Origin of the sequence: Caballeronia sp. INML3B (genome assembly GCF_023631305.1) — a bacterium.
In the GTDB taxonomy this organism is placed as follows: domain Bacteria; phylum Pseudomonadota; class Gammaproteobacteria; order Burkholderiales; family Burkholderiaceae; genus Caballeronia; species Caballeronia turbans.
Map to the genome: position 1 here is coordinate 57,672 of NZ_JALQDI010000070.1, position 48,364 is coordinate 106,035.

Below are 48,364 nucleotides of genomic sequence, written 5' to 3' on the forward strand. Positions count from 1 at the left end.
TCCGGAACGCGAAGCGGCCGGCCGGTTTTGATATATTGGCTTTCCCGCCCGGGAGTTTCTGGCAATGCGTGTCGGCCGACCTGTCAAACCTCTGCCTCATCCGAACTGCGACTACTGCAACGCGCCCGCGACCCTGACACGCGCGGGCGACGAAGCCTATCCTTATCGCGACGACCACGGCCCGCTCTGGATGTGCGCCGATTGTCAGGCGTGGATCGGCATCTTTCCGCGCAGCACGCGCAACGTCCCGCTCGGCCGTCTCGCCGATGCGCGATTGCGCGATCTGAAAGTGAAGCTGCATGCGGCGCTCGAGCCGCTCGTCCAGGCCAAGGTCCGGCGCGACGGCTGCAATGTTTTCGAGGCGCGGTCCAAGGGAATGAAGTGGCTCGCGCAGACGATCGGCGTCGAGCCGGACAAGTGCAGCATCCACACGCTCGACGCCGACGAGTGCGAGCGCGCGATCGCGGTTGTCGAACATTTCGAACAGGAACGCGGTCAGCACCCTTCAGATTCGGCGAGCGATGAACGTTAACCTGAGAAGGTCAACCACCGATCCTCGCATGTCACGCACTCTACCTTTCCAGCGCTCGCCTCAGGCGACGCGCGCACGGCTCAGCAAGGCACAGCTGCTTCCCATCCCGCGCGCGGTGGCCGACGAGCTCGCGCTCGCGGCGCATATGTCGCTGACGGCTTTGCGCTCGGGCTCGCCGGATATCGCGCCCGCGCAGCACATCACCGAGGCGATGTATCTCGCGAAATTCCTCGCGGAAGCCGGCCACGGCGACTTCGCTCACGACGAACTGCTTCGCGCGGATCAGGCGATGGCCGCCGTGTTCGACGCCGGCCGCACCTCCGGCTCGTGGACGCTCGCGGCAGAAGACTTCGACCGGCTCGCCGCAATCGTGTCGCTTTACGATCATCAGTTGCGGCGGGCGTCCCTGGGGGCGCTTTCGGTCGCGAGCGAGCGGCTCGAACGGTTCAAGGCGGGCGAGCCTTATCAGCCGCTGCACGCGCGGAAGTGCGCAGATCGATTTTTCCTCGATGAACTTTAGGTCGGGATGCCGCGCATCCTGATCAAAGACGCGCCATGTGCCATCTTGATCCTCGCGATAGAACGCAGCGTGCATGCTGTGATGGAGTGGCTTCGTTTGGCGTCGTTGGTGTCGGCGCGATTTGGTTCATGTTCCATTGACGAGGAAGGCGGGCACTCCGTCAGTTAGTTGCGCAGGTGACCACATTCACCTCGCCGGCGCGCGCGCAGTTTTACTCTAAGGGTGACTACGCAACCTGTATCAATCGATACACTTGACCAATTGGATCGCTTCGGGGTGAGGCCGTCGCAATGGACGCGATTGAAAATGGACCCAAGTGCGATAAAACGGCCGCGTTTCGTGAAACAAATTCAGGTTATCTCGATAAGCTATTGAAATTTATATATTTTTTTTGGGCGAAGTTGGATTACCGTTGTTTCACGGGCATAGGAAAGGCTTCACTCACGGCGAAGACCAATACCCTCCGCTGCTCGATCACTCCGCTCCGGAATGGCGGAGATACTGCCGGACGGGTTGACGCCTTCAGCGGCCTATCACGACCTGCACGTAACCGATGAAGTATCGTTCGATTCGCGATGATGTTTATGGCGATGATCGCAAAAATCAACAACGCGGCACGTGGCCGCAAAGTGCGCTCGATTCGTCTCATTTTCGCAGGACGTCTCTAACTGAAAGCGCCGACTCCCCGGCGCCGTTATTCAACGCGTTCTTCGAAGGGCGAAGTGGTGCCCTGCAAGATGCCGTCTCTTGCCGAGCATCGCCCGAGCAATGGCGTCAAATAGCTGCGCCCGATAACGGTTCTTATGATCGGCACTCGCGCACAGTTTGCCGTGTGGCCCGGACTGTCGAGTGCAGTCATTTGGCCGGGTGCGTTCAGAGTACAAGGCTTTGGTCTCGCCGCCCGCCGGCCTGAGTACAACATGGCGTGCGGACTAAAGCGTTAGCTTCCATAGCGATGGATCGAGTGTCCGAATTCGGACACTAGGCGTGTCAGACGCTCGCATCTAGGCTCGATTTCACCGCGCGGTTACGATGCTAGCCCCAAAAATCCTCGAGAGGACACCTGGCTCACGCTTCATCTTGGCTGGAGGCATTCAGATCAACTGTCTACGAAACCGCTGGGGGTAGCCCAGGTCTTGGCCCCGGCTCGAATTAGGCGTGCGCAAATGCTAGCGTTCAAAAAATCAAACGCTGGCTGATTCTCGGGTAGTTGTTCGAGGATTTCCTACCCAGTTGATCCAAGGTTCCTCCTTGGGGCGCTATGCTGCAGGGACCGAAAAGTGTCCGAATTCGGACAGTCGGTGCGTACCGTGACGAATCGAGCGACAGAGGTTGATGATCCGTTTGCCTCCGCCCTAAGTGTCCGAATTCGGACACTCCTTCAACGCCCGGCGTATTTTTCGATTGCGCTCGATCGCGGACCATAAAAAAAGCCCGCCGAAGCGGGCTGTCCATTGGCTCACTCAGAGCGTATCGAGAACATCTTCCCAATATGATCTCTAAGCTGGTTTTCCTGCTCCTCCGTCATGACACCCGCTTTGAACTTGAACGTGAGCCCTTTCACGTCTTTCGTGATGCTCCCAGCCTGAACCTTCCCCGCGAATATCTTGAGAATGCTTCGACCGCCGGCATCCGTGGCTGACTCTCCCCGACTCGCCTGCGCGCTCAAACTCGCCGCTACCTTAGTCTGCACCAGATCACCGGAAAGAACCTGTGGCCACAATTCCTGAAGCGCCCTCAATCCTTGCTCGCCAGTCTTCTTCAGCGCGTTGACGATATCTTGCGCTGCCGAGGCCCCCAGAACAGAAGGATTCAAATCCAAATCGCGCTTCACGAAGTCCGGCAGCGAATCGTAGGCGAGAAATCGGTAGAGATCGCTCCGCGTAATCCCCATCGCTTCCGAAAGCCGCGTCCGATTAGGAAACTCCGACTCTGCCCGGCGAATCGCAATCGCAATCTCGTAGTCAGAGAGATCATCGCGCGTGACGTTCTCCATGAGCGCCAACGCAGCCATATCTTGGTCCGTGCACTCGATCACCACCGCACGAACCGACGTCTTGTTAATCAGTTTGTGCGCGCGCCAGCGTCGCTCGCCCGCGACGAGCTGAAACGCCTCGCCGACGCGCCGGACGGTAACTGCTTGCAGCAATCCGACTTCTCCGATCGAGCGGGCCAACTCAGCGAGTTTGGCCTCGCTGAACTGACGACGCGGTTGCCACGGGTTGGGCACAATGGCGTCAACGGGAATCTCCGTCTCGACGCCCCGCGCCTCGAGTTCCTGAATCCGAAGTTGCGCCGCGGCCAACGCGCTCGTGATGCCCGGCATCGTTTGCGGACCGCGGTTCGACTTATCCTTTTTGGTCTCACTCTTGAAATCCGCCGGCTTTGGCAAGTTGGCCGTCTTGGCCATGAGTTGTTCTCGGATGTTATTACTCATGCCGGCTCCTTCCACGATTTGACGAACATATCATCCAGCCATTTGGCATATTGCATCATGGGTTGCCGCACCCGTTGAAGCGACTTCGCCGTGGAATGCGTACTGACGACGTCAAGAGCGGTCGAGAAAGAAAGCGCGCCACCGCTCATTACAGAACTAGCCGGAATCTCAAACGGATCGAGCCAGCGACCATACGCGCTTTGCGCCCATTGACGTACAACCGGCGCAGACGAGGTCTTGCCGTAATCCACCTTCGACAACAGGATGGAAATGAAGTCGTAGACTTTGTCTTCCTCATACGGAAGGAAATCCTCGGCAACATCGGAGAATAGCCGCCAGAACGCGAGTGAACTAATGAAGTCGAGATTCTCCGGAATCATCGGCATGACGAGCGCGTCCGCTGCGAGCAGCGCATTAAGATTCATATACGACAGCGACGGCGATGTGTCGATCAAAATGTAGTCGTACTGCGATCGCAGCGGCTCGAGTCCCTCGCGCAGCACTGCCCAGAATCGGTAACCCTGAATCGTCTTTTGACGAGCGGGGAGCAGGAACTCTGCTCCATATAAGAAGGTATGTCCGGGGATAATGTCGAGGCCATCCCAATACGTCGACTGGACGCTTGCTCCGAGACCTCCTTCCACGTTCTGATCATAGATATAGGGTAGCACCGTGTCGTCGCCGGATATTTCTTTCTCGGCATAAAGACCACACAACTCCGAAGCCGAAGCCTGCGGATCGAGGTCGATGAGCAACACCTTGCGGCCCAGAAGCGTCAACGCTTGTGCCAGGCAAACAGTCGTCGTGGTCTTCGCCGAACCGCCCTTCAATTGAGCGGTCGTCAACACTTTGCCCCTGAAGGCACTGTCGCCGTCGCCAAGGCGAGTCTGATAGATATCGGATGCCATCTTCACCCAGACCCGTACCTCGGGCAGAGTAAACGTTCGACTGCGGCCGCTGCCGTTCAGCGTTCCCGGTGGCAACCCTCCTTCTCCCTTCGTCACCAGATACTGGATCTGCTGGCGGGTCAGATTGCACATCTCGGCCAGTTCGCTGATCGTATAAAAAGGCGCGAGCTTGCGAGGGCGCGGAGCGAGGATCTGCTCCCGGAGGTTGTCCGAAAAGGGTTCAAGGTTATCGGCGAACTCCGCCACTTCGCGAAGGGTGACCTTGCGGTCTTCCATAGGTAGGGTGCCTACGTTTGCCATTCTGCGCTTTCTCCATGTATTGACGTCGAAGCGCAGAATACACGAATACGCGTAAACAAGGTTGTATTGCGTCGAGAAATGACGCTTCGGCTACATCGAGACCGACATCCGATTGATTTTTCGGGTCTTTTTATGCCCAAGCGGATATCAACCGACTATCTTTCACGACCATAACGGCTCCGACGCGCTTCCGCCACCCGAATCCTCTCTCGCCGACAGCACAAAAAGCACCCCGGGGGGCGGTTTTTGGTCAACGATCCGTTTCTCTATTTACGCTGCATTTTCAATGACTTAGCAATTCGAATGCAAAATCCGTCCGTAAACTTCCACCGAGTCCGTTTTGTTTTTTTGTAAACCTAGACCCACCCACCAACAAACAAAGACCCTCATTTTGCTTAAAAATCAACGACCGTCCCTGTGGATAGGGACGCTTTTTGTGAAGCACGGGACGGTTTTTGTGCTGGATGCTCCGCAAATTGGGCTCATGGGAGCGGAAATTGTGTCGACCGGGGCGGAAATTGTGATCGAGTCCAGCGATCGGGGCGGTTTTTGTGCGGCTAGGCTCGTGAATCGCGCGGGGTGGTTTTTGTGTTGACACCCCTTGCTCGCCTGATAGAGTGCCGGGGATCGAAGCCGAATCGGAAGCATGGAAAACCAAGACCTCACTGTCACGCCGAAGCAGTTGGCACTGGACATCTACGAAGACATGTCCGCGCAAGGCTCGGCGATCTGCGAATCGACACGGGACATTGGTTTCCTGCGCAACAACATCTTCACGCGGGTCGGCGGCTTGGGCATTGCCGCGCGGCGCGTGCTCGATGCGGCGTACTTCATCGTCGCGACCAAAGCACCTGAAGAGCTCATCGACGACAAGGTGTACACGTTCACGGCCGACATCAACTACTTCAAATGGTTGATGCGGTATGACAGCCGCAACCACAGCCATCTGATCGCCCAGATGCGATCTGCGGCGCGGGCTCGTGTCGAAATCATGACGGCCCCGTCGATCGAAGAACTGACCGAAAAGGACTCGTGGGGCACCATCAGTCTGCTGGGTGATTGCTACATCGAGCGCAACGTCGTTTGCATCCTGCTTGCGGGACGCGTCATCAAGTATCTGATCAGTCCGTACAAGGCGCACTGGCTGAGCCTGCGGGCATCGACGGCGTTTTCGCTTTCGCTCGCCCGGGCAATCTACGACCGCCTCATCCCATGCGAAGGCCACGGCGTGACCGAGTGGTTCGCATTCGAAGACGTGCTGGAGTGGCCGGGAAAGGTCGGCGAGTCGCGCAAGGAAGTGAAAGAGTTCAAGAAGCGCTTCCTCGAGCCCGCGATCGACCAGCTCAACGATGTCTCGGATTTCGATGTCAGCTGGGAGCCCAATGCCGAACGCGTTACCGCGGACAAGCTGAAAATCCGGTTTCGCTTCACGAAGAAGCAGGGCGCGGATGCCGCCCGCGCCGGCATTCAGGATTCGATGTATCTCCTGTTGCACAACGAGTTCGCCTTCGATACGCCCGACTTCGAGCGCCTCGCCAAGCGCCGCGACGTCTGGACCGACGAGCGGCTCGAGCAGGCCATCGAATACACGCGTTTCAAGCTCAACGAGGGCAAGGTGACGGTCAGTCCCCGCGGCTATCTGTTCAAGGCGCTGGAGGGAAACTACCGGATCGGCGATGCGGATCGAAAGATGGCGTCGATCAAGGCGAAGCAACTCGAGGACGACAAGAAAGACCGCCGTTCGCGCGATACGGTGAAGGCGCACCTCGAAGCCAGCATCCAGGTCCAGAACGACACGGCGAAGGCCAAGATGAGCGAAGAGATCCGGGCCGGCCGCGAGTATTTCGAATCGGTCGACGCTCCGTCGCGCAAGGAGCTTTGCCATTCGTTCGTAAGCCAGTTGATTCCGCAGCGGCTCATCGAGAAACAGGGTCTTTCACGCGAAAGCGTCAGCGCCGACAACATTCTCACCGTCAATCGCGTGGTCGCCGATGCGTTCTGTGCGCATGTCTACGCGAAGCTGAAGAAGGCGCGCGCGGGCAGCCGGATCTGATTCGTACGAGGCGCTGCGAGATGATCCGCAATTCGTAGTATCCAACTACCCCGTCATCCAGGCCGCTTCAGCGGTTTCTGACAACCCGCGAGCACCGCGCCCGCCGCCAGCACGAGCGCGGAATAAACGAGGCCGCGCGTCAGCCCCGCGCTATCCGACACCCGCCCGATCACCACCGGCCCGACGATCTGCCCCAGCGCGAACACGATCGTGAATGCGTTGATGCCGGTCGGCCACTGATTCGCGGGCAGATTGTGCCGCACGAATGCCGTCGTCGACGCCACCGCCGACAGGAACGTCGCACCGAACAGCGTGCCCGAAATGAATGCCGCCAACGGATGCACGAGCATCGCGGGGATGAGCGTCGCCGCGGCGAGCAGCCCGTTGAGGATCGCCAGCGCCTGGCCGCCGCGCATGCGATCGAGTAGCCCGGACCACATCCGCGCCGATACCACCGTCGCTACACCCAGAAGGATATAGAAGCCGCTCACCACAGCCGCGCTCATGCCCGCGTTGCGAAGCAGGGCGACGATGAACGTCATGTAGCCGATATAGCCGATGCCGAAGCAGCCATATCCGGCGAGCGCGAGCGCGAAACGCCGCCGTTGCACAGGTGCGCCGGACACGGCATCCGTGCCGTGGCGCGCCGACGAAAGCGGATGCGCGGATTCGATCCGCCGCGCGGCCCAGACCGCGACGCCGGAAAAAGCGGCGCAGGCGGCGGCGAGCGCGAACCACGCGAAGCGCCAGCCGTGCGCAACGGGCAAGACCGCGACCGGAACGAGCAGCGACGAAATCACGATTCCCCAGCCCGTGCCGCCGTAGTAGAGGCCGATCACGAGCCCCGCATCGCGCGGAGACATCGATGCGAGCCGGGCGGCCAGCACACCGCCGCTCACGAAGATGAGCGCGCTGCCGATGCCTGTCGCGACGCGCAGCACGAGCAGGGCGTCGGTAGCGGTCGTTGCGCCGCTCGCCGCCATCAGCAAAGCGGTGAGCGCGCAACCAGCGATGAACAGCGTGCGTGACGCGACGCGCATCGACAATCGGGAGAACGCGAGCGCGCCGAGCAGATAGCCGAACGCGTTCGCCGTATTCATCGCGCCGGCCTGGGCGAAGTTCCACGCGAGGTCGAGCCGCATCGGCGGCAGAAGGAGCGCGTATGAAAAGCGCGCGAGCCCGAGCGCGATGGCGCTCCCGAGCGACAACGCCACCGCGAGCAAGAGCGCGTGTCTGCGATCGGCCTCGTAGACGATCGCGCGGGAAGGGGCTGGGCTGTTCTCGCGAAGGTCTGCGCTCGCATCGTCACGCTGTCTCACGCTCTTGTCGTCCTATGGATGGCGATTCGTCTTGTCATGTCGTCGGTCTGCCGGCCTATGGTATCGCGGACCGGTCACATTGCTTACACACGTCATGGCTAAGCTTCGCTGCGCTGTATGGATCTGCGCGACCCTGCCGGAGAACCCGATGTCGATCGTCTCGTGCCGCTACGTGAGCGTGGCCTGTTTCGCCGTATGCGTCAGCGCAATCGTTTGCGGATGCAGCAAGCCGGACGCGGATTCGCCGTCACCGGTCGCCGTCATGCGCAGCGAGCCGTCCGAAACAGCCGCCACGAGCGAGCTTCAGGACTGGGCGAAGCAGGCGACAGGAGGCGCATCCGCTCAAGCCGCGCGACCCGCCATGGCACGGGCCGCATCGGAGCCGCTCGCAACACCGGTGATGCACACAGTGGACTAACCTTTCCTATTCACTTCCCCCGCGAAACGAATGAAAAACAAGAACCGTCGTGACTTTCTGCGCGCGGCCGTCGAGGCCGCAGGCGCGACCGCCGCACTCAACGTGATGCCGCTCGGCATTCGCCAGGCGCTCGCGATTCCCGCGAACAACCGTCATGGATCGATCGAGGACATCGAGCATATCGTCGTGCTCATGCAGGAAAACCGGTCGTTCGATCATTACTTCGGCACCTTGCGCGGCGTGCGCGGTTTCGGTGACAAGAGCGCGGTGACGCTGCCGAATGGCAAGCCCGTTTTCAACCAGCCGATCGCGGCCGGCGCGGGCGAAGTGCTGCCGTTTCATCCCGGCGCGTCGAACCTCGGCCTGCAGTTCCTGCAGGATTTGCCGCACGACTGGGTGAGCGGGCAGGGCGCATTCCACGGCGGTCTGTACGATCAGTGGGTGCCGTTCAAGGGCACGACGACGATGGCGTACCTGCAACGCGACGACATCCCGTTCCACTATCAGCTCGCCGACGCCTTCACGATCTGCGACGCCTATCACTGCTCGACGAACACATCGACCGATCCGAACCGCTACTACATGTGGACGGGCTACCTGGGCAACGACGGCGCGGGCGGCGGTCCGGTCGTCGACAACGCGGAAGCCGGCTACGGCTGGTCCACGTTCCCCGAAGTGCTCGAACGCGCGGGCATCTCCTGGAAGATCTATCAGGACATCGGCGCCGGGCTCGACGCGAAAAACGCGTGGGGCTGGACTGACGACGCGTACATCGGCAACTACGGCGACAACTCGCTGCTCTACTTCACGCAATATCAGAACGCGCAGCCGGGCAGTCCGCTGTACGAAAAGGCGCGTCGCGGCACGAACGCGGCCGCCGGCGACGACTACTTCGCGATTCTGAAGCGGGATGTGCAAGCCGGCACGCTGCCGCAGGTCTCGTGGATCGTCGCCCCGGAAGCGTTCTCCGAGCATCCGAACTGGCCCGCGAACTATGGCGCCTGGTACGTCGATCAGGTCTTGCAGGTGCTCACGTCGAATCCGGATGTGTGGAGCAAGACGGCGCTTCTCATCAACTACGACGAAAACGACGGTTTCTTCGACCATCTCGTTCCGCCTTTCCCGCCGACTTCGAGCGCAAACGGACTTTCGACCGTCGATACGGGCGGCGAGATCTTTCCGGGCACCGCGAAATATGCGAGCGGCCCGTATGGACTCGGCGCGCGCGTGCCGATGCTCGTCGTGTCGCCGTGGTCGAAAGGCGGCTGGGTGTGCTCCGAAACCTTCGACCACACGTCGGTGATCCGCTTCATCCAGAAGCGCTTCGGCCGCGCGCACGGCCTGGCCGAACCGAACATCTCGCCGTGGCGCCGCGCGATTTGCGGCGATCTCACATCCGCGTTCGACTTCCGCAATCCGAACACCGCGACGCCCACGCTGCCCGCCACGAGCGGCTACGTTCCGCCCGACAAGCTGCGGCATCCAGACTACGTGCCTGTTCCGCCCGTCGCGCAGGCGATCCCGAAGCAGGAGCCGGGCGTTCGCGCCGCGCGCGCGTTGCCTTACGAACTGTTCGTGCGAACGCGCGCGGATGCGTCGAAGGACACCGTCTCGTTCGATTTCGTCAACACGGGCAGCGCGGGCGCGGTATTTCTGCTCTATCGCAACGCGAGCGCGGACGCGCCGCGCACCTACACGGTCGAAGCGCGCAAGCGTCTCGCGGACCGCGTCGCGGCGAATCCGGACGGCAGCTTCGATTTCGTCGTGCACGGCCCGAACGGCTTTCTCCGGCGGATCGCCGGCAAGGCGGGCGCGCAGTCGCACGGCTGGTGGTCGCGCGAGCAGGCCGCGCCCGATGTCGCGGAAGGTTACGACGTCGCCAACGGCAATCTGCAATTGCGGCTCGCGAATCGCGGAACGGCCGCGTGCACCTTCAGCGTGACCAATGCGTACGATCCCTCGAAGACGATCACGCGACGCGTGCGGGGCGGCGACACCGAGCAGGTCTACCTCGATTTGCGCGAAGCGCACGGCTGGTACGACGTCGAAGTCAAGGTCGACACCGATCGCGCATTCTTGCGCCGCCTCGCCGGTCACGTCGAGACCGGCCGCGACAGCATGAGCGATCCCGCGCTCGGGGAATGATCTCGATCGCAAGAATGACTTCCTTATCGCAGTAGGCAACGCCGACCAGCGAACTCTCATGCCCAACCCCGCGCATGCGGGACTTTTTTCCGATCGCGGCTCGTCGTGCAGCGCACATACGTGGGACATCACGCATTGCGAAGCGCGACGAACCCTGTGAAGATCGAGCGTGCACGCCAGTTCACGCTTGAGCTCGACGCGACGGTGAAATCAAAATGGCACGCCGCGCGTCGTATCGCACCATCGAATCCAACAACGAATTGGGGTGCAACACGGAGAGACGGGGATGAGAGAACGAGCAACAGTGCTGCTGGTTCGTCACCAGTCAGTACTGCTGGTCCGGGAACGCGGCGGACCGTGGTTGCTGCCGGGCGGCGCGGTGGCATTCGACGAACTGACGATTATTGCGGCGATCCGAGCGCTGCACGAAGACACCGGGGTGCAGGCGAGCGCCGCCGCTTTTCTGTTTCAGCAGGCATCGGCGCATCATCTGCATCATGTCTTTCGCATCGCGATACCGGACGACGTCCATCTGCGGCCGAAAGCCGGAGCCAGATTCCATGAGCTATTTTGGGTGGAGGCGCATCAGCTCGCGCATGTCAGCGCGACTCCGGGCACCCGGGCGATCCTGACGCGCGCAATGGGCGGCGGCCGTGAGTCCACGCGGCACGCGTGGAGCAACGGTGGGGTGGAGCAGGAGGCCGCGGCCGGTTTTGGGAGGCGCGGCCGCTAAGTCGCTTCGGCTTGTTTCCAGCTAACTGTATTTCTTGTCTGCGCAAACCACGCAGGCGCGTACTTCGCTGCGAAATGAATACTTTTTCGGCGACGTTGGGCCTATGCTACCGTTTGAACGGTTGCGGGCGCTCGAGCGAAGGTCGAGCGCCCGCACCTGCCATTGAGCAACGGAAGCATTCGCCCCTGATTGGCGGAGGAAACCATGAAGCTCGTCAGCATGTTTGCCGGAACCGTCGGATTCGTGGCCGTCGTCGGCCTTTCCTTATTGGCCGTTGCGGACATTCTCTTGACGCCATCCGACAAACCCGCAGAGAAAGAACGGCTCGCGTAACACGGCGCTTTCTTTCAGACCGCCGAATGACCGTTTAATTGTCGGTCAAATCGATGAGCCGGCTGTCCATGAAACGTCGAATTTCAGTTGAAGGCATTCGAATGCGAAATGCTGTCTTTCTATAACCAGACGACAGTGATAATGAGCGATGCATCATAATTCCATTATCGCGGACGCCCTTTGCTCCGGCGGCGCGACGATGCCAGGCCCGGCGGGGCAAGGGCCAAGTGCCGCCGGGCGCGGCGCGCGTCGACGGTCGATCGAACAGACCTGCTTTCACCCCTTTGTTCAGGGATTTGCGCGCGTCGGATGCATCCGAAAATCATGCCTACAGTTCGCATGCCGGAAATCGGCGAATTTGAGATGTGATATAATCGTCGATAAATCAAAGTTCATTCGGTCAAAACTTTCAGTCACGGGTTTTATCAAATGCTTGATTCAACGCGTATGAGCGCGGAGGAAGCATGTCAGTAGTCGGTGTCATAGGCGCAATTGTTTTTTTCGCAATAATCGGTCTTGCATTGCTGGCCGTGATCGAAATTATCTTTTCGCCTTTTGCCAAACATAAGGCAAATGAAACGAGCAAGCACGGCCACAAGCGGCCGACCTGGTATCGCAGGCGCGAAGTCGCCGTGCGCCGCGACGAGCCCTGATCGACGCCAAATTTTCCTGATCCGCCAACAGCTTAGCGTACCCTCCCGAGCCGGCTGACACAGCCGCCACCAGCCTGCCGATCATGAAGCAGTGCCATATTTTCGGCACATCCGTTCAAATCCCTCGCATTAATTAGCTCTCGCAACTGTGCGATAACGCACCGCACGCGCTTTCCCCAGACTCTAGTCTTTCTTCGCCGGCACACGCATGAAATGGACTGTTCATCATTTCAAAAGCGCCGGACCACAACACATATAAAGACAGTTAAGCGTTTAGCTAAAGACCTGCATCGGGTCGACTGGCGAATGGCTGCTGTCTGAGGGAAAAGAAATGGCGCAACCCGCATATCCTTCCGTGCTTGAATGGTGGACGCGCGTCGAAAAGCGGCTCTATGGTGACTCGGACGAGACTCCGCAGAGCCGCTCTCTTGTCCGTGCACCGATCATGGTCTTGTACGACGGCTGTGAGAACATCGAAGCGCTGTGGAAAGCGCTGCTCCAATGCCGAACGCCGCATATCCAGGTTGTTTGGAAGTCGCCCGAGTCGGACGAAATGCGTCTGCTGGCGGAGTCGTATGTCGCGATACCGGAGAAGCTCTTCTTCCTGAAGTCGCTTCAGACGAGCCTGCGGCGTGTCGCCGTTCTCGTCGGGCGGGCGCAGAAGCGTCTGGAGTCCGCTTCGTCGCCGCGTGACTTTCCGCTCGTCAAGGCGAAGGCGCAGCCGGCGCGACTTTCGGCTCTCACGTCGGCGTGCTTCGCGTTGCGGCATCTCGGCCGCAAGGTGCTGAATCAGCCGCTCAAGCTGCTGGTGCAGCGCGGACACTGGGTGCTGGCGTACCGTCGCACCGACACGCCCTCCGAGTTGCGCGCGGGGAGCAGTGTCGACGGTGACGAAAGCCGCAACTGGGTCACGCTTCCCGGCATGACGTCGCAATTTCACGCCGACCCGTTCCTCTGGCGCGGCAAGAACGGCGACTACCATCTGTTCTTCGAGAGCCTTCCCTACGACACGAACCGCGGGACGATCAGCCATATTGCGTTCGATCCGGTCAAGCAGACATGGCAGGAGACGCCGCGCGTCGTGCTCGACAAGAGCTATCACCTGTCGTACCCGTTTCTCTTCGAGCACGAAGGCGAGGTCTTCATGATTCCGGAGACCTGCGGCAATCGCACGATCGAGATGTATCGGGCCGCTTCATTCCCGACCGACTGGGCGCTGCACAAGGTGATCATGCGCGATGTCGTCGCCGCCGATACGACGCTCCATCACGACGGCAAGACCTGGTGGATGTTCACGAGCATCACCGAAGAGGGCGGATCGAACTGGGACGAACTGTCGATCTTCTATTCGGATAGCCCGTTCGGCGAATGGACCGCGCATCCGATGAACCCGGTCGTCTCCGACTGCCGTCTCGCCCGCATGGCCGGCAACCTGTTCAAGGACGCGCAGAACCGCCTGATTCGTCCCGCGCAGAATTGCGAGCGCGAATATGGCGCCGCGCTGACGTTCCGCGAGATCACCGAACTCACGACCACGACGTATGCCGAGCGGACCGTGTCGATTCGCACGCCGCCGCGCGGCCACCAGGGACTTCACACGTGGAATGCAGTCGGCGGGATCACCGTCATCGATCTGAAGACGCAGCTTCGCAAGTGGAATCCCTGGCGCGGGCCGATGAGGCGCGCATGACGCGACAGGCGCCCGTCGGCGGCTGCGCACGGGCAAGAGAACCGGCGTGTGGCACGTCGCACAGTGCGTGCCACGGCGCCGGCTTACATTGGTGATTCATCGGAGACTGGAAGCCGCATCGCGCGTTTGTCTTTAGCGCGCGTCACGCAGGTCCTCCGGCGAGGCAGCCCATCGCCATAAAACACCCGTCACAGCACCAGCATCTCCGCCAGCGGCGCGCGCGTCGGTTGCCTGGGGACGGGCCCATCGTAGAAAAACGGCAGCCGGGACCATGAAGCTTCTCCATGTCATCGTTGCGCTCAATGCGGACGGCGCTGAACGCATGCTCCAGCGACTCATCGAGTCGCACATCGAAGATCCGCGGTTTCGTCACGTCGTCTGCTCGCTCACGACGACCGGCAAGGTCGGTGAGGAACTTGCCGCTCGCGGCATCGACGTGCATAGCCTCGGCATGCGTTCGCCGCTCGGCTTTCCGCGCGCGCTGTGGCAACTCGTGAAACTGATTCGCGCAGTACGCCCCGACATCATTCAGACGTGGATGTATCACGCCGACTTTCTCGGCGGACTCGCGGGACGGCTCGCGGCGCACAAGCGCATCGTCTGGGGCGTGCGCACCACCGACGTCAGATCGGGCGGCTCGCGCGTGACCGTGCTGCTGCGCAAGGTCTGCGCGTGGCTGTCGTACTCCGTGCCGCAGGCGATCGTGTGCGCGGCCGAGGCATCGCGCCGGGCGCACGTATTGGTCGGCTATGACGCGAGCCGCATGATGGTCGTGCCGAACGGATTCGATGTCGCACGCCTTGCCGCGACGCCCGAGCAACGCGCCGCGATCCGCCAGCAATGCGGATTCGGCGATGGCACGGTCGTCGTCGGCATCCTGGGGCGTTTCCATCCGGTGAAGGATCATCAGAATTTCGTGCGCGCGGCAGGCATCCTGGCCGCGCGCCATCCCGACGTGCGTTTCATGATGGTCGGGCGCGATCTCGACGCGAACAATCGCGAGCTCGCCGACTGGATCGCGCAGACGGGATTCGCGTCGCGCTTCGTGCTGCTCGGCGAGCGGCGCGACGTGCCCGCGTGCCTGTCGGCGATGGACGTGTTCTGCCTTTCGTCGCGCACGGAGGGCTTTCCGAACGTGGTCGGCGAGGCAATGGCGATGGCGCTGCCATGCGTCGTCACCGATGTCGGCGATGCGGCCATGCTCGTCGCCAATACGGGCGTGGTTGTCGCGAAGGAAAACACCGACGCGCTCGCGGCCGGACTGTCCCGCGTCGTCGACATGACACCCGACGAGCGCATCCGTCTCGGCCAGATGGCGAAAGCGCGCATCCATGCCGAATTCACGATGATGCGCGCGCGCGAGCGTTTCGAAGATATCTACCTGCGGCTCGTCGAAGAAAAGTGAGCATCGCATAAGCGTGGCCTCTGGCCGCAACTGAAGGAGAACGAACATGTGCGGTATCGTCGGCTTTCTGGGTGGTCGCGGCATCGGCCCGGGCGACTCGAAGACAACGGTCAGGAAGATGGCGCTCGCCATCGCCTATCGCGGACCCGACGACGCGGGCGAGTGGACCGATGATCTGCGCGGCATCGCGCTCGGCCATCGCCGGCTGGCGATTCAGGATCTCTCGTCGGCGGGGCATCAGCCGATGTCATCGGGCAGCGGCCGTTATGTCATCGTCTTCAATGGCGAGATCTATAACCATCTCGATCTGCGCGATGAGCTCGAGGACACGCAGCGCGCGCCTGTCTGGCGCGGAAGTTCGGATACCGAAACATTGATGGCCGGCTTCGATGCGTGGGGCATTCAGGCGACCATCGAACGCGCGGTCGGCATGTTCGCGTTCGCCGTGTGGGACCGGCAGGAATGCCAGCTCACGCTCGCGCGCGACCGGATCGGCGAAAAACCCCTTTACTACGGCTGGCAGGGACAGGGCGAAGAAGCCGCGTTCGTGTTCGGCTCCGAGCTCAAGGGGCTGCGCGAGCATCCCGCGTTCGAGAACAACGTCGATCGCGGCGCGCTGACGCTGCAGATCCGTCACGGTTGCGTGCCGGCGCCGTATTCCATCTTCGAAGGCATCTACAAGCTTGAACCGGGCAAGATGCTCACCGTGTCGCTCGAACGGCGTGAGCCGCGCATCTGGCCGTACTGGTCCGGCGTCGAGGCGGCCGTCAACGGTGCGGCACGCGGCTTCGCGGGCAGCCCGGAGGACGCCGTCGACGAACTCGAGCACCTGCTGAGCGATGCGATCCGCCAGCAGATGCTCTCCGACGTGCCGCTCGGCGCGTTCCTCTCGGGCGGCGTGGACTCGTCGACCATCGTCGCGCTGATGCAGAAGCAATCGTCGCGTCCGGTGAAGACGTTCACGATCGGCTTCAACGAAAGCGACTTCGACGAAGCGAAGCTCGCGAAGGCCGTCTCGGCGCATCTCGGCACCGACCATACGGAGTTGTACGTGACGGCGCGTGAGGCGCTCGACGTCATTCCGCGTCTGCCCGAACTCTACGACGAACCGTTCGCCGATTCGTCGCAGATACCGACGTTCCTCGTGTCGCAGCTCGCCAGGCAACACGTGACGGTCTCGCTGTCCGGCGACGCCGGCGACGAGCTCTTCTGCGGCTATCAGCGCTACCGGACCGCACCCGACATGTGGGACAAGATGACGGTGCTGCCAGCGGCGCTGCGCAAGCTGGCGGCATCGGGCATCGTCGGGATATCGCCGAAGCGCTGGAACAGCATGGCGGGGCTGATGGAACCGATTCTGCCGTCGTCGCTGCGCGGCGTGAAAGTCGGCGACAAGCTGCACAAGGGCGCGCAACTGCTGTCGTGCCAGTCGCGCGACGAGGTTTATCTGCACCTGATGTCGCAATGGAACGACCCGGCCGCGCTCGTGATCGGCGGTCACCAGCCGCCGACGCTGATGACCGGCAACGCGCCGGCCTTCACCGGCCTCGACGACGTGCAGCGCATGATGGCGCTCGACATGATCACCTATCTGCCCGACGACATTCTCACGAAGGTCGATCGCGCCGCGATGGGCGTCTCGCTCGAAACGCGCGTGCCGTTCCTCGATCATCGTGTCGTGGAGTTCGCGTGGCGCCTGCCGCAGTCGATGAAGGTGCGCGACGGACAAACCAAATGGGCGCTGCGCCAGGTGCTTTATCGTCATGTGCCGCGCGCGATGATCGAGCGGCCCAAGCAGGGCTTCGGCGTGCCGATCACGCACTGGCTGCGCGGCGAGCTGCGCGACTGGGCCGAAGCGCTGCTCGACGCATCGCGGCTGCGTCGCGAGGGCTTCTTCGATCCGACGATCGTGCGGGCGAAATGGCAGCAGCATCTGTCGGGCGAGCAGAACTGGCACCGGCAGTTGTGGAACGTGCTGATGTTCCAGCAGTGGCTCGAGCATCAGCATGCTTCGTCGATCCCGCTGTTCACGTCGCCTGCGGCCGATCTCGCTGGCATGGAGAGCTGATATCGTTGCGCGGCGCATGCGCGCCGCGCGTGACGACATCCATGACGAAAGGCCCTGGTCTACCGGACCAGGGCCTTTTGCCTGGGCGCACACGCCTGCGATCTTCTCCCGGTTTCATGATGGGCAAATATGGGCAGGCGTAGCCGATGCGCTGCCGATTACGGCATCGGCACGGGCGTCTCCTTGCGCGCACACGCCCGCGATCGACGCGCCTGATTCTCCCCGTTTCATCAAGGGCGAACATGGGCAGGGCGTGGTTACGCCATCGCCGAATCTGTCAGGCCCCGGCCGGATGACGAACGGCCTTTTGTTCGTGCGCGAACGCCTGCGATCGACGCGCCCGATTCCCCCGTTTCCCGTTGAGAGAATCCACGAAGAGCGTGGTCGACGCTCGGCTCACGAGGGCACCGCCAAAGCAAAAGGCCCCGGTCTGATCGACCAGGGCCTTTCGTCTTTCTGCCATTCTCCGGCGCGCCTCGCGCCCGGAATTGCACGCCTACTTGTGATGCTGCTCGGGAACGGCGCGGGGAACGACGGGCTGTCTGCTGCCCACCAGCCAGCGCGGCGTCTTGAACCGGACGATCGCGGTGTACAGCCAGACATACGCGACGGCGAACACGACCGCGGTCACCGCGAGCACCACCGGGTTGTGCCAGAAGAGCGAGGCCGGCACGATGCCGATCATGCTCAGCACCCACAGATACGGCGACGTCCGCGCGTTTCTGCGCTGACGCTGACGCGGGTCGGAGCCTTTGCGCACGATACGCTTGAAAATCAGCGTATGCAGGTGGATGCCATCGGGCGCGCCGACCGGCCGGCCGCGCACGATCCTGCGGCGGTAGATCGAGAACAGCGTTTCGAAGAGCGGATAGATCGCCACGACCATGGCATACCACGCGCAGACGCTCGGGTGGCGGGCGACCAGCAGCACGAGCAGCTCCGCGATCGTGAAGCCGATGAAGTACGCACCGCCGTCACCGAGAAAAATCGACGCCGCGGGATAGTTCCAGATCGCAAAGCCGCCGATCGCACCGATCATCGTGAGCGCGGTGCTCATCACGAGCAGGTCGCCGACTTCATGCGCGACATAGCCGATCGAACCGAAGATCAGAATCGCCACGACTGCGGCGAGCCCGTTGAAACCGTCGATGATGTTGACCGCATTGGTGAGGCCCGCGACCGCGAGCACCGTCAGGCCGATCGCGATGGGCGCGACGGAGAGAATCGGATCGACGAGCGGAAGGTCCACGCGGCTGACCACGCCGTTGAGCAGGAACGCGCCCAGGAGCGCCGCGAGCATCGCACTGAGAAGGCGTGCACGAACACTCACGCGCTTGGTCAGATCCTCGATCACGCCACTCGCAAATGCCGGCGCCGCACAGAGCAGCAGCAGCAGGGACTCCTCACGCGGATTACCCCCGAAAATCGCGGCGATGGGAAAGGTCACGCAGGCCGCAACCATCAGCGCGATGCCGCCGATTCTCGGCACCGGATGAGAATGATTCTTTTGAACCCCGTTCAAATCGTGATCCAGGGAAAGCGCCCCGTAGCGTCCCGCGAATCGAACTATAAGTAGCGTCATGCAGAAAGAACTGATGAAGCCAAGCGCAAGGTTTAACATTTTTTTCACTCACGAAGAGGGCGCATCTCTTTTCGAATATCAAAACCCGAAAACGTATGGTAGGTACAACCCCCGCCATTGTCCACGCATTTATGGCGCTTTAATGTGTGAAACCGAGCCTATCGGGATTATATCGGGACTTCCCCCGATTATTCATACAAACCGGCTTTTAAAATCCCGTTAAAACACGATTTTCATATAACGGACTTAAAAAATCGCTTTAGAGAAATCGTGCGTCGTCGGTGCGCAAGCCCACTTTCGGGCGCATTTTCTTCGTGGGGCCGGTACGTTTTGCCGCGGCAAAAGGCCGTCAGGTCGTCTCTACGCCTAGCATAGGCTAAAAGAACCACGGCGGCAGGCGAAAAAATGTCCGCAAATCGAACCCCGGCTAAACCGGCTTTCTTCATAAAATTAGCAGTTCGATTAAAAGCGATTATATGTGCGGTGGCGCGCATACAGCAATACGCGTTGTGATAGCTTCCGATTTGCTCAAATGGCCCGCATACTCAATAAATTCTTAAAAGTGGGTTATAGAACACTCGATCGCGTTGAAAGGTTCGTTAAACAACAAAAATCGTCTGTTGGAATTTCTCTTTTTTTGAGTCGTGTGTTTCAATACGACTGCAATGCCGGGGCGGGATTTTAACGGCTCCGAATGTCGACCTGAATTCAAGAATAAGGAAATAGTGTTTGCGCCCCTTTGGGCGCGCTGCAAGTGTTTCGATCCGCATCCGGTGCGCATGTCGCGCCGGTCCCATAAGAGCCTGTAACGAGACGTTCCATGAAAGTTAAAAATCAGGCGTCAGCCGTAACGGCCGAGACCGACAAAGAGATCGAGCTCACGTCGATTCTCGAAACGCTGGGCCGTCACTGGAAGATGATCGCGACGACCGTGGCGGTCGTCTTCAGCATCGGGGTGGTGTACGCGTATTTCTCCGCGCCGATTTACCAGGCCGGCATGCTGGTCCGCGTCGACGACTCGACCGCCGCGCCGCCGACCGATTCACGCGACATGGTAAGAACCGCTGCCGCGATGTTCGACCAGCGGGCGACGGCCGAAGGCGAGATCCAGGTCATCGGCTCCAAGTTCGTGCTCGGACCCGTCGTCGATGCCCTCAAGCTGTATATCCAGGCCGCGCCGCATCGCTTCCCGCTGATCGGCGGGATGGTCGCGCGCATGAACGACGAAACGTCGACGCCGGGTCTCTTCGGCCGTGGCGGCTACGCCTGGGGCGCCGAATCGATCGACGTGTCCGCGTTCGACGTGCCGAAGAAGTTCGAAGGCAAGGAATACACGCTGCGCTATCTCGGCAACGGCCAGTATCAGGTTCGCGGTCCGGGCGTCGAAACGGGCGTCGGCGGCCAGGTCGGCACCGTGCAGCGCTTCGACACGGAAGCGGGCCCGATCTCGCTGCTCGTCGGCTTCATTCACGGCGAGAAGGGCGTCGAATTCGATCTCACGCGTAATTCGCGCACGTCCGCCATCGACCGGCTGCAGAACTCGCTGACGATCGCCGAGCAGGGCAACAAGTCGGGCGTGATCAGCACGTCGCTGGAAGGCAAGGATCCGGTGCTCGTGGCGGCGATCATCAACGAACTCTCGCAGATGTACGTCCGGCAAAACGCCGATCGCCGCGGGATCAACGCCGCGAAGTCGCTCGAGTATCTCGAGCAGCAGTTGCCCGACGCGAAACGTCAGATGGAAACGGCCGAGGACAACTACAACGCCTATCGCAACAGCCGCACGCTGTTCAATCCGGACGAAGAAGGCCGCATCGTCATGCAGCAGGCTTCGCAGGCGGACGCCCAGTTGCTCGACCTGAAGCGCCGCCGTTCGGACCTGGCAGTTCACTTCTCGCCGTCGCATCCGAGCGTGGTGGTGATCGACCAGCAGATTGCGGCGACCGAGAAGTACATCAACGACCTCGCAGCGCGCGTCAAGGCGATGCCGGCAGCCGAGCAGGGCGCGCTTCGCCTGCAACGCGACGTGCGCGTGAGCACCGATGTGTATTCGGCGTTGCGCAACAACATCGAAACGATGCGCCTGATCAGGGCCGGCCGCGTGCCGACCGTGGAACTGCTCGACCGCGCCGAAGTGCCCGAGCGTCCCGTCAAGCCGGTCAAGGCGCTGGTGCTCGTGATCGCAGCAGGCCTCGGACTCTTCATCGGCATCGTGCTCGCCTTCGCTCGCGACTTCCTGTTCAAGGGCGTGCTCGACCCGAAGGAACTGGAATCGAAGACGGGTCTTTCGGTATTCGCGACGATTCCGGACAGCGAACGCCAGAAGGAACTCGCGAAGCGCATCGCCGACAAGCGGCCCGAACAGCTCGCGCTCGCCTCGCGTTACCCGACGGACCCGGCCGTGGAAGGCCTGCGCATGATGCGCTCCTCCCTCCACTACGCGTTGATGGATGCGCCGAACAACGTCGTGATGCTGGCGGGCCCGCTGCCGGGTATCGGCAAGTCGTTCGTGTCGGCGAATCTCGCGACGCTGCTCGCGGCCGGCGGCAAGCGCGTGCTGCTCGTCGATTGCGACCTGCGCCGCGGCCACCTGAACCAGTACTTCGGCCTGCCGCGCGGCAAGGGGCTCGTCGATATCGTCAACGGCTCCAGCACGCTCGAAGAGACCGTGCATCGCTCGGTGCTGAACAACCTCGACTTCGTGCAGTGCGGCTTCTATCCGCCGGACCCGGCCGAGCTGCTCCTGTCGAACGCGTTCACGGAATCGGTGAGCCGCGCATCGGAGCAATACGACATCGTGCTGCTCGACGCGCCGGCGATCCTGGCGGTGTCCGACACGGCGATCATGGCGCCCGTCGCGGGTTCGATCTTCCTGGTCGCGCGTTATGGGGATACGCGCTCCGGGGAAATCTCGGAGTCCGTGAAGCGGCTTGAACAGTCGGGCGCAAGCGTCACCGGCGTACTGCTCAACGGCTTCAAGGTGCATTACGGCAACTACGCCCAGGCGCGTCAGTACGGCGGCTACGCCTACGCTGCCTACAAGGCCGAGAAGGCTGACTAGAGGCTGACTCATCCGGCATGCGCTCCTGCCGGACCCCGAATCAAAAAGTAGTACTAAACAAACGTCCTGAGTCGTATAACGAGGAGAAGTGAATATGTTCTCGCCGCATGAGTTGAAACTCGGCATCGTGGGCCTGGGCTATGTCGGCCTGCCGCTCGCCGTTGAATTTGGAAAGCGTCATCCCGTCGTGGGCTTCGATATCAACCGCGCGCGCATCAACGCGCTGCGCGAAGGCCGCGACGTGACGCTCGAAGTCGACGATGCCGAGCTGGCCTCCGCGACGTTCATGCAATACAGCGCCGAAGTCGAAGACTTGCGCAGCTGCACCGTCTTCATCGCCACCGTGCCGACGCCGATCGATCACTACAAGCGTCCGGACCTCTCGCCGCTGATCGGTGCATCGACGACCATCGGCAGCGTGCTGAAGAAGGGCGATGTCGTCATTTATGAATCGACGGTTTATCCCGGCGCGACCGAGGAAGAATGCGTGCCCGTGCTCGAGAAGATGTCGGGCCTGAAATTCAACGAGGACTTCTTCGTCGGCTACAGCCCGGAGCGGATCAACCCGGGCGACAAGTCGCACCGTCTGCCGGACATCAAGAAGGTCACGTCCGGCTCGACGCCCGAAGTGGCCGACTTCGTCGACGAGCTGTATCGCGGCATCATTACCGCGGGCACGCACAAGGCGAGCAGCATCCGCGTCGCCGAGGCGGCCAAGGTGATCGAGAACACGCAGCGCGACGTCAACATCGCGCTCATCAATGAACTCTCGATCATCTTCAACAAGATGAATATCGATACCGAATCCGTGCTGCTCGCGGCCGGCACGAAGTGGAACTTCATCCCGTTCCGCCCGGGCCTCGTCGGCGGCCACTGCATCGGCGTAGACCCGTACTACCTGACGCACAAGGCGCAGGCGATCGGCTACCACCCGGAGATCATTCTCGCGGGGCGGCGTCTGAACGACAGCATGGGCAATTACGTCGTCTCGCAACTCGTGAAGACGATGACCAAGCGCGATATCGCCATCTCCGGTGCGCGCGTGCTCATCATGGGCCTCACCTTCAAGGAAAACTGCCCGGACCTGCGCAATACGCGCGTGGTCGACATCATCGCCGACCTCAAGGAATACGGCGTCCAGGTCGATGTGTACGACCCGTGGGTGTCGAAGGAAGAGTCGCGGCACGAGTACGGCATCGATCCGATCGAGCAGCCGGCCAAGGGCGCGTACGACGCGATCGTGCTCGCCGTCGCGCACCAGCAGTTCGCCGAAGAAGGCGCGGAAGGCATCCACGCATACGGCAAGGCGAAGCACGTGCTGTGCGACCTCAAGTACATCCTGCCGCTCGAGTCGAGCGACATGCGTCTCTGAGGCTCGGTGGCATCGGCGTGACTGCCGATGCAGGCCGTCGCACAACATCGCCGCGGTTCGGCCCTCGACATTCGGGGGTTGCCCGCGGCGATGTCAACCGGACGTTCGGAGTTCGCAATGAAGATGCCCAAGGTAGTTCTGTACGCCAACACCGATTGGTATCTATATAACTTTCGCCTTTCGTTCGCTCGCAGACTGCGCGATGCGGGTTTCGAAGTCATTCTGTTGTCACCCGACGGCGAGTACGGCCCGAAGCTGCGCGATCTCGGTTTTCGCTGGCACGCGGTGCCGATGAACCGTCGCAGCCTGAATCCGCTTCGCGAACTGGCGCTCGTGCTGTGGCTCGCGCGCTTCTTCCAGCGCGAAAAGCCGCAGCTCGTGCACGGCTTCACGATCAAGAGCGCGGTGTACGGCTCGTTCGCGAGCAAGCTCGCCGGCGTCCCCGCGCGCGTGAACGCGGTCGCGGGCATGGGCTACGTCTTCACGAGCCGCGACCTCAAGGCGCGTATCCTGAAGCCGGTCGTGCGCCAGGTGATGCGCACGGCGCTGAACGGCCGCGACAGCATTCTCGTCCTGCAGAATCCGGACGACATCAAGCTGTTCGAGGCCGCGCGCATCGTCGAGACGCAGGGGATCCGCCTCATCAAGGGATCGGGGGTCGATCTGACGCGCTTCAAGGTGCGCGAGGAATCGGCCGAAGACGCGGGCAAGCCGCTGCGCATCCTGCTGGCGGCGCGGCTCGTGTGGGACAAGGGTATCGAGGAATACGTCGAGGCGGCGCGCATGTTGCGGCGCGAGAATCGCACCGTGCGCTTCCTTCTCGCGGGCTCGCCCGATGACGGGAATCCGGCGTCGGTGAGCACGGCGATGGTGCAGGGCTGGGTGAAGGAAGGGCTCGTCGAATGGCTCGGCCATGTGAGCGACATGCCGAAACTCTTCACCGAAGTGGATGTAATGGTGCTGCCGAGCTATCGCGAAGGCTTGCCGAAAGCGCTGATCGAAGCCGCCGGCTGCGCGCTGCCGCTCATCACGACCGATGCGCCGGGCTGCCGCGAAGTGGTCAGCGAGTCGGGTGTGGATGGCTTGCAGGTGCCGGTGCGCGACGCCCGCGCGCTCGCCGACGCGATTCGCCAGCTCGACGACGACCGCGCGCTCGCGAGAAAGCTCGGCCTCGCCGCGCGGGAAAAGGCACTGAAGAATTTCGACGAACGCATCGTCATCGAGAAGACGCTGGCCGTGTATCGCGAGCTGGTGCCCTCGATCGCGATCGAAGGCGAGCGCCGCGAACATGCCGCGCCCGTCGGTAATCTTGGAGACTTTCATGTCTGATCGTTACGAATCGATCCGCCAGCAACTGACGCGCGCTCCGCGCAAGTGGCTGATCACCGGCGTGGCCGGGTTCATCGGCTCGAACCTGCTCGAAGCGCTTCTCAAGCTCGACCAGGAAGTCGTCGGGCTCGACAACTTCGCGACGGGCCATCAGCGCAATCTGGACGAAGTGCGCTCGCTCGTGAGCCCCGCGCAATGGAACCGTTTCAGCTTCATCGAGGGCGACATCCGCAATCTCGACGATTGCCGCGCCGCGGTGAAGGGCGCCGCCCACGTGCTGCACGAAGCCGCGCTCGGCTCGGTGCCGCGTTCCGTGAACGATCCGATCACGACGCACGAAGTCAACATCAGCGGCTTTCTGAACATGCTCGTCGCCGCGCGCGACGCGAAGGTGGAGAGCTTTACCTACGCGGCGTCGAGCTCGACGTATGGCGATCATCCGGGCTTGCCCAAAGTCGAGGATCGTATCGGCCAGCCGCTGTCGCCGTACGCGGTGACGAAATACGCGAACGAGCTGTACGCATCGGTGTTTGCGCGCACGTATGGCCTGAACGCCATCGGCCTGCGTTACTTCAATGTCTTCGGCAAGCGTCAGGACCCGGACGGCGCGTATGCGGCCGTGATTCCGAAGTGGACGGCCGCGCTCATCGACGACGAGCAGGTGACCATCAACGGCGACGGCGAAACGAGCCGCGACTTCTGCTTTATCGATAACGTCGTGCAGATGAACATCCTCGCGGCGCTGTCCGACGCGGCGGCGCGCAACCAGGTCTACAACGTCGCGGTCGGCGATCGCACGACGCTCAATCAGCTGTACGACGCGCTGAAGCGCGTGCTCGCCGAGAACGGCGTGCCGAACGACGGCAGCCCGGTGTACGCGCCGTTCCGCGCCGGCGACGTGCGCCATTCGCAGGCCAACGTCGACAAGGCCGCGCAGTTGCTGGGCTACGCGAACGCCATTGCGCTTGCGGACGGGCTCGCGATCGCGATGCCGTGGTACATCCGCTTCCTTTCCGAGCGGCGGCTCGTGCCGGCGGAAGCCGACATGGCGGCGAGGCCCGCATGAAGATCGTCGTTTTCATCTACTCGATGCACGGCGGCGGCGCGGAGCGCGTCACCGCCAATCTCGCGAACGAGTGGGCGGCGCTCGGCTGGGAAGTGACCGTCGTCACGCTGACGGCCGGTGAGGGCGACGTCTATCCGTTCCATCCGCGCGTGAAGCGCATCGAGCTCGGACTCGCGGGCGGCGTCGAAGGCGGCGGCATGCTGCGAACGGTGATGGCGAACCTGAAGCGCGTCCTCGCCTTCCGCAAGGTGCTGCGTGAGACGAAGCCGACGGTTGCGCTCGGCGTCATGGCGACCGCCAACGTGCTCGCCGTTCTCGCGGGCATCGGCCTGCCCTACAAGATCATCGCGAGCGAGCACACGCATCCGCCGCGCGCACCGCTCACGCCGTTCTGGGAGCGTCTGCGGCTGCTGACGTACCGCTTCGCGGACAAGGTCGTCGCGCTCACCGACGAAACCCGCGAATGGATCGAAACGCATTGCCGTTGCACCGACGTCAAGGTGATTCCGCCGCCGTTCACGCTGCCGATCGCGCGGACGAATCCGGTCATCGAGCCGCGCAGCGTCGTCGGTGACGAGCGCCGCGTGTTGCTCGCGGTCGGACGGCTGTCGCCTGAAAAGGGCTTCGACAGTCTCATCGACGCGTTCAGGAAAATCGCCGGCGCGCTGCCGCAATGGGATCTCGTGATCGTCGGGGAAGGCCTGGCGCGCGCGAGTCTCGAGCGGCGCCTAGAGGAGGCAAGGCTGCGCGGCCGCGTGTTCCTGCCGGGCCGCGCCGGCAACGTGGCGGACTGGTACGAGCGCGCGGATCTCTACGTGCTGAGCTCGCACTTCGAAGGCTTCTCGATGACGCTCGTCGAAGCGATGGCGAGCGGCTGCGCGGCCGTCAGCTACGACTGCGATTCCGGCCCGCGCGTGATCGTCACGCACGGCACGAACGGCCTGCTCGTGAATCCGGTGGGCGATGCGGCCGCGCTCGCGAAGTCGCTCGAAACGCTGATGAGGGACGACGCCGAGCGTCATCGCATGGCGTTGTGCGCGACATCGGTCAACGAGACCTTCGCGCTGCCGAAGACCATCGCGCTGTGGCAGGAAGTGTTCGAAGAGTCCGGCGTGAAGGTTCCGCGGCGCGCGGCGGACCTGCGCGTTCCCGTTGCCGAGCGATGAGGAGCCGCCCATGAAAATCATGCTCGTCGTCAGTTCGATGGGAAGCGGCGGCGCCGAGCGCGTCGCGGCTTCGCTCGTCAATGCGTGGGCGCAACGCGGCGACACCGTGACGCTCGTCATCACGTACAGCGGCCGCGGCGCGTGCTTCTATCCGCTCGCGGAGAACGTGCGCTGCATCTTTCTCGCCGATCGCGTGAAGGCCGGCGCGCGCATGCTGCAATATCCCGCGCGGTTCCGCGCATTGCGCGCGCTCATCCGCGAGAGCGCGCCGGATGTCGTCGTGTCGTTTCTCTCGAACGTGAACATCACGACGATTCTCGCCACCCGCGGGCTCGGCGTTCCGGTGATCGCGTGCGAGCACATCGACCCTTCCGCCGATGGCCGCTCGCAGCTCATGAGCCAGATGTGCCGCTTCGTCTATCCGAGCGCGGATCTGCTCACGCTGCTCACGGACAACATGGAGGCATCGTTCAGGAAGATGGTGCCGCGCGTGAAGCGCATCGAGGTGGTGCCCAATCCGCTGCCGGACGAACTATTGCTGTTGCAGCCCGAGACCGTCGAGAAGAGTGCGCGCAAGCGGCTCGTCGCGGTGGGGCGTCTGAACACGCAGAAGCAGTTCGACTTGCTGATCGACGTGTTCGCGACGCTCGCGCCCGAGTTTCCAGACTGGGACTTGTGGATCTGGGGCGAAGGCCCGGAGCGCGCGGCGCTCGAAGCGCAGGTCGCCCGCTTGCAGATGGGCGAGCGCGTGCTGATGCCGGGCAAGACTACGAGTCCCTGGGAAGAAATGGCGCGCTCGGACGCGTTCGTGCTGTCGTCGCGCTATGAAGGCTTGCCGATGGCGATGCTCGAAGGCATGGCGCTCGGACTGGCGACCGTCGCGTTCGACTGCAAGAGCGGCCCGCGCGAACTGACGCGCGACGGTGAGGACGGCGTGCTCGTGCCGCCCGGCGACAAGTCCGCGCTCATCGATGCGCTGCGGCGCGTGATGTCGGACGACGCGCTGCGCGCCGAGCTCGGACGCAAGGCGGCGGCCTCGGTGCGGCAACGCTATTCGTCGCCGGCCATCCTGCGCCAGTGGGACGCCATCTTCGCGCAGCTCGGCGCGCGCACGCGTGGCGACGAAGGCAAGAGCACGGCGTATCCGCGCACCATCACGGGAGAAAAAGCGTAATGGTCGACAGGCGACGCGTGATCCACTCGCTGCTGATGGGCGCCGTCGCCGGTGGATCGGGTGCGCTCGGCCTCGGCGCGCGCGCGGCCGGACGGCGCGATGTCGTCACCGACAAGTCGTTCGGCGTCAAGGGCGATGGCAAGACCAATGACCGCGCCGCGCTGCAAACGGCCATCGACCGGTCCGTCGACCAGACGCTCCTGATCACGGGCAAGTGCCGCATCGACGAAAAGGGTCTCGATCTGCGCCGCGACAGTCACGTGCGATTCGCGCCGGGCGCGTCGATCAAGCTGCTGCCGCACGACACGTCGTTCTATTCGATGTTTCGCATCTGGGACGTGAACAACGTGCTCGTCGAAAACGCGGTGCTGGACGGCAGCAAGGAGTTGAACGCCGCGAAGCCCGAGCTGCGCGAAAACGGCCACGGCATGGGTTTTTCCATCGCCGGCAGCACGGAGGTCACGCTCGTCTCGCCGAAGACGGTCGGGTGCTGGGGCGACGGCATCTATATCGCCAACAGCTACAACGTGCCGTTCAAGTACAGCAGCGGCATCCGCGTGGTGAATCATCATGCGGACCGCTGCCGCCGGCAGGGCCTCTCGATCATCAGCGGGCGCAATATCGTGTTCGAGAATCCGCTGTGGGAGAACATCGGCGGCACGCAGCCGGAGGCGGGCATGGATGCGGAGCCGAACAGCAACGCGGACATTCTCGAGAACATCCGCATCGTCAATCCGACGACGCGCAAGTGCCGCTACGGGATCATCGTGTGGCTGGAAGAGATCGTGGGGCCGATGCCCAAGCATGTCGATATCGGCATCACGAATCATCGCGACGAAGGCGCGAGCGATGCGGCGTTCGCCGTGTCGTCGCTCAAGCTGAAAGGACGAAAGGTGTCCGGGCAGATCGCGAGCCACTCGCCGACGTGGGTCAGCCCGAGGCTTGCCACCGTCGAGAGCATCGATTACGACAAGGCGGGACCGAAGATCGTCGTCACCAACCTGAGGCTCGTGCCATGACAGCCGCGCCCACGGACAATAACTAAAGCGTATAAAGGCCAGAACGATGCAAGCAACGACAATGGACAACACGGCGCAGCAGCGCGCACCCGCGAAGCGGGTGCGCGGATTCGCGTACTTCTTGACGCCCTCCGGATGGGCGTTCCTGGTGCTGGCGACCGCCGCGATTTCGATCGTCGCGTTCCGCGAGCGCAGCGTCGGGCTGATCTTCGACCAGGAAGCGTACATCCAGTACTTCCGGTCGACGGACTGGCACTGGCTCGTGCAGTTCTATCAGAACCGCCAGTCGGACATGGGCTTTCTCATCAGCCTGATCACCGAGGAGCTCGGCTGGCGCTCGTGGGTCATATTGCTCAACGCGTTCGGCGTGACGCCCGAAGGCGGCATTCGCACGACGGTCGTGCTGCTCAACCTGATCGTGATGTACTCGCTGCTGCAGACGCGGCGGCCGCTCGTGGGCCTGCTTCTGTGGCTCGTCATTCCGTATGCGCTCGCGACCGTCGGCCTGTTCCAGATCCGGCAGGGCTTCGGGCTCGCAATTGCCATGCTGTTCACCTGCCGCTTCAACCGCCCCACGCTCGGCATGGGCCTCGCGAGCTTCGTGCACACGACCTTCGCGGTGCCCACTGCGCTGCTGCTCGCGGCGGGTTTCGGCGGCGAGAAAAAGCGCTCGCTCATCGTGGTCAGCGCGGTGGCGATCGTGCTGGCGTCGGCGGCGAAGTTCCTGTTCGCGAACTACGGCGGACGCCGTATCGACGAATACACCGGCTATCAGGAAAACTTCACGATCAAGCTGCTGGCGCTGCTGTTCTTCTACACGATGGCCTCCGTCATGGTGCTGTACTCGTCGTGGCGCTCGCCGGAAACAAAGCGGGAAATCGCCTACACGCGCCTGTCGATCATGCATTTCGGCCTGTTCGTGTATCTCGTCGTCGCGTTCTTCGTGTTCCCGTTCGCCAAGGGCCGCGTCTGGTATTGCGTGCCGCTGCTGCTGCCGTTCCTCGCGCCGGAAATCAAGTTCAAGAACGCGGCCGTTCTCGTCATCACCTTCGGCGTGTTCGTGGCCGTCGCCGCCGACGCAACGAAGAGTTATTTCGAAGGCGTCTATCACTACTTCCTGATGCCCTGACGACGATGTCCTACTTCCTGATTTCGCTCGATTTCGAATTGATGTGGGGCGTGCGCGACCATCGCTCGATCGCTACGTACGGAAAGAACATCCTCGGCGTGCGCGAGGCGATTCCGGCCATGCTCGCGATGTTCACGAAGTACCGCGTGAAGGCGACATGGGCGACGGTCGGCATGCTGCTCTTCGATAACAAGAAGGACCTGCTCGCGAATCTGCCCGACATCCGCCCGACCTATAACGATACGAAACTCAGTCCGTACGCGAACGGCTATATCGATTCGATCGGCACGGACGAGAAAAGCGATCCCTACCATTACGGCCTGTCGCTCGCGCGACAGATCGTCGATACCGAAGGCAGCGAGCTCGCAAGCCATACCTTCTGTCACTACTACTGCCTCGAAGCGGGACAGGACAAGGCGCAATTCGCCGCCGACATGCAAGCGTCCGTCGCGTCGATCCGGCGTCTCGCCGATCCGCCCGCGAGCATCGTGTTTCCGCGCAATCAGGTGAACAACGCGTACCTTTCGGTGTGCGCGGAAGCGGGACTGATCGCGTACCGGGGCACCGAACGCAACTGGATGTATCGCGAAACATCGCGCGCCGATGAAGCCGCGCTGCGCCGCGCCGCGCGTCTCGCCGATGCCTATGTCAATCTCTCGGGCGATCACGCCTTCGATCCGCGCCCTTCGGGTGGTGGGCTCGTCGATGTGCGCTCCAGCCGCTTCCTGCGTCCCTATGCGCGCAACAAGGCTGCGCTGGAATGGCTGCGCATCCATCGGATCAAGCAGTCGATGACTTCGGCGGCGCGCACGGGACGCTCGTTTCATTTGTGGTGGCATCCGCATAACTTCGGCGCGAATCTCGCCGAAAACCTCGCGGTGCTCGAAGCGGTGCTCAAGCATCAGGCGCATCTGAGAGACACCTACGGCATGCAGCCCGCGACCATGGCGGAAGTCGCGCGCGCGACGCAATCCGAAGAGAGCCGGCTTGCGGAGATGGAATTCGGCCTGTTCGTTTGACCAAGTTCGAAGAAGCAACAACAAGACACTAGAAAACGACCCGCACCGCGGGTGCGATGCACGGGCGATGGCCATTGCATCGCGCCGGCGCGCGCCGGGGATAAGAACAAAGGGGGAAGTGCGATGAATTTTCGTAACGACATAAACGGCTTGCGCGCGTTCGCGGTCCTCGCGGTCGTCCTGTTCCACTTCGATGTGCCCGGCTTCAAGGGCGGCTTTCTCGGCGTCGACGTGTTCTTCGTGATCTCCGGCTACCTGATGACGAGCATCATCTTCAGGCGCATCGCGAAGGGCAGGTTCTCGGTGCTCGAGTTCTATGGCGATCGGGCGCGGCGCATCGTTCCGGCGCTCGCGTTTCTCTGCTTCGCGCTTTTCGTGCTCGGCTGGCTCGTTTTCCTGCCCTCCGAATTCCGCGCGTTCGGCAAGGCGGCGGCTTCGAGCCTCGGGTTCTTCTCCAATATCGTCTACTGGCGCGAGGCGGGTTATTTCGATGTCCGCTCGCACCTGAAGTGGCTGCTGCACACGTGGTCGCTTTCCGTCGAGTGGCAGTTCTATCTTCTGTATCCGCTCGGCATCCTCCTCGTGCGCAAGCTGTTCGGGCATCGCGGGACGGTGATCGCGATGATCGGTACCGCGCTCGCGTCGCTTGCGGTGTGCGTCTATCTCTCCGATCCCACCAAATGGCCGACGGCTGCGTTCTTCCTGCTGCCGACGCGCGCATGGGAAATGCTCGCGGGCGGTCTCGTGTACCTGTTCCCGGTAACGCCGCGCAGACCCCTGCGCCGGACGCTCGAAATCGCCGGCCTGGCGATGATCGTGTACGGCACGCTCACCTTCAACGAAAACAATGCGTGGCCCGGCTATCTCGCGCTCGTGCCGGTTCTGGGCACGGCGCTCGTGATCCTCGCGGCGCGCAAGCATTCGATCTTCACGTGCAATCCGCTCGCGCAGTTCATCGGCAAGATTTCGTACTCGGTGTATCTCTGGCACTGGCCGTTCGTCGTCGCGCTCACGTACTTCGACAAAGAAGGCTCGCTGCCGTGGCGCGTGGGCGCCATCGCCGGCGGTTTCGCGATGGGGTATCTGTCGTACGCGCTCGTCGAGTCGAAGACGAGAAAGCCGTCGCATGGCGAGGCGCGCGCGTTTCCGAAGTTCATCACGCTGCGCCCGATTCTCGTGTTCACGCTGCTGCTCGCAATCGGCGGCGGCAGCATCTATGCGAACCAGGGCGTGCCGAATCGCTTCGACCGCTCCGTGTTCATCGCCGACAGCGAGACCTACGACACGAATCCGCACCGCACGAAGTGTCACATGATGATCGATCCGTGCGACGTCGCGAGCAAGCAGAAGGATAGCCGCGCGGTCGTCCTCGGCGACAGCCACGCGGAGGCGATCGCCGAAGCAGTCGTCGATGCCGTGCCGAACGGCAAGCCGGACGATGTGCTGCTCATCACGATCGAAGGCTGTCCGACGATCTACGGCATCCGTCGCGGCGACGGCGACTGCTTCGAGCAGGACCGCAAGTACATCGATATCCTGAGCCGCGATCAGACCGCGAAGACGCCCGTCATCATCGCCAATCACTGGTCGCAGTACTGGTCGGGACCGTCCCCGGATGATTATTCGTTCGTCGATCCGGAGCGGCCTGCGCAGACGCCCACGCCGTTTTCGACCGAGTCGTATCGCGAGCATTTGCTGTCGACGGTCTGCCGCATTTCGAAGATCCGGCCCGTCTATCTGGTCGAGCCGATTCCGGAGTTCGACTTCAACGTGCCGCTGGTGCTCGCGCGCGAGAAGATGAAAGACCCGCACGCGCCCGATCTGTCGATCACGCTCTCGGATTACGTCCAGCGCAACGGCGGTTTGCTGCAGGCGATGCGCCAGGCCCACGACGAGTGCGGCATCCATCTGCTCGACCCGCGCCCGTATCTGTGCCCGGACGGCAAATGCATGGGCTCGCACGACGGCCGGCCGCTCTATTCCGACTTCCACCACATGAGCGAATACGGCAACCGCTTCCTCGTGCCGATGTTCCGGCATGTGTTCGAACAGACGTGAGCGCGCGCGAAATCGACGACAGAACGGCCTCCTTCGGGAGGCCGTATTTCATTCGGACGTGCCGGCTTCGGTTTGCGGACCATTACCGGTGAAGGGCGGCGCGAAGCGCGTCCAGAAGATGTAGCTCGCAAGCACCGCCATCGCGCCGATGCCGGTTGCGAGCAGCACGCCCTGAGCGCCATAGAGACGCACGAGAATGACGTTGCCGATGATCTTGGTCCCGAAGCCGATCAGCGAAATGACGGAGATCGCCCGATAACGCGTTTCACTCGCGAACAACTGCACGAGCACGCACATGCCGAAGTAGAACGGCACTTGCAGCAGCCCGTAGCGAAAGAGCGTGGTCACTGCGATCGTGTCCTCGGCCGTGAAGGCGCCTTTCTGGAACAGCAGCTTGACCACGTACGGTGCGAGCGCATACGCGAAGAGTCCGCCGACGAGACCGAGCATCGTCATGATGCCCGACCACTTCAGCGCGGTGCTGCGCGCGCGCGCATGATCGCCGCGATGAAGAATCTCCGCGAGAATCGGCAAGGTTGCGCGGGTGATGGCGAGCGCGCCCATGCTGAGCACGAGCGAGAGCAGGCGGTTCGCGTAGCCGAGCGTCGCGATGGCGCCGTCGCCTTGCTGCGCCATGAAATACTGGTCGATGGGAAGCCAGAGGCTCGCGACGACCGAACCGATCATGAGCATGCCCATCGAGCGGATCGTCGACGGCCACTGTGTCGCGCGCGCCGAGACGCGCGGCAGTACGGCCATCGAATCGGCGCGTCTGGCCAGCACCCGCAGCCACGCAGCCTGAACCACGAAGCCGAGCGACGTGCCGAGAACGAGCGGCATGATCGACGTGTTGTTGCGCGCGGCAAGCACGAAGACGAGCAGGCCGATGGCCGGCACGCATTCCAGCAACGTATTGATGTGCTTGCCCGAAGCCTGCAGGCGCGACGACGAGATGCAGATCGTGAAGGTCAGCACGCCGACCGGCGTCATGCTGATGATCATGTCGCGGCACATGTCGCGCGTGGATTCCGCGAGACTGCCCGCGATCACATCCGCGAGATAAGGCCAGAAGAGCCAGAGCAGGAGCGAGGACGCGAGGCCGAGGACGAGCCCGATGCCTTCCAGCTCGCCGAGAAAGCCGTCGCGCTGGGACTTGTCTTCCTTGAGCGACACGAGCGCGGGAACGAGCAGCACCGCCAGCACGTTCGTGAGCATCGAGGGCAGCCAGGTGACGAGCGTGAGCGCGAACTGATACGCGTCGACGGTTCCGCTGATCCCGTAGCGATACGCGATCGCCATTTCCTTCGACGCGCCGATACATTTCCCGGCGATCACGAATATCAGCAGAACGACCGCGCTTCTCGCGATCCGCTTGTGATCCTGATGCACGCCGCCGAGACGTCGTCTTACCGATTGCACAGCTGTGCTCAGCACGTGTACTCCTCCTGCGTTGGAGCCTTTCGTCGCGTGGCTCGACGTCAGGTTGAAATCGCCATGCGATGAGATACGCGAAAGCCGCCGGCTTTCGCGTGAGAGTGACGAGCATGCACGAAAACGGGCGCCGCGACTGTTCGCCAAGGCACCCGGCAACGCCGATGACGGCGCGCTTGCCGTCCGGAAGACGCGAAGCGCGTCTTTTCTTACGACGATTGCACGCTCCAGGGACGCACGATGTAGCGCGCCGCGCGATCGGGCGATGCATCGTTCGTCAGGATTCGCGCCGGGCAGCCGGCCACGGTCACGTTCGATGGAATGTCTTTCGTCACGACGCTGCCCGCGCCGATCGTCACGTTGTCGCCGATGGTCACGTCTTCGACGATGCAGACGTTCGGCCCGATATACACGTTATTGCCGATCGTCGCCGCCTTGCCGTGGTTCGATCCGATCGTCACGCCTTGGGAAATATTGCAGTTGGCGCCGATGACCGCGGTCGGATTCACCACGAGCGAACCGACGTGACTGATATAGAAGCCCGGCCCGATCTTCGTGCGGGGGCTGATCACGAATCCGAACCTGCGCTGCTTCAGGCGGACGATGTGGTTGAGCACGAGCCGCACCGGCCGCGACGACGCCGCGCTCGCGAGGCGCAGCCAGAACATGTAGTTGAACCCTTCGTTCAACACCAGTTGCTCGAGGAGGAGCATGAGGCTGTACTCGCCGCTGTAGCGATAGAGGTCGCTCTTGATCAGATCGAAGGTTTTCATTGCAGCGTGTCTTTTTCGTTGGCATGGACGCTTTCAGGACTTCCCCCGCCGCTTCGGAGAGAAGCACGGCGAGCGGCGCCAACGTTGAGACTAGTGATTAGTGCTGGTGCATTCGGTGCGAAATGGAACACATGGACGGTTCGTGCGGCAAGGTCTGCCGATTTCGATTAATTTGTCTGCTGAATACCTGATTTGTTTAATCAGATTATTAGATATTCAGCCGCCGACCAGTGGCGGCGGTCGATCTGGCCGTTTAGACCGTCGTGCGTATTAACCCGATAAGGGTATTCACGGTAGGGTCTTTTAGTTTCGTATTTAAAAAAATTTCCGGCGTCGCATTTACAAAATCGTATTGATCAGTTGAAAACAGCAAGAAGCCACCTTTCATGTTGTAATTTTTGCATGTAATCCGATAGAAAGCGGTCATTCTGGCGTGTGGAATTACAATTATCGGCCGAATAATCGGTCATTAACGGTGATTAATCTGGCGAATCGATGTCGTTTCGGCATACGAAAGGCGCTTCGCGAAGCCTTGCGGGGCTTTCCGCGAGCGCGTTTTACCGACCCGGCGAGTGAAGGTTCACGTTCTAAGTCGCAAATGTTCATATGAATGTCAATCATCTTATATAAGGTGGTTTGAAGTGGTGTCATTCATCTACGGTATTAACAATCAAAACGACCTGGATTAATTCACTCATCGGTGAATGAAAGAGAAAATGCGTAACGATAAAGCGCTCAAAAAAGAAAATAAAAAGTTACAAGCGTACATTCTGTAACAAGTCGCGGGTAGAAACGCCTCGTAACAATCGGTAGTATTAATAAAAGACGGTAATTACTTCCGTCAGACTTCAGTGCTCCGGCGGTCCGTTCACGGACGATCGGGCATGGGGTGAATAGGTCTTCCGGCATATCTGGTTCCTTATCCCGAAGTCGCCCTGTTTTTCGCCGAGATGCCTTTCGGAGTCGCCGTGTGCGGCTGTCGAGCGCTGAGCGGCGCAATCGTTTGCGCCTGCTTTTTTGCGTTGGTCATCTCATTGCCCATTAAGAAACGTTGCGTGCGGCCGATGTCGCAGGAACGGGATCGTCCGTCGATAACGCACGACCAATTGGAAAGACTAATGCTTCCTAACAACACTCAGGCAGACACCCAAGCAGACAACACCGTCGTCGGCGCCCGTATTGCAACCCGTCGCAAGCTGCTGACCTCGCTCATCGCGGGCAGCGGTGCGTTCGTGCTCGCCGCATGCGGCGGCGGCGGCGATGGCGCGACGCCTGATTCCGTCGCGGATCGCTGGAGAAGGAGAAACAACGGTGGCGCCTCCACGGCGACGCCCGCGAGCTCGGCTTCGTCCACGACGACTGCCAGCGCGGCGGCCCCCGCCAGCGCGGCAACGCCTGCCAGCTCGACGTCCGCCGCAGCCGATAACACCGCCGGCACCATCAACGCGTCGTCGTTCGGCGTGAAGGCCGATGGCTCGACCAACGACCGCGCCGCGCTCCAGGCTGCCATCGACGGCTCCGTCGGCCAGATCCTGCTGATCTCCGGCCAGGTCCGCATCGACACGACCGGCCTCAAGCTGCGCACGAACAGCCACATCCGCTTTGCGTCGGGCGCTTCGATCAAGCTGCTGCCGCACAACGCCGACATTTACCAGATGATGCTCATCGAAGACGTGAGCAACGTCATCGTCGAAAACGCGTATCTCGACGGCAGCAAAGAGCTGAACTCGGCTTCGGGCGGCGAGCACGGCATGGGCTTCTCGATCATCGGCGGCCAGAACGTGCATCTCATCTCGCCGACGACGATCAACACGTGGGGCGACGGCATCTACATCAACGATAGCCAGACCAAGAAGAACACGCCGACGTACAACCTGACCGTCGACAACCACAAGGCGGACGGCTGCCGTCGTCAGGGCGTGTCGATCATCTCGGGCGACACGATCACGTTCAACAGCCCGGTGTGGCAGAACATCACCGGCACGGCGCCGGCGTGCGGTCTCGATTTCGAACCGAACGACAACTCGGCCGTGTTCAAGAGCATCACGATCAACAGCCCGACGACGGCGAACTGCAAGGGCGGCGGCATCAACGTGTGGTTCGGCTCGCTGCCGGGTCCGATCAGCAAGACGGTCACCATCGCGATCAACAACCACGTCGACACGACGAGCCCGGGCGGTTCGTTCGCGGTTCAGGGTCTGTCGCTCGACGGCTACATCGTGAACGGCCAGATCAGCAGCTCGAATCCGAAGTGGAAGTACCCGCTGATCGTCGAGCAGTGGGACAACTCGGGTCCGCGCATCAACGTCACGAACCCGACGATCGTCAAGTCGTAATCGGCGACGAAGGAAAAACGCCATGCGGAAAAGCTCATCTCCGCATGGCGTTGCGTTTTTGCGGCGTGACATGACGCCGCTACTTGAACCAGCCGAGATTCACCGAATTGGAAATCGCCTGCAGTCCCGCCTGATTCGGATGCAGATGATCGCCGCTGTCGTATGCGTGGAGCATGACGGGAGGATTCGAAGGATCGCCGAGCGCGGCCGCCTGATCGAGCACGGCGTCGCATCCGCTGTCGGCGGTGGCGACGAACGCGTTCACCGCTGCGCGCGTCGCCTCGATGTCCGGCGTCCACGACGAAACACCCTCGAACGGCGTGAGCGTCGAGCAGATCACGCGGACGCCCGCTGCGTGCGCGCTTTGCGTCAGCTGGCTGAACGCGCCGGTCAGACTGGCGGCTGTCGGCGGCGCGCCACCGATCAGGTTGTTGACCGCGTCGTCGGAAATGATGACCCACTTCACGTTGTATTGGTTCAGCACGTCGCGCTGGAAGCGTGAAAGACCCGCCTCGCCGGAATCGTTCGTGAAGAAGTCGTTGCCGGAGATGCCCTGGTTCAGCACGCCGACCGTCATGCCGGCTTGCTGCAGACGCGCGGCCAGCAAGTTCGGCCAGCGTCCGTTGGTGTTCGGCTGCGACGCGATGCCGTCGGTGATCGACGCGCCGAAGGCAACCACGGCGCCCGTCGCACTGGCGTTCTGCACGACGACGTCGGTGAGGAAGTAATAGGACTGCGCGCCGAGTGCGTTGAGCACGCCGCCCGTGAAGTCCGGGTCGGCGCTGACGTCGCCGGGTGCGATGTACACGTCCTGCAGGCCCTCGGCGTGCCCGGTCGTTTCGCTCGGCGTCCGCTGCGGCAGATAGGCGCTGACGACGATATCCGTAAGCGCCGGCACCTGAAACGCGATCGGATCGCTCATGACGGCGCCGCCCGGCGGGATCGTGACGAACGGCTGCCCTTCGAAGGTGACGGCCTTGTCGGTGCCGGGCACGGTGCGCTGGCCGCTCGCGCGTAGCGCGACGTGCACGTCGCCGATCACGAGCGGATCGCTGCCGTAAAGATTCGAAAATTGCACGCCGGCGGCCGTCCCGCCGATGCTCGTGCGCACGATCTGCCGGATCGTCTGATTATTGAAGCCGCCGTCTCCGGTGACCATCGGCGCGGCGCTCCATGTGCCGGTCCACGGCAAGGTGGCGCTGATGCTCTGGGCGAAACAGGACGACGAAAGCGGCAGGGCGAGCGCGGTGGCCACGAGGGCTCGCCTGTTGCGACTGAATTGCTTGATCAACTTGTTCTCCGAAACCAGCCAGACATGAAGTGGACGTTTCGCGCGACACGGCGACGTCCTTGGAGTGGGGAGTTCGGAACGTCAGGTTCGCGTTCCTGTTGGCTGGCGCGTGTGGCCACAGCGCGCCGTTTCGCGCGGCGAAATCTTCAGCTGATTGCTTCGCCTTGACGCATCGAGCATCGGAGCATCATTCGCGCCCGTGCGCTGTGCGCGGGCGCGCATATCGTCACAAAAGGCCGTAATGCGCTATTGCTGCGCGCCGGAGGCGGCTTCGGGCGATGACGCCGCCGCCGCATCGCTCGTGCTTTCGCCCGGCGACGGCAGAATCGGCGGCATGGTCGTGAACACCGGCGCTTGCGGCGGCTCTTCCGTCACTTCGGCCACCGGCTCCGAAGCCGCGCGCTTCGTGCGCACCGGAGGCTGGGCCGCCGTCTGCGCGGTTTTCGGCTTGCCCGGCTTCGGCGCTTTCGAGAACGTCTCGTCGAACCAGGTCCTCACGCGCGTGGACACCGTCTGCCACATGCCCGGCGTTTCCTGCGTGTCGAAGCGCGCGCGTGCGTCGATCAGATGCGAACGCAGCGAGCGCTGCACGAAGTCGCCGACGATCGGCAGCGCGCTGTGCGCGCCCTGTCCCCAGTAATCGCTGCGCAGCGTGACGCGGCTGTCGTTGAAGCCGACCCACGCACCCGCCACGAGTTGCGGATGCATGAGGATGAACCAGCCGTCCGCGTTGTCCTGCGTGGTACCGGTCTTGCCCGCGACGTCCGCGCGGATGCCGAAGCGCGTGCGGATCGCCGTGCCCGTGCCGCGGTTGATCACGTCGCGCATCACGTCGACGAGCTTGCGGGTCGCATCGACGGACAGCGCGCGCTCGGGCGCGCTTTCGAACTGCGCGAGGACGTCGCCGTCCTTGTTCTCGATGCGCGTAACGAGCAGCGGCTCTATATAACTACCGTCATTGGCGATGGTGCCGTACGCCGACACCATTTCCTTGAGTGTGACCGGGCTCGTGCCCAGTGCGAGCGACGGCACCACGTCGAGATGACTGTCGCGCACGCCCATGTCCCGTGCGAGCCGTGCGACGCGTCCGGGCCCGACCTGTTCCATCAGTTGCGCGGTGATGCGGTTCTTCGAATAGGCGATCCCGTCGCGCAGGCTCACGGGGCGGCCCGAGGGCGGCGAGTCGTCGGTCGGACGCCAGGTTTCGGCGCCGCGCACCGGAATTTCGACGGCCTGATCGATGAACGTGTCCGCCGGTTTCGCGCCCCGCTCGAAGGCCGCGCCGTAGACGAAGGGCTTGAACGTCGAGCCGGGCTGGCGGCGCGCCTGCGCGACGTGGTCGAACGGATCCTGCGTGAAATCGCGGCTGCCGACCCACGCCTTGATCTGGCCGTTGCGCGGATCGAGCGCCAGAAACGCGGCCTGCACGCGCGTCTTGTTCTCGCACAACGCCTGCATGAATGCGCGGTCGGCGCCGAGCTTTTTGATGGCATCGGCGTCGTTCGCGCCGCTCGTGCGCAGCGCGCGATACTGATCCGTCTCGCGGATGAACGCGTGCCCGAGATCCGCGTTCGTGTTCGCGCAGCCGCCTTGTCCTCGCCCGGCGCCCCACGCCGCATTCGCGATCGACTGCAACTGATTGCCCTGTAGCGCGAGCGCGTTCGTCGCCATTGCCTGCAGACGCGAGTCGATGGTCGTGCGCACGACGAGACCATCGGAGTAGATGTTGTAGTCGTTGTCGTCGGCCCAGCCGATCAGCCACTTGCGCAACTGCTGCGCGAAGTGCGGCGCGCGGCCCGGCTCTTCCGTCTGCCGCTCGAAGTCGATGCGCAACGGGCGCTTCCTGAGCGCATCGAGCTTCGCGGCTTGCAGGTGGCCGAACTTGACCATCTGCCCGAGCACGATGTTGCGCCGGTCGAGCGCGCGCTCGGGATTGATCACCGGGTTGTAATAACTGTTGCCCTTCAACATGCCGATGAGCGTCGCGCTCTCGAGCACGTCGAGCTGGCCCGCGGATTTATCGAAATAGGTGCGCGCGGCCATTTCGATACCGTAGGCGTTGTAGAGGAACGGCACCGTGTTCAGATAGGTTTCGAGGATCTCGTCCTTCGAATAGAGCGCTTCGATCTTGAACGCGGTGATCGCTTCCTTCAGCTTGCGCGTGAGCGTCTGCGAGCGGCCGATTTCCTCGGGATACAGATTGCGCGCGAGTTGCTGGGTGAGTGTCGAGCCGCCCTGACGGTCGCCCGAGAACGTATGCAGCGCCGCGCCGGCGGTGCGCCTGAAATCGATCCCGTGATGCTGATAGAAACGCCGGTCTTCCGTCGATATGAGCGCGTCGATCACTTGCGGCGAGATTTGCTTGAGGCTCACCCATTCGCGATGCGTCGGCTTGAACTCGGCGAGCAGCTTGCCATCGGCGGAATAGATCTGCGCGGGCTGGTCCACCTTTGCACGGCGGATATCTCGGATGCCGGGTGTGAACGGAATCAGCACCAGCACGTAGAGCAGGAAGAGCGCGGGCAGCAGGAGCAGCGTGCGGGGCCGCAGATGCGGACGCAGCCGCGACGCGAGGCGAGCCAGAGTCGCCTTGGCCAAGGCTTTGAAATCAGACGCGGTCACAACGAAACGGGATGCCCGGACATGGAAAACCCTGAATCGTAGCGTAATTTTTCAGCAGGTCTTTCGCAAATTTGTCATCGAGGTGGCGGCGTGCGCGCGCCGGCCGACTCGCCGATCGGAAACGCCGTCGTCGAGAGGATCTCGCGCAGCACGACGAACGTGCGGATCTGGCGCACGCCGGGAAGATAAAGCAGCTTCTCCGCGTGGAGCCGGTTGAAGCTCTCGCTGTCGCGCGTGCGGATCAGCATGAAGAAATCGAACTCGCCCGTCACGACATGGCACTCCATGCAGCCGGGCACTTTCTGCGCGGCCTTTTCGAAATCGGCGAAGGAATCCGGCGTCGAGCGGTCGAGGATCACGCCGATCAGCACGAGCATGCCGGCGTCGAGCGCTTTCGGATCGAGCAGCGCGACGGTCGCGCGGATCAGTCCCGCTTCGCGCAGGCGCTCGACTCGCCGCAGGCACGCGGGCGGGCTGAGATTGACCTTCTCCGCGAGCGCGACGTTCGAGATCGACGCATCGCGCTGCAACTGACGCAGAATCGCGCGATCGACGCGATCGGTCTGGACGCCCGCCGGAAGCGGGTTCGAAGCGGTCGTGGTTTTTTTCATTGCTCTATGTCTGAGTCAGGCGAAATAAAAGTTTGCATAGGCATCAAGTCCTTCGAGAACGTTAGGTCGAAAGCATTTTTTTCGCAACCCGACCCATTCCGACAATCTCTACGATGGTGTTCCACCCCCACGAGGATGCCGATCATGAACCTGCAACGTTTTCCCCGTTATCCGCTGACTTTCGGACCGACGCCGATCCAGCCGCTCAAGCGCCTCTCCGCGCATCTCGGCGGCAAGGTCGAGTTGTATGCCAAGCGCGAGGACTGCAACAGCGGCCTCGCGTTCGGCGGCAACAAGACGCGCAAGCTCGAATATCTGATTCCTGAGGCGCTCGCCGAAGGCTGCGACACGCTCGTGTCCATCGGCGGCGTGCAGTCGAACCAGACGCGCCAGGTCGCGGCGGTCGCGGCGCACCTCGGCATGAAATGCGTGCTCGTGCAGGAGAACTGGGTCAATTACTCCGATGCCGTCTATGACCGCGTCGGCAATATCCAGATGTCGCGGATGATGGGCGCGGACGTGCGGCTCGTCGCCGATGGCTTCGATATCGGCATCCGCAAAAGCTGGCAGGACGCGATGGACAGCGTGCGCGCGGCGGGCGGCAAGCCGTTTCCGGTCCCGGCGGGTTGCTCGGAGCATCCGCTGGGCGGGCTCGGCTTCGTCGGTTTCGCGGAAGAAGTGCGCGCGCAGGAAGCGGAACTCGGCTTCAGTTTCGATTACATCGTCGTGTGCTCGGTGACGGGCAGCACGCAGGCCGGCATGGTCGTCGGCTTCGCGGCGGACGGCCGGGCGCGGCGCGTGATCGGCATCGATGCATCGGCGAAACCGCAGCAGACGCACGACCAGATCCTGCGCATCGCGAAGCACACGGCGGAACTCGTCGGGCTCGGCCAGGACATCACGCGCGAGGATGTGATCCTCGACACGCGCTTCGGCGGCCCCGAATACGGCTTGCCGAACGAAGGCACGCTGGAGGCGATCCGTCTGTGCGCGCGGCTCGAAGGCGTGCTGACCGATCCCGTCTACGAAGGCAAGTCGATGGACGGCATGATCCAGATGGTGCGCAACGGCGAATTCCCCGAAGGCTCGAAGGTGCTGTACGCGCATCTCGGCGGCGTGCCCGCGCTCAACGCGTACAGTTATCTGTTCCGCAACGGCTAGCTCTAGAACGCGTCGCGGAACGCGTAGAACAGCGCGGCGGTCCGTTCCGACGTATCGGCTTCGAAGACCGGCATGCGTGAGCCGAGCATGTGCGTGAGGATCGGCGGCGCGGGATCGTCGGCGTGCAGGATCGCGCGAATCTGCGCGCGCAGCTCGCCGTCGTTTGCGATGGCCGCCGTGTCGCGCCCGAGCAGCGCCGCGCCCGCGATATCCGGATCGTGGCCGTGGCGCTCGACGAGATCGAAGGCATCGGAATAGAGCCGGTCGAGGTTGCCGGCTTGCGCGTAGCGCGCCATCAGAAAGAGCAGGTCGATCGCGTCCTTGCGATCCGCCGCGTGCCGGTCCTGCCATGCGACGATCTTCAGCATCGCCTGCGCGGGCAGCGATGCAACCGGCACGACGAGATCACGGTCGATGCGCACGGCAATCGCCGCATCGAGCGCCTGCCTGAAACCGGCGACGTTCATCCGCACCGACCCGTCCGGCGGCCACGCGATTTCGCCGTGCTCGTCCTGCACGCCGCCGAACGGCACGATGTCGAGCCACGTGCGCTCGCTGGTCTGCGGCGCGCGGTAGTTCAGCCGATGCGCCGAACCCTTCGGCGCCGTGAAATTGCCCGAGGCGAGCAGCGCTTGCCGCAACGTGTCGTGGCCGGTCCAGCTTCGAATCGAAATGCCGATGTCGATGTCGGCGGTCGCGCGTGTCGCCTCCATGTCGTGGACGTGCGTGAGCAGGATGTCGCGCGCGCTTGCGCCGCCGACGAACCAAGCGATGCGGGTCGCGACCGATGCGGCGACGACCTCACGCAGCATCGCCGACATGACGCCGGTGAGCGGGCGATGCGGCAGCAGTTCAAGCGGCGAGGTAGCGTTCACGCAGCATCCTGGCGGTTTCGAGATTGCGCGGGTCGCCGCTCGCGACGAGATCGGCGTAGACGATCAGCGGCGCGACGACGTTCGCCGGCAATCCGTCGATGGGCGCGAGCGCGATGGGCGCGCGCAGGAACTCGACATTTCCGGCGGGATCGGGCCGCAATCGCGCCTGCATGATCCACTCGCGCGGCACGGTTTCGGCGCAATAGGCGGTGACCGTCGCCGGCTTCAGGTATTCCGTGAGTATGGCCGCTGCGGGCTCGCCGCCGAATTGGCATCGACCCGGCAGATCGGGCGCGTCGCGCCACCAGTCGTTCGACTCCGCGCGATAACGGCCGATGACGAGCGATTCACGCAATTGCCGCGGATAGAGCGTGACCCATTCATCGATGAGCCGTTGCTTGTCGGCGAATTGCAGGCCGCGGCCATCGGGCCGTTCGAACACGTCGCGATGATCGATGAGCGCGCGCACGGCGTTCTGCACCGTGCCGTGACTGACGCCCGCGTTTTGCGCGATGTCGCGATAACCGCGCTCCAGCAGCGAAGGCGTGGTGAGCAGCGCCAGCGTGACGCGCAGTGTCGATTTGGTCCAGGTTCTGGAACGATGCGCCTTGCCTCGCGCCGTGCGCGGACGGCCCGAAACGATCACGACGCTATTGCCTTCAATGAGGGTCGCGTTGCCAGCGAGATCGAGTGCATCGACGCCGGTTTCGCGGCACGCACGGATCATGTCCGGCGAGAGATACAGGGTGACGAGCGTGGGATTCGCGCCGCTGTCGCGCATGACCGATGCGCTGAACGCGGACAGCGCGCTGAACCGGTCGATGTTTTCCCGCACGATGACGGGACGCCTGACACGCGCGCCGCCGATGCGGAATTCGATGGCGGCGTCGTATTCGCCGCGCGCGGGCGGCTTGACGCGGCGCGCGGCGAGGCCGGTGGCGTCGCTGAAGGCGGCTGCGGCGGCTTCGACGAGTTGCTCGGCGTGGCTGTCGGCGGGCGGCGGCATGATGCGGCTCGTTGTCCAATTATTCGAAGTGTACACGAAACGTGGACACCGCTGAAAATTGGACAACCGATTCGCTTAGAGGTAGCTGCAAACGTAGTCGAGCGTTTCGATCACGTCGATATGGAAGCGGCTCTTGCCCGGCACCGGGAACGAATCGCCTGCGCCGTACGTTTTCCACTCGTCGCTGCCATCCAGGCGGATGCGGCATTGGCCGGCTTGCACTTCCATGAGCTCGGGCGCGTCGGTGCCGAAGTTGAGCGTGCCGGGCAGGATCACGCCGAGCGTCTTTTTCGTGCCGTCGGCGAAGAGAACGGTATGCGACACGCACTTGCCGTCGAAGTAGACGTTGGCGCGCTTGATGACGGAAACCTGATCGAATTGCGTTGCGGCGGTCATGGCGATGGTCCCTGGACTGTCGGAAATGGATGGCCTGCAATCATACAAAAAAGGGCGACGCGGTTTCCACCGCGCGACGCAGATCAAGTCTGCGAAAGATCGTCGCTATTGCGCTGTTGCGGCGGCATTGAATTCAGACTGCTCCCATATTACGAGACGTCAGGTACGAGAAGAATTCGGGGCCTTTTGCGGGGCCGCTGTCGGCATCCTGCACCCAGAAAAGAAGAAAAAAATCCAAGTAATGAATAACAGGTTTTATAAGCTGGTCTTTAGCCGCGTGCGGCAGATGATGGTGGCGGTCGCGGATTTCGCCACGGGGCAAGGCGCAAGGGGCAGCAGCGGGACGCAAGGTGCGTCGGTCGCTCCGCTTCGAAATATCGGTTTGGTCGTTTCCATGCGCGCCGTGGCGTTTGCCGCGATGCTGATGCTGGGCACCGCCGCGTCCGTGTCGTATGCGCAGATCGTCGCGGCGCCCGGGTCCGGTGCGCAGGTGATTCAAACGCAAAACGGCCTCCAGCAAGTCAACATCGCCAAACCGTCCGGTGCCGGCGTATCGCTAAATAATTACTCGCAATTCGACGTGCCGGGCAAGGGCGCGGTCTTGAACAATTCGCCGACCATCGTTCAGACGCAGCAGGCGGGTTACATCAACGGCAATCCGAATCTCGCGCCGGGGCAGTCGGCGGGCATCATCGTCAATCAGGTGTTGAGCAATTCGCCTTCGCAATTGCGAGGCTATCTCGAAGTCGCCGGGCAGAAGGCCGAAGTGGTGATCGCGAATCCGAACGGCATCGTGGTCGATGGCGGCGGCTTCATCAACACCTCTCGCGCGATTCTCACGACGGGCACGCCGAACATCGGGGCGAATGGCAGTCTGACGGGCTTTAACGTCAATGGCGGCAATATCACCGTGCAGGGCGCGGGGCTGACCGGAACCGGCGTGGATGCACTCGGCACGATTTCGGCGACGAACACTGCGACGGTCATCGCGGGGCGTGACGTGAACCTGAATGCCGCGGTGATACAGGCGGGCGGCAACGCGGGCATCGCGGCGGGACGCGATCTGAACGTCGGCACGACGGAACTCACGAGCACGCGCGAAGTGCATTCCTTCGACGGCCAGAACGGCAGTCACGATGAAGTCAGTCAGCAACTCGGCAGCGCGATCGTTGCGGGCGGCAATGTCACGACCCTTTCCGGGCACGACACGACGTTCACGGGCGCGGCCGTCAAGGCGGGCGGCGACGCGACGATGATCGCGGGCGGCGATCTGACGGTGACGGCATCGAAGGACACGGCCACGCATCACGAACAATCGATGGGCGGCAAGAACGCTCAGCACATCAGTTCGAGTTATGACGAATCGGTCAATGGATCGAACGTGAGCGCGGGCAACGGCGTAACGCTGGCGGCCGGTCAGAACGGCGGCGGCAATCTGTCCGTGCTCGGCTCGAACGTGACGGCGGACAAGGGCGGCATCGCGCTTGTTTCGACGGGCGACATCAACATCGGCAGCGTGAGCGAAACGCATGATTCGCAGAGCTGGTCGGGCCATGCGCCGGTGAAGCTCACGAACGTGGCTGACGGTACGGAGAATCCGGATGCGGTGAACTTCGGTCAGTTGAGCTCGCTGTCGAGCTCGGCTTCGACCGGCCTCGACTCGCTGTCTACGGGCATCAGCTCGCTGTCGACCTCGACCTCCACGGCGGTGAGTTCGCTGTCCACGGGCGTGAGTTCGCTGTCGAGCTCGACCTCGACGGCAATTAGCTCGCTGTCCACGGGTGTCAGTTCGCTGTCCACGTCGACCTCGACGGCAGTGAGCTCGCTGTCCACGGGCGTGAGCTCGCTGTCCACGGGTATCAGTTCGCTGTCCACGGGCATGAGTTCGCTGTCGACTTCGACATCGACCGCGATCAGCTCGTTGTCCACGGGTAACCGCGCGTTCCATCCGAACTAATCCAACCAGTCCCATCAGTGGTCATTTTCGCACCATCTCCAACCCAGGCTTTCCCAAGTTGATCAGCCTCTGCCGCCGTACCAGTCTACGTGCAAGTGTCGAAGCGCTTCGGCGCGATCGGCATTCGCGGCGGCATCCCAGCGAAATACGCGGGTTTCAGCTACGACCTGTTCGCTGGCACGCCCATCTACAAGCCGTCGGCATTTCCGAGTTCGCGTGTGACGGCCGGGTTTCAGGTGACGGCGCAGCTCTAACTCACGATGGGCGGCAAGAACGCTCAGCACATCGGTTCGAGTTATGACGAATCGGTCAATGGATCGACCGTGAGCGCGGGCAACGGCGTAACGCTGGCGGCCGGTCAGAACGGCGGCGGCAATCTGTCCGTGCTCGGCTCGAACGTGACGGCGGACAAGGGC

At 62.5% G+C, this 48,364-nt stretch carries 36 protein-coding genes and 1 pseudogene; 24 read left to right on the forward strand and 13 right to left on the reverse strand.

All coding sequences use genetic code 11. From position 1 onward, the window contains the following. Positions 1-64 precede the first annotated feature (64 nt). Positions 65-532 (forward strand): zinc-finger-containing protein, encoded by a 468-nt coding sequence (locus NCS58_RS28650; protein ID WP_061119527.1) that lies wholly within the window; start codon positions 65-67, stop codon positions 530-532. A 28-nt stretch (positions 533-560) separates the two neighbouring features. Continuing rightward, positions 561-1,052: a hypothetical protein gene (locus tag NCS58_RS28655; protein ID WP_061119528.1), complete on the forward strand. Its 492-nt coding sequence runs from the start codon at positions 561-563 to the stop codon at positions 1,050-1,052. 1,459 nt (positions 1,053-2,511) lie between these two features. Here the strand turns inward: NCS58_RS28655 and NCS58_RS28660 are convergent. Together NCS58_RS28660 and NCS58_RS28665 are read right to left on the reverse strand one after the other, a co-directional pair. Beyond that, positions 2,512-3,489, reverse strand: a complete 978-nt coding sequence (locus NCS58_RS28660; RefSeq protein ID WP_061119529.1) for a ParB/RepB/Spo0J family partition protein — start codon at positions 3,487-3,489, stop codon at positions 2,512-2,514. Continuing rightward, positions 3,486-4,697, reverse strand: a complete 1,212-nt coding sequence (locus NCS58_RS28665; RefSeq protein WP_061119530.1) for an AAA family ATPase — start codon at positions 4,695-4,697, stop codon at positions 3,486-3,488. Before NCS58_RS28665 ends, NCS58_RS28660 begins: the two co-directional genes overlap by 4 nt. A gap of 646 nt (positions 4,698-5,343) precedes the next feature. On the opposite strand from NCS58_RS28665, the gene NCS58_RS28670 reads away from it, so the two are divergent. Continuing rightward, on the forward strand, positions 5,344-6,750 hold the full coding sequence (locus tag NCS58_RS28670) for a replication initiation protein (protein ID WP_061119531.1): 1,407 nt from the start codon (positions 5,344-5,346) through the stop codon (positions 6,748-6,750). A gap of 53 nt (positions 6,751-6,803) precedes the next feature. On the opposite strand, the gene NCS58_RS28675 is transcribed toward NCS58_RS28670, so the two are convergent. Both NCS58_RS28675 and NCS58_RS34230 read right to left on the reverse strand, forming a co-directional pair. Then, positions 6,804-8,069, reverse strand: a complete 1,266-nt coding sequence (locus NCS58_RS28675) for a YbfB/YjiJ family MFS transporter (protein WP_409219315.1) — start codon at positions 8,067-8,069, stop codon at positions 6,804-6,806. 168 nt (positions 8,070-8,237) lie between these two features. Beyond that, the gene (locus tag NCS58_RS34230; RefSeq protein WP_284502442.1) at positions 8,238-8,363 is read right to left on the reverse strand and encodes a hypothetical protein; all 126 of its coding nucleotides are present in this window, start codon (positions 8,361-8,363) and stop codon (positions 8,238-8,240) included. A gap of 154 nt (positions 8,364-8,517) precedes the next feature. On the opposite strand from NCS58_RS34230, the gene NCS58_RS28680 reads away from it, so the two are divergent. From NCS58_RS28680 to asnB, 7 genes are all read left to right on the forward strand, one after another. After that, complete coding sequence (locus tag NCS58_RS28680; RefSeq protein ID WP_061119532.1) at positions 8,518-10,632, forward strand: phosphocholine-specific phospholipase C; 2,115 nt, start codon at positions 8,518-8,520, stop codon at positions 10,630-10,632. A 304-nt stretch (positions 10,633-10,936) separates the two neighbouring features. Beyond that, on the forward strand, positions 10,937-11,365 hold the full coding sequence (locus NCS58_RS28685; RefSeq protein ID WP_250478075.1) for an NUDIX domain-containing protein: 429 nt from the start codon (positions 10,937-10,939) through the stop codon (positions 11,363-11,365). A gap of 204 nt (positions 11,366-11,569) precedes the next feature. Beyond that, positions 11,570-11,698 (forward strand): hypothetical protein, encoded by a 129-nt coding sequence (locus tag NCS58_RS34235; RefSeq protein ID WP_284502443.1) that lies wholly within the window; start codon positions 11,570-11,572, stop codon positions 11,696-11,698. Positions 11,699-12,162: 464 nt separating this feature from the next. Then, a complete protein-coding gene (locus NCS58_RS28690; protein ID WP_143756365.1) occupies positions 12,163-12,351 on the forward strand; it encodes a hypothetical protein in 189 nt (62 codons plus the stop codon). A 331-nt stretch (positions 12,352-12,682) separates the two neighbouring features. Further along, entirely contained in the window at positions 12,683-14,041 is a 1,359-nt protein-coding gene (locus NCS58_RS28695; protein ID WP_061119533.1) for a hypothetical protein, read from the forward strand. Positions 14,042-14,312: 271 nt separating this feature from the next. After that, positions 14,313-15,446, forward strand: coding sequence for a glycosyltransferase (locus NCS58_RS28700; protein WP_061119534.1), 1,134 nt, complete (start codon positions 14,313-14,315; stop codon positions 15,444-15,446). A 46-nt stretch (positions 15,447-15,492) separates the two neighbouring features. Beyond that, positions 15,493-17,514 (forward strand): asparagine synthase (glutamine-hydrolyzing), encoded by a 2,022-nt coding sequence (asnB, locus tag NCS58_RS28705; protein ID WP_250478076.1) that lies wholly within the window; start codon positions 15,493-15,495, stop codon positions 17,512-17,514. 496 nt (positions 17,515-18,010) lie between these two features. On the opposite strand, the gene NCS58_RS28710 is transcribed toward asnB, so the two are convergent. Then, entirely contained in the window at positions 18,011-19,135 is a 1,125-nt protein-coding gene (locus NCS58_RS28710) for a glycosyltransferase (RefSeq protein WP_061119536.1), read from the reverse strand. 781 nt (positions 19,136-19,916) lie between these two features. Here NCS58_RS28710 and NCS58_RS28715 point away from each other — a divergent pair. From NCS58_RS28715 to NCS58_RS28760, 10 genes are all read left to right on the forward strand, one after another. After that, a complete protein-coding gene (locus NCS58_RS28715; protein ID WP_061119537.1) occupies positions 19,917-22,157 on the forward strand; it encodes a polysaccharide biosynthesis tyrosine autokinase in 2,241 nt (746 codons plus the stop codon). A gap of 94 nt (positions 22,158-22,251) precedes the next feature. Continuing rightward, a complete protein-coding gene (gene tviB, locus NCS58_RS28720) occupies positions 22,252-23,529 on the forward strand; it encodes a Vi polysaccharide biosynthesis UDP-N-acetylglucosamine C-6 dehydrogenase TviB (protein ID WP_061119538.1) in 1,278 nt (425 codons plus the stop codon). Between the two features lie 117 nt (positions 23,530-23,646). Next, positions 23,647-24,858 (forward strand): glycosyltransferase family 4 protein, encoded by a 1,212-nt coding sequence (locus NCS58_RS28725; RefSeq protein WP_061119585.1) that lies wholly within the window; start codon positions 23,647-23,649, stop codon positions 24,856-24,858. Continuing rightward, entirely contained in the window at positions 24,851-25,924 is a 1,074-nt protein-coding gene (locus NCS58_RS28730) for an SDR family oxidoreductase (RefSeq protein ID WP_061119539.1), read from the forward strand. The genes NCS58_RS28725 and NCS58_RS28730 overlap by 8 nt, the downstream gene beginning before the upstream one ends. Continuing rightward, on the forward strand, positions 25,921-27,090 hold the full coding sequence (locus NCS58_RS28735) for a glycosyltransferase family 4 protein (RefSeq protein ID WP_061119540.1): 1,170 nt from the start codon (positions 25,921-25,923) through the stop codon (positions 27,088-27,090). Before NCS58_RS28730 ends, NCS58_RS28735 begins: the two co-directional genes overlap by 4 nt. 10 nt (positions 27,091-27,100) lie before the next feature. Next, on the forward strand, positions 27,101-28,264 hold the full coding sequence (locus tag NCS58_RS28740; protein ID WP_061119541.1) for a glycosyltransferase family 4 protein: 1,164 nt from the start codon (positions 27,101-27,103) through the stop codon (positions 28,262-28,264). Beyond that, positions 28,264-29,283, forward strand: coding sequence for a hypothetical protein (locus NCS58_RS28745; RefSeq protein WP_061119542.1), 1,020 nt, complete (start codon positions 28,264-28,266; stop codon positions 29,281-29,283). Before NCS58_RS28740 ends, NCS58_RS28745 begins: the two co-directional genes overlap by 1 nt. Before the next feature lie 46 nt (positions 29,284-29,329). Then, entirely contained in the window at positions 29,330-30,412 is a 1,083-nt protein-coding gene (locus NCS58_RS28750) for a hypothetical protein (protein WP_250478077.1), read from the forward strand. A gap of 5 nt (positions 30,413-30,417) precedes the next feature. After that, positions 30,418-31,431 (forward strand): polysaccharide deacetylase family protein, encoded by a 1,014-nt coding sequence (locus NCS58_RS28755; protein WP_250478078.1) that lies wholly within the window; start codon positions 30,418-30,420, stop codon positions 31,429-31,431. A 123-nt stretch (positions 31,432-31,554) separates the two neighbouring features. Continuing rightward, the gene (locus NCS58_RS28760; protein ID WP_250478079.1) at positions 31,555-33,489 is read left to right on the forward strand and encodes an acyltransferase family protein; all 1,935 of its coding nucleotides are present in this window, start codon (positions 31,555-31,557) and stop codon (positions 33,487-33,489) included. A gap of 48 nt (positions 33,490-33,537) precedes the next feature. Here the strand turns inward: NCS58_RS28760 and murJ are convergent, their stop codons facing one another. Together murJ and NCS58_RS28770 are read right to left on the reverse strand one after the other, a co-directional pair. Next, positions 33,538-34,923 (reverse strand): murein biosynthesis integral membrane protein MurJ, encoded by a 1,386-nt coding sequence (gene murJ, locus NCS58_RS28765; RefSeq protein ID WP_061119587.1) that lies wholly within the window; start codon positions 34,921-34,923, stop codon positions 33,538-33,540. A 206-nt stretch (positions 34,924-35,129) separates the two neighbouring features. Next, positions 35,130-35,693: a serine O-acetyltransferase gene (locus NCS58_RS28770; protein WP_061119545.1), complete on the reverse strand. Its 564-nt coding sequence runs from the start codon at positions 35,691-35,693 to the stop codon at positions 35,130-35,132. 1,118 nt (positions 35,694-36,811) lie between these two features. Here NCS58_RS28770 and NCS58_RS28775 point away from each other — a divergent pair. Then, entirely contained in the window at positions 36,812-38,029 is a 1,218-nt protein-coding gene (locus NCS58_RS28775; protein WP_061119546.1) for a hypothetical protein, read from the forward strand. A gap of 79 nt (positions 38,030-38,108) precedes the next feature. Here the strand turns inward: NCS58_RS28775 and NCS58_RS28780 are convergent, their stop codons facing one another. From NCS58_RS28780 to NCS58_RS28790, 3 genes are all read right to left on the reverse strand, one after another. Further along, the gene (locus tag NCS58_RS28780; RefSeq protein ID WP_061119547.1) at positions 38,109-39,284 is read right to left on the reverse strand and encodes a GDSL-type esterase/lipase family protein; all 1,176 of its coding nucleotides are present in this window, start codon (positions 39,282-39,284) and stop codon (positions 38,109-38,111) included. Between the two features lie 282 nt (positions 39,285-39,566). Beyond that, positions 39,567-41,942 carry a penicillin-binding protein 1A gene (locus tag NCS58_RS28785; RefSeq protein WP_061119548.1) on the reverse strand — a complete coding sequence of 792 codons (2,376 nt, stop codon included), beginning with the start codon at positions 41,940-41,942 and terminating at the stop codon, positions 39,567-39,569. Between the two features lie 74 nt (positions 41,943-42,016). Next, positions 42,017-42,553: an Lrp/AsnC family transcriptional regulator gene (locus tag NCS58_RS28790; protein WP_061119549.1), complete on the reverse strand. Its 537-nt coding sequence runs from the start codon at positions 42,551-42,553 to the stop codon at positions 42,017-42,019. 144 nt (positions 42,554-42,697) lie between these two features. On the opposite strand from NCS58_RS28790, the gene NCS58_RS28795 reads away from it, so the two are divergent. Continuing rightward, positions 42,698-43,714 carry a 1-aminocyclopropane-1-carboxylate deaminase gene (locus tag NCS58_RS28795; protein WP_061119588.1) on the forward strand — a complete coding sequence of 339 codons (1,017 nt, stop codon included), beginning with the start codon at positions 42,698-42,700 and terminating at the stop codon, positions 43,712-43,714. Positions 43,715-43,716: 2 nt separating this feature from the next. On the opposite strand, the gene NCS58_RS28800 is transcribed toward NCS58_RS28795, so the two are convergent. The 3 genes from NCS58_RS28800 to NCS58_RS28810 all read right to left on the reverse strand — a co-directional run bounded on the left by NCS58_RS28800 (position 43,717) and on the right by NCS58_RS28810 (position 45,991). After that, entirely contained in the window at positions 43,717-44,589 is an 873-nt protein-coding gene (locus NCS58_RS28800; protein WP_250478080.1) for a nucleotidyl transferase AbiEii/AbiGii toxin family protein, read from the reverse strand. Next, positions 44,567-45,595: a type IV toxin-antitoxin system AbiEi family antitoxin gene (locus tag NCS58_RS28805; RefSeq protein ID WP_061119550.1), complete on the reverse strand. Its 1,029-nt coding sequence runs from the start codon at positions 45,593-45,595 to the stop codon at positions 44,567-44,569. The genes NCS58_RS28800 and NCS58_RS28805 overlap by 23 nt, the downstream gene beginning before the upstream one ends. Before the next feature lie 75 nt (positions 45,596-45,670). Beyond that, positions 45,671-45,991: a pyrimidine/purine nucleoside phosphorylase gene (locus NCS58_RS28810; protein ID WP_061119551.1), complete on the reverse strand. Its 321-nt coding sequence runs from the start codon at positions 45,989-45,991 to the stop codon at positions 45,671-45,673. A 241-nt stretch (positions 45,992-46,232) separates the two neighbouring features. Between NCS58_RS28810 and NCS58_RS28815 the strand changes: the two genes are divergently transcribed. Further along, a complete protein-coding gene (locus NCS58_RS28815) occupies positions 46,233-47,948 on the forward strand; it encodes a filamentous hemagglutinin N-terminal domain-containing protein (protein WP_250538925.1) in 1,716 nt (571 codons plus the stop codon). A 116-nt stretch (positions 47,949-48,064) separates the two neighbouring features. Next, positions 48,065-48,202: pseudogene (locus NCS58_RS28820) on the forward strand (peptide transporter); the annotation flags it as partial. Between the last annotated feature and the right edge of the window lie 162 nt (positions 48,203-48,364).

Excerpts from the sequence above, each read along its gene's own strand:
- NCS58_RS28650 (WP_061119527.1), top strand. The coding sequence starts at position 65 with ATGCGTGTCGGCCGACCTGTCAAACCTCTGCCTCATCCGAACTGCGAC.
- NCS58_RS28655 (WP_061119528.1), top strand. The coding sequence starts at position 561 with ATGTCACGCACTCTACCTTTCCAGCGCTCGCCTCAGGCGACGCGCGCA.
- NCS58_RS28660 (WP_061119529.1), bottom strand. The coding sequence starts at position 3,489 with ATGAGTAATAACATCCGAGAACAACTCATGGCCAAGACGGCCAACTTG.
- NCS58_RS28665 (WP_061119530.1), bottom strand. The coding sequence starts at position 4,697 with ATGGCAAACGTAGGCACCCTACCTATGGAAGACCGCAAGGTCACCCTT.
- NCS58_RS28670 (WP_061119531.1), top strand. The coding sequence starts at position 5,344 with ATGGAAAACCAAGACCTCACTGTCACGCCGAAGCAGTTGGCACTGGAC.
- NCS58_RS28680 (WP_061119532.1), top strand. The coding sequence starts at position 8,518 with ATGAAAAACAAGAACCGTCGTGACTTTCTGCGCGCGGCCGTCGAGGCC.
- NCS58_RS34235 (WP_284502443.1), top strand. The coding sequence starts at position 11,570 with ATGAAGCTCGTCAGCATGTTTGCCGGAACCGTCGGATTCGTGGCCGTC.
- NCS58_RS28690 (WP_143756365.1), top strand. The coding sequence starts at position 12,163 with ATGTCAGTAGTCGGTGTCATAGGCGCAATTGTTTTTTTCGCAATAATC.
- NCS58_RS28695 (WP_061119533.1), top strand. The coding sequence starts at position 12,683 with ATGGCGCAACCCGCATATCCTTCCGTGCTTGAATGGTGGACGCGCGTC.
- NCS58_RS28700 (WP_061119534.1), top strand. The coding sequence starts at position 14,313 with ATGAAGCTTCTCCATGTCATCGTTGCGCTCAATGCGGACGGCGCTGAA.
- asnB (WP_250478076.1), top strand. The coding sequence starts at position 15,493 with ATGTGCGGTATCGTCGGCTTTCTGGGTGGTCGCGGCATCGGCCCGGGC.
- NCS58_RS28710 (WP_061119536.1), bottom strand. The coding sequence starts at position 19,135 with ATGTTAAACCTTGCGCTTGGCTTCATCAGTTCTTTCTGCATGACGCTA.
- NCS58_RS28715 (WP_061119537.1), top strand. The coding sequence starts at position 19,917 with ATGAAAGTTAAAAATCAGGCGTCAGCCGTAACGGCCGAGACCGACAAA.
- tviB (WP_061119538.1), top strand. The coding sequence starts at position 22,252 with ATGTTCTCGCCGCATGAGTTGAAACTCGGCATCGTGGGCCTGGGCTAT.
- NCS58_RS28725 (WP_061119585.1), top strand. The coding sequence starts at position 23,647 with ATGAAGATGCCCAAGGTAGTTCTGTACGCCAACACCGATTGGTATCTA.
- NCS58_RS28730 (WP_061119539.1), top strand. The coding sequence starts at position 24,851 with ATGTCTGATCGTTACGAATCGATCCGCCAGCAACTGACGCGCGCTCCG.
- NCS58_RS28735 (WP_061119540.1), top strand. The coding sequence starts at position 25,921 with ATGAAGATCGTCGTTTTCATCTACTCGATGCACGGCGGCGGCGCGGAG.
- NCS58_RS28740 (WP_061119541.1), top strand. The coding sequence starts at position 27,101 with ATGAAAATCATGCTCGTCGTCAGTTCGATGGGAAGCGGCGGCGCCGAG.
- NCS58_RS28745 (WP_061119542.1), top strand. The coding sequence starts at position 28,264 with ATGGTCGACAGGCGACGCGTGATCCACTCGCTGCTGATGGGCGCCGTC.
- NCS58_RS28750 (WP_250478077.1), top strand. The coding sequence starts at position 29,330 with ATGCAAGCAACGACAATGGACAACACGGCGCAGCAGCGCGCACCCGCG.
- NCS58_RS28755 (WP_250478078.1), top strand. The coding sequence starts at position 30,418 with ATGTCCTACTTCCTGATTTCGCTCGATTTCGAATTGATGTGGGGCGTG.
- NCS58_RS28760 (WP_250478079.1), top strand. The coding sequence starts at position 31,555 with ATGAATTTTCGTAACGACATAAACGGCTTGCGCGCGTTCGCGGTCCTC.
- NCS58_RS28770 (WP_061119545.1), bottom strand. The coding sequence starts at position 35,693 with ATGAAAACCTTCGATCTGATCAAGAGCGACCTCTATCGCTACAGCGGC.
- NCS58_RS28775 (WP_061119546.1), top strand. The coding sequence starts at position 36,812 with ATGCTTCCTAACAACACTCAGGCAGACACCCAAGCAGACAACACCGTC.
- NCS58_RS28790 (WP_061119549.1), bottom strand. The coding sequence starts at position 42,553 with ATGAAAAAAACCACGACCGCTTCGAACCCGCTTCCGGCGGGCGTCCAG.
- NCS58_RS28795 (WP_061119588.1), top strand. The coding sequence starts at position 42,698 with ATGAACCTGCAACGTTTTCCCCGTTATCCGCTGACTTTCGGACCGACG.
- NCS58_RS28805 (WP_061119550.1), bottom strand. The coding sequence starts at position 45,595 with ATGCCGCCGCCCGCCGACAGCCACGCCGAGCAACTCGTCGAAGCCGCC.
- NCS58_RS28810 (WP_061119551.1), bottom strand. The coding sequence starts at position 45,991 with ATGACCGCCGCAACGCAATTCGATCAGGTTTCCGTCATCAAGCGCGCC.
- NCS58_RS28815 (WP_250538925.1), top strand. The coding sequence starts at position 46,233 with ATGAATAACAGGTTTTATAAGCTGGTCTTTAGCCGCGTGCGGCAGATG.